General features: G+C 44.1%; 55 protein-coding genes (2 of these 55 running past the window's edge). 27 read left to right on the top strand and 28 right to left on the bottom strand.

All coding sequences use genetic code 11. The annotated features are described in order from the left end of the window. Positions 1–1,821: the 3' portion of a CHASE2 domain-containing protein gene (locus tag ACOGW3_RS03275; protein WP_419901644.1), read on the top strand. Its footprint begins 273 nt before the window's first position; only the last 1,821 of its 2,094 coding nucleotides appear in the window; its start codon lies off the left edge, out of view; it ends in the stop codon at positions 1,819–1,821. Between the two features lie 27 nt (positions 1,822–1,848). Here the strand turns inward: ACOGW3_RS03275 and ACOGW3_RS03280 are convergent, their stop codons facing one another. Together ACOGW3_RS03280 and ACOGW3_RS03285 are read right to left on the bottom strand one after the other, a co-directional pair. Beyond that, positions 1,849–2,457 (bottom strand): OmpA family protein, encoded by a 609-nt coding sequence (locus ACOGW3_RS03280; RefSeq protein WP_419901645.1) that lies wholly within the window; start codon positions 2,455–2,457, stop codon positions 1,849–1,851. Between the two features lie 30 nt (positions 2,458–2,487). Next, entirely contained in the window at positions 2,488–2,964 is a 477-nt protein-coding gene (locus tag ACOGW3_RS03285; protein ID WP_419901646.1) for a FecR family protein, read from the bottom strand. 511 nt (positions 2,965–3,475) lie between these two features. Between ACOGW3_RS03285 and ACOGW3_RS03290 the strand changes: the two genes are divergently transcribed. Beyond that, positions 3,476–3,646, top strand: coding sequence for a hypothetical protein (locus ACOGW3_RS03290; protein ID WP_419901647.1), 171 nt, complete (start codon positions 3,476–3,478; stop codon positions 3,644–3,646). 112 nt (positions 3,647–3,758) lie between these two features. Here the strand turns inward: ACOGW3_RS03290 and ACOGW3_RS03295 are convergent, their stop codons facing one another. After that, on the bottom strand, positions 3,759–3,923 hold the full coding sequence (locus ACOGW3_RS03295) for a hypothetical protein (protein WP_380253717.1): 165 nt from the start codon (positions 3,921–3,923) through the stop codon (positions 3,759–3,761). A gap of 511 nt (positions 3,924–4,434) precedes the next feature. Beyond that, positions 4,435–5,667 carry an ISL3 family transposase gene (locus ACOGW3_RS03300; protein ID WP_419901648.1) on the bottom strand — a complete coding sequence of 411 codons (1,233 nt, stop codon included), beginning with the start codon at positions 5,665–5,667 and terminating at the stop codon, positions 4,435–4,437. Between ACOGW3_RS03300 and ACOGW3_RS03305 the strand changes: the two genes are divergently transcribed. The 4 genes from ACOGW3_RS03305 (at position 5,654) to ACOGW3_RS03320 (ending at position 11,531) form a co-directional block, all read left to right on the top strand. Next, positions 5,654–5,836 carry a hypothetical protein gene (locus tag ACOGW3_RS03305; RefSeq protein WP_419901649.1) on the top strand — a complete coding sequence of 61 codons (183 nt, stop codon included), beginning with the start codon at positions 5,654–5,656 and terminating at the stop codon, positions 5,834–5,836. The genes ACOGW3_RS03300 and ACOGW3_RS03305 overlap by 14 nt on opposite strands. A 560-nt stretch (positions 5,837–6,396) precedes the next feature. Further along, a complete protein-coding gene (parE, locus tag ACOGW3_RS03310; protein WP_419901650.1) occupies positions 6,397–8,388 on the top strand; it encodes a DNA topoisomerase IV subunit B in 1,992 nt (663 codons plus the stop codon). Positions 8,389–8,616: 228 nt separating this feature from the next. Continuing rightward, complete coding sequence (locus tag ACOGW3_RS03315; protein ID WP_419901651.1) at positions 8,617–10,929, top strand: marine proteobacterial sortase target protein; 2,313 nt, start codon at positions 8,617–8,619, stop codon at positions 10,927–10,929. Beyond that, on the top strand, positions 10,929–11,531 hold the full coding sequence (locus ACOGW3_RS03320) for a class GN sortase (RefSeq protein WP_419901652.1): 603 nt from the start codon (positions 10,929–10,931) through the stop codon (positions 11,529–11,531). The genes ACOGW3_RS03315 and ACOGW3_RS03320 overlap by 1 nt, the downstream gene beginning before the upstream one ends. A 7-nt stretch (positions 11,532–11,538) precedes the next feature. On the opposite strand, the gene ACOGW3_RS03325 is transcribed toward ACOGW3_RS03320, so the two are convergent. Further along, positions 11,539–12,246, bottom strand: a complete 708-nt coding sequence (locus tag ACOGW3_RS03325; protein WP_419901653.1) for an alpha/beta fold hydrolase — start codon at positions 12,244–12,246, stop codon at positions 11,539–11,541. 4 nt (positions 12,247–12,250) lie between these two features. Then, entirely contained in the window at positions 12,251–12,802 is a 552-nt protein-coding gene (locus tag ACOGW3_RS03330) for a hydrolase (protein WP_419901654.1), read from the bottom strand. A gap of 248 nt (positions 12,803–13,050) precedes the next feature. On the opposite strand from ACOGW3_RS03330, the gene ACOGW3_RS03335 reads away from it, so the two are divergent. After that, positions 13,051–14,541, top strand: a complete 1,491-nt coding sequence (locus tag ACOGW3_RS03335; RefSeq protein ID WP_419901655.1) for a DEAD/DEAH box helicase — start codon at positions 13,051–13,053, stop codon at positions 14,539–14,541. 236 nt (positions 14,542–14,777) lie between these two features. Beyond that, positions 14,778–15,959, top strand: a complete 1,182-nt coding sequence (locus ACOGW3_RS03340; RefSeq protein WP_419901656.1) for an MFS transporter — start codon at positions 14,778–14,780, stop codon at positions 15,957–15,959. Between the two features lie 113 nt (positions 15,960–16,072). On the opposite strand, the gene ACOGW3_RS03345 is transcribed toward ACOGW3_RS03340, so the two are convergent. After that, on the bottom strand, positions 16,073–16,255 hold the full coding sequence (locus ACOGW3_RS03345) for a hypothetical protein (RefSeq protein WP_419901657.1): 183 nt from the start codon (positions 16,253–16,255) through the stop codon (positions 16,073–16,075). Here ACOGW3_RS03345 and ACOGW3_RS03350 point away from each other — a divergent pair. From ACOGW3_RS03350 to ACOGW3_RS03360, 3 genes are all read left to right on the top strand, one after another. After that, a complete protein-coding gene (locus tag ACOGW3_RS03350; RefSeq protein WP_419901648.1) occupies positions 16,242–17,474 on the top strand; it encodes an ISL3 family transposase in 1,233 nt (410 codons plus the stop codon). The genes ACOGW3_RS03345 and ACOGW3_RS03350 overlap by 14 nt on opposite strands. 30 nt (positions 17,475–17,504) lie before the next feature. Beyond that, on the top strand, positions 17,505–17,831 hold the full coding sequence (locus ACOGW3_RS03355; RefSeq protein ID WP_419901658.1) for a GNAT family N-acetyltransferase: 327 nt from the start codon (positions 17,505–17,507) through the stop codon (positions 17,829–17,831). Positions 17,832–17,914: 83 nt separating this feature from the next. Further along, entirely contained in the window at positions 17,915–18,664 is a 750-nt protein-coding gene (locus ACOGW3_RS03360) for a substrate-binding periplasmic protein (protein ID WP_419901659.1), read from the top strand. A gap of 63 nt (positions 18,665–18,727) precedes the next feature. Here ACOGW3_RS03360 and upp read toward each other — a convergent pair whose 3' ends face one another. After that, positions 18,728–19,360, bottom strand: coding sequence for a uracil phosphoribosyltransferase (gene upp / locus ACOGW3_RS03365; RefSeq protein WP_419901660.1), 633 nt, complete (start codon positions 19,358–19,360; stop codon positions 18,728–18,730). A gap of 380 nt (positions 19,361–19,740) precedes the next feature. Here upp and ACOGW3_RS03370 point away from each other — a divergent pair, with 380 nt between their 5' ends. From ACOGW3_RS03370 to ACOGW3_RS03400, 7 genes are all read left to right on the top strand, one after another. Further along, positions 19,741–20,202: an SUF system Fe-S cluster assembly regulator gene (locus ACOGW3_RS03370; protein ID WP_419901661.1), complete on the top strand. Its 462-nt coding sequence runs from the start codon at positions 19,741–19,743 to the stop codon at positions 20,200–20,202. A gap of 38 nt (positions 20,203–20,240) precedes the next feature. Further along, positions 20,241–21,698, top strand: coding sequence for a Fe-S cluster assembly protein SufB (sufB, locus tag ACOGW3_RS03375; protein WP_419901662.1), 1,458 nt, complete (start codon positions 20,241–20,243; stop codon positions 21,696–21,698). 72 nt (positions 21,699–21,770) lie between these two features. Next, positions 21,771–22,520, top strand: coding sequence for a Fe-S cluster assembly ATPase SufC (sufC, locus tag ACOGW3_RS03380; protein ID WP_419901663.1), 750 nt, complete (start codon positions 21,771–21,773; stop codon positions 22,518–22,520). Continuing rightward, positions 22,520–23,842, top strand: coding sequence for a Fe-S cluster assembly protein SufD (sufD, locus tag ACOGW3_RS03385; protein ID WP_419901664.1), 1,323 nt, complete (start codon positions 22,520–22,522; stop codon positions 23,840–23,842). The genes sufC and sufD overlap by 1 nt, the downstream gene beginning before the upstream one ends. A 39-nt stretch (positions 23,843–23,881) precedes the next feature. After that, positions 23,882–25,165: an aminotransferase class V-fold PLP-dependent enzyme gene (locus tag ACOGW3_RS03390; protein ID WP_419901665.1), complete on the top strand. Its 1,284-nt coding sequence runs from the start codon at positions 23,882–23,884 to the stop codon at positions 25,163–25,165. Then, positions 25,165–25,566 carry a DUF59 domain-containing protein gene (locus tag ACOGW3_RS03395; protein ID WP_419901666.1) on the top strand — a complete coding sequence of 134 codons (402 nt, stop codon included), beginning with the start codon at positions 25,165–25,167 and terminating at the stop codon, positions 25,564–25,566. Before ACOGW3_RS03390 ends, ACOGW3_RS03395 begins: the two co-directional genes overlap by 1 nt. Positions 25,567–25,645: 79 nt before the next feature. Next, on the top strand, positions 25,646–26,017 hold the full coding sequence (locus tag ACOGW3_RS03400; protein ID WP_419901667.1) for a HesB/IscA family protein: 372 nt from the start codon (positions 25,646–25,648) through the stop codon (positions 26,015–26,017). Between the two features lie 60 nt (positions 26,018–26,077). Here the strand turns inward: ACOGW3_RS03400 and ACOGW3_RS03405 are convergent, their stop codons facing one another. Beyond that, on the bottom strand, positions 26,078–27,562 hold the full coding sequence (locus ACOGW3_RS03405; RefSeq protein WP_419901668.1) for a cobyric acid synthase: 1,485 nt from the start codon (positions 27,560–27,562) through the stop codon (positions 26,078–26,080). A 357-nt stretch (positions 27,563–27,919) separates the two neighbouring features. Between ACOGW3_RS03405 and ACOGW3_RS03410 the strand changes: the two genes are divergently transcribed. From ACOGW3_RS03410 to ACOGW3_RS03435, 6 genes are all read left to right on the top strand, one after another. After that, positions 27,920–28,096, top strand: a complete 177-nt coding sequence (locus tag ACOGW3_RS03410; RefSeq protein ID WP_419901669.1) for a Flp family type IVb pilin — start codon at positions 27,920–27,922, stop codon at positions 28,094–28,096. A gap of 188 nt (positions 28,097–28,284) precedes the next feature. Then, positions 28,285–29,169, top strand: a complete 885-nt coding sequence (gene cpaB / locus ACOGW3_RS03415) for a Flp pilus assembly protein CpaB (RefSeq protein WP_419901670.1) — start codon at positions 28,285–28,287, stop codon at positions 29,167–29,169. Next, the gene (locus ACOGW3_RS03420; protein WP_419901671.1) at positions 29,169–30,560 is read left to right on the top strand and encodes a type II and III secretion system protein family protein; all 1,392 of its coding nucleotides are present in this window, start codon (positions 29,169–29,171) and stop codon (positions 30,558–30,560) included. Before cpaB ends, ACOGW3_RS03420 begins: the two co-directional genes overlap by 1 nt. Before the next feature lie 3 nt (positions 30,561–30,563). After that, a complete protein-coding gene (locus tag ACOGW3_RS03425) occupies positions 30,564–31,292 on the top strand; it encodes a CpaD family pilus assembly lipoprotein (RefSeq protein ID WP_419901672.1) in 729 nt (242 codons plus the stop codon). A 17-nt stretch (positions 31,293–31,309) separates the two neighbouring features. After that, a complete protein-coding gene (locus tag ACOGW3_RS03430; protein ID WP_419901673.1) occupies positions 31,310–32,419 on the top strand; it encodes a P-loop NTPase in 1,110 nt (369 codons plus the stop codon). Positions 32,420–32,493: 74 nt separating this feature from the next. After that, entirely contained in the window at positions 32,494–33,726 is a 1,233-nt protein-coding gene (locus ACOGW3_RS03435) for an ISL3 family transposase (RefSeq protein ID WP_419901077.1), read from the top strand. Positions 33,727–34,091: 365 nt separating this feature from the next. Here ACOGW3_RS03435 and ACOGW3_RS03440 read toward each other — a convergent pair whose 3' ends face one another. Continuing rightward, positions 34,092–34,820: a hypothetical protein gene (locus ACOGW3_RS03440; protein ID WP_419901674.1), complete on the bottom strand. Its 729-nt coding sequence runs from the start codon at positions 34,818–34,820 to the stop codon at positions 34,092–34,094. A 292-nt stretch (positions 34,821–35,112) separates the two neighbouring features. Here ACOGW3_RS03440 and ACOGW3_RS03445 point away from each other — a divergent pair, with 292 nt between their 5' ends. Both ACOGW3_RS03445 and ACOGW3_RS03450 read left to right on the top strand, forming a co-directional pair. Next, on the top strand, positions 35,113–35,340 hold the full coding sequence (locus ACOGW3_RS03445) for a hypothetical protein (protein WP_419901675.1): 228 nt from the start codon (positions 35,113–35,115) through the stop codon (positions 35,338–35,340). Between the two features lie 74 nt (positions 35,341–35,414). Further along, positions 35,415–36,632, top strand: a complete 1,218-nt coding sequence (locus tag ACOGW3_RS03450) for an NAD(P)/FAD-dependent oxidoreductase (RefSeq protein ID WP_419901676.1) — start codon at positions 35,415–35,417, stop codon at positions 36,630–36,632. Between the two features lie 87 nt (positions 36,633–36,719). Here the strand turns inward: ACOGW3_RS03450 and ACOGW3_RS03455 are convergent, their stop codons facing one another. The 9 genes from ACOGW3_RS03455 to ACOGW3_RS03495 form a co-directional block, all read right to left on the bottom strand. Continuing rightward, complete coding sequence (locus ACOGW3_RS03455) at positions 36,720–37,898, bottom strand: iron-containing alcohol dehydrogenase (protein WP_419901677.1); 1,179 nt, start codon at positions 37,896–37,898, stop codon at positions 36,720–36,722. A 199-nt stretch (positions 37,899–38,097) separates the two neighbouring features. Beyond that, complete coding sequence (locus ACOGW3_RS03460; protein ID WP_419901678.1) at positions 38,098–40,557, bottom strand: GcvT family protein; 2,460 nt, start codon at positions 40,555–40,557, stop codon at positions 38,098–38,100. 2 nt (positions 40,558–40,559) lie between these two features. Further along, on the bottom strand, positions 40,560–41,441 hold the full coding sequence (locus ACOGW3_RS03465; RefSeq protein ID WP_419901679.1) for a phosphotransferase: 882 nt from the start codon (positions 41,439–41,441) through the stop codon (positions 40,560–40,562). A 9-nt stretch (positions 41,442–41,450) separates the two neighbouring features. Then, the gene (locus ACOGW3_RS03470) at positions 41,451–43,331 is read right to left on the bottom strand and encodes an ABC transporter permease (RefSeq protein ID WP_419901680.1); all 1,881 of its coding nucleotides are present in this window, start codon (positions 43,329–43,331) and stop codon (positions 41,451–41,453) included. A 125-nt stretch (positions 43,332–43,456) separates the two neighbouring features. Next, positions 43,457–44,488: a quaternary amine ABC transporter ATP-binding protein gene (locus tag ACOGW3_RS03475; protein WP_419901681.1), complete on the bottom strand. Its 1,032-nt coding sequence runs from the start codon at positions 44,486–44,488 to the stop codon at positions 43,457–43,459. A 107-nt stretch (positions 44,489–44,595) separates the two neighbouring features. Then, positions 44,596–45,555, bottom strand: coding sequence for an ABC transporter substrate-binding protein (locus tag ACOGW3_RS03480; RefSeq protein WP_419901682.1), 960 nt, complete (start codon positions 45,553–45,555; stop codon positions 44,596–44,598). Positions 45,556–45,808: 253 nt separating this feature from the next. After that, positions 45,809–46,567, bottom strand: a complete 759-nt coding sequence (locus tag ACOGW3_RS03485) for a DeoR/GlpR family DNA-binding transcription regulator (RefSeq protein WP_419901766.1) — start codon at positions 46,565–46,567, stop codon at positions 45,809–45,811. 87 nt (positions 46,568–46,654) lie between these two features. Then, complete coding sequence (gene hrpB, locus ACOGW3_RS03490; RefSeq protein ID WP_419901683.1) at positions 46,655–49,168, bottom strand: ATP-dependent helicase HrpB; 2,514 nt, start codon at positions 49,166–49,168, stop codon at positions 46,655–46,657. A 116-nt stretch (positions 49,169–49,284) separates the two neighbouring features. Then, positions 49,285–50,517, bottom strand: a complete 1,233-nt coding sequence (locus ACOGW3_RS03495; protein WP_419901077.1) for an ISL3 family transposase — start codon at positions 50,515–50,517, stop codon at positions 49,285–49,287. Between ACOGW3_RS03495 and ACOGW3_RS03500 the strand changes: the two genes are divergently transcribed. Further along, complete coding sequence (locus ACOGW3_RS03500) at positions 50,504–50,674, top strand: hypothetical protein (protein ID WP_419901684.1); 171 nt, start codon at positions 50,504–50,506, stop codon at positions 50,672–50,674. The two genes, ACOGW3_RS03495 and ACOGW3_RS03500, sit on opposite strands and share 14 nt — an antisense overlap. Here ACOGW3_RS03500 and ACOGW3_RS03505 read toward each other — a convergent pair. From ACOGW3_RS03505 to ACOGW3_RS03545, 9 genes are all read right to left on the bottom strand, one after another. Then, positions 50,637–50,939, bottom strand: coding sequence for a hypothetical protein (locus ACOGW3_RS03505; protein ID WP_419901685.1), 303 nt, complete (start codon positions 50,937–50,939; stop codon positions 50,637–50,639). The two genes, ACOGW3_RS03500 and ACOGW3_RS03505, sit on opposite strands and share 38 nt — an antisense overlap. A 210-nt stretch (positions 50,940–51,149) precedes the next feature. Next, complete coding sequence (gene fdxA / locus ACOGW3_RS03510; protein WP_419901686.1) at positions 51,150–51,506, bottom strand: ferredoxin FdxA; 357 nt, start codon at positions 51,504–51,506, stop codon at positions 51,150–51,152. A 63-nt stretch (positions 51,507–51,569) separates the two neighbouring features. Continuing rightward, a complete protein-coding gene (locus ACOGW3_RS03515) occupies positions 51,570–52,103 on the bottom strand; it encodes a DUF934 domain-containing protein (RefSeq protein WP_419901687.1) in 534 nt (177 codons plus the stop codon). Between the two features lie 85 nt (positions 52,104–52,188). After that, the gene (locus ACOGW3_RS03520; protein WP_419901688.1) at positions 52,189–52,959 is read right to left on the bottom strand and encodes a phosphoadenylyl-sulfate reductase; all 771 of its coding nucleotides are present in this window, start codon (positions 52,957–52,959) and stop codon (positions 52,189–52,191) included. Then, a complete protein-coding gene (locus tag ACOGW3_RS03525) occupies positions 52,952–54,604 on the bottom strand; it encodes a nitrite/sulfite reductase (protein WP_419901689.1) in 1,653 nt (550 codons plus the stop codon). Before ACOGW3_RS03525 ends, ACOGW3_RS03520 begins: the two co-directional genes overlap by 8 nt. An 11-nt stretch (positions 54,605–54,615) precedes the next feature. Further along, positions 54,616–54,912 carry a DUF2849 domain-containing protein gene (locus ACOGW3_RS03530; RefSeq protein ID WP_419901690.1) on the bottom strand — a complete coding sequence of 99 codons (297 nt, stop codon included), beginning with the start codon at positions 54,910–54,912 and terminating at the stop codon, positions 54,616–54,618. A gap of 28 nt (positions 54,913–54,940) precedes the next feature. Further along, on the bottom strand, positions 54,941–56,392 hold the full coding sequence (gene cysG, locus ACOGW3_RS03535; protein WP_419901691.1) for a siroheme synthase CysG: 1,452 nt from the start codon (positions 56,390–56,392) through the stop codon (positions 54,941–54,943). A gap of 333 nt (positions 56,393–56,725) precedes the next feature. Further along, on the bottom strand, positions 56,726–57,586 hold the full coding sequence (gene pdxY / locus ACOGW3_RS03540; RefSeq protein ID WP_419901692.1) for a pyridoxal kinase: 861 nt from the start codon (positions 57,584–57,586) through the stop codon (positions 56,726–56,728). Between the two features lie 22 nt (positions 57,587–57,608). Further along, positions 57,609–57,671, bottom strand: the 3' portion of a protein-coding gene (locus tag ACOGW3_RS03545) for an aminoglycoside phosphotransferase family protein (RefSeq protein WP_419901693.1). 1,023 nt of this gene lie beyond the right edge of the window; only the last 63 of its 1,086 coding nucleotides appear in the window; its start codon lies beyond the right edge, outside the window; its stop codon occupies positions 57,609–57,611.

The following is a 57,671-nucleotide window of genomic DNA, read 5'->3' on the forward strand; positions in this document are numbered from 1 at the left end:
AAGATACTATCCCAATCCCCAAAAGCCCTCGGAATAGATATACTTTTCCCGGAACCCGACAGGACATCGCCCGACCTTGTCGCCAAACAACACCACGATCTCCCAAACGACGTTAAGAATCTTCTGGCATCACTGCCATCCAATGACACCATGTTAGCCTTAAGCATAAACAATAAACCCGTGGTCCTTGGTATTGCCGCTGGATTTGGAACACAAAACAGTCTTCCCGGCCCCTCTCCTCATAACATCGTCATGATTGGCGAAGACATAAGAAACTCCATCCCTCAATACTCCCGCGTATTGCGAAACATCGCCCCGTTGGAGAACGCAGCAAGAGCTCAGGGCATATCAAATATAGCCTCAGATCCGGATGGAATTATTCGTAAAATCCCACTTATCTACAATATAGGCGGCACAATCATCCCAGCCTTTGAGACAGAAATATTAAGAACGGCAGGAAAAAACAATCCTACAGAAATACTATACAACTCATCAGAAATTATAGAAATAAAGGTGAGTGACCAAGAATTAAAAACCGATACCGCAGGGAATGCCTGGATATATTTCTCTAATCAGCCAACCAGAACAACCATCTCTGCAGAAGAGGTTTTATCCGGGAAAATTCCCGCAAACTTTTTTCAAGATAGAATTGTACTTTTAGGCGTCACAGCCATCGGGATCGCGGATTACACCCCCTCTCCACTGGGCCAGAATCTATCTGGACTTGCATTACACGCCCAGGCCTTGGATAGTATTATGTCAGGCACCTTGCTATCACACACCAATGTATCAACGACCATAGAGCTCGGCTTTTTCATACTAATCGGTTTAGTCCTCATATGGATTGCCAATAATTATGCGGCGCTTGAGTTAACAGTCGCTTTTGCCGTTCTTTGCTGGTCAATTATTTTGATTTCCTGGGGTAGCTTCATATTTAAAAAAGTACTGATTGATCCCACGCTACCTCTCGCTTTGACACTTACTCTCTTTCTTCTCGCCACTTCAGCTGGCTTTATAACTGAACAAAAACAAAGGAGGTTGGACGCACAAGAAGCCGCTAAACGAGAGAGAGAAAAAGAAACCCGAATTCGCAAACTGCAAAACGAACTTATGCATACTATTGGCAAAAGTTCTGTGCAAAAACTCTCGTCATCTATTGCCCATGAAATGAACCAACCCATGGCAGCTATCTGCAATTACACAAATGCAGCCAGAAGGCTCCTGGAAAAAGACATAACTGATCAGGAAACGCTGAAGTCTGTGTTAGGTAAAATCCTCACCCAGGCTGACAGAGGCAGCGACATATTAAAAAGCATCAGAGAAGGTGCCGAGACAGGAAAAACATCGACAAAGCCCCTCGATGTAAACCGGATCATCCGCGAAGAAGTCGAATTGATAAAAGATACTGGTGACGCAGAAAAAGTTCAAATCACCCTTTATTGTGACCAGAATCTCCCCCAAGCCCAAGGTAACGAGATACAAATTCACCAAGTTCTTTTAAACTTAATTAGAAATGCAGTGCAGGCTATCACCCACGCAGAACAAGATAGCAAATCTGCGGGTGGAGAGATTGAAATTACGACAATTCAAAACAGCTCAGGCATGATAGAGGTTTCCATCAGTGATTCCGGACCAGGCCTGAGTAATCAAGAAAAAGAAACCCTCTTTAAACCCTTTTATACCAGCAAGGTACAGGGCATGGGGTTAGGGCTGGCGATCTGCAGATCTATACTAGAAGCCCTTGGCGGAACGCTTTGGGTAGAAGAAAATGAAAAAGGGGGCGCAATATTTTTATTTACGCTCCCCCCAAATGATACTTAACATATCAAGCATCCGAACACTGCAAATTTAGCGAAGCACCATTACGACGCGACGATTAAGGGCCTTATCATCCCCCGTCTCATCCTTAGATAAAAGATCATCTTCACCAAGCGACTTAATATCTATTGCAGAAGACTTTACGCCACTATCAACCAGTAAATCACGCAATCTGTCAGCACGACGTAAACCCAGAGCCCTATTGTATTCTACAGAACCCGTAGAATCCGTGTGGCCAATCAAACTAATATCCACCGTCTCTCGCGTTTTTATCTCGGCAAGGACTGCCTCAAAAACCACAACGGAATCATTCGTTAGCTCATCGCTATCAAAACCAAAGAAGAAAAAGAATGATAGCGGTTGCGGCGGTTGCGCTCCCTCGGTTTCAGCAACAAGTTTCGCAACCACATCTTCAGATAATTCACGTGGTTTTTTGGGAGCCTTGTTCTGAGGTGTCTCAACAACAGTATTTACAGAGGATATCGTTTGAGACCCTAATTCATTTGCAACACCAATCTCACCAACAGATCCATCGTCTTCTGCGAGCAAGATCACATAATTACCCCTAGGGGCGGAACAAGCAGCCAAGGCCAACAGGAGCAAGGGAAACGATAATTTAAATATCTTCTTTAAGTTCATTTTTATAACTTCTCTCACATATACTCAGAATTACTCAGCATTGATAAAAAGGCGTGTTCCACGGACCGTTACAGTTCCTGCCGGTGTGGTAATTCTAAGATCTTCATCAGGGTCCTTAGTCAATTTTGAGATCAGTCCCGAAATATACAAAAGGGTTCCCTGAACCAGTTCTACTGCAAATGCCAATTTGTTGTTGTCAGGATCGAAAGCGAAATTTTCGAGTTTAAGCTGGGAATTACTGCCTAATGAAATCAGAGTATTGTCCCGAAAAGAAACGCCCATTGAAGACTGATCCTTAGTCTTCAAAATATCATCTTTAAAGAGAGGATCTCCAAGTTTCAAAGACCGCTCAACCTTACCATTAATTGCAATACAAGCTCCGTTCAACACCTTTACATAAGCTATAATCGGCTTTTCATCTGCAAAGGCAACTGTCCCTGAAACTAAAGGAATTGAGGACAACAAAAACAATGCAAAAATTGATAATATTTTGCGAAACAAAAACATTAATTCACAACCTTAGTGTTTGAAGGGCGGTTACAAAAGTGAAGTATTTTCATGCTACGAGATATGCAACGCAATAGTAGATATAAAAATTTTCACGTAATAAATATACTAATAATTCAAATTTGGACAATATAATAATAATAAGTGGGCATACCAGAGAACTTCCTTAAGACAAGATATGTAATTTACATAAACTGTAGATTACATTTCACAAACTCTACATTCCCAAGGTATATTCGATCGATTTTATACTTTTGAATCTTGAAAACAAAAAAAATCCCAAGCAATTAACGAATATATCCTCCCACCTTACTTTATAAATTGTGGATATATTTAATTTAAATTTCTGCACCAAAAATCACACAAAAACAACCATTACGGTAAAAAGTTCAAACTTCACTAAAGACAAATAAAAATTTAAATGGTATTTTAACTAAAATTTAAATTGTTTTTACGAATCACTCGCAGGACTTTCATGTATATCCCCCCACTTTACTCGAGGACGGGTACAATGATTACACCTGAGCCTCCACCAAACAGAGGGGCCGGTTTCAAAGCTGCGACTGATACTATTTTAGAAGTTCAACCAATTAAACAAACGTCATCCGCTCTAAATACAACAAAGAAATTACTACCTCCTGCCACTGATGGCCGCGGGAGCCGTGTAGATATCATCGTATAAGCCTGTGCATTCATAAACGATCAAAATCGAGACATCGTACATCAGACACAACAAAGGCGCGGTCATAGAAGATCCGCGCCTTTGTTGTGTGCCTATAAACCGTTTTTAAGACTTAGGCAGCAATACCTTCACGCCAAGCGGTAGAAGATTTGCAAGTCTTACAAATACGTTCGCCAGGCCATTCGCTGACAAATTTTTCGCGGCACTTTAGACAGTTACGTTTTTTCTTTTCATATATCCGGTCTGAAACCGGCTTAGTATTGGACTGATCGCTCATTCATCCCTCCGTAGGATCCGGCATCTTACACCTTACGAACCGTAGTCCTAGGCAATAGATAGTTTTCTAACCTCTTCCACAGACGATAATGGAAGAAACTGTCTCCAAGGCTCGTCAAGAGCCATCACAACCCGACACACCCCTTTTTAGGGAAGTCATATGCTACAGCTCCATAAGAACTAGAGTTCGATTCTCATACAGTATAACATAAATTTATGCTTTGAGATCGTGGCGATTCCGACAATTTGCTACGCAGAGACGACGGTAGCTAGGAACGGAATGGAGACACACCCAAGGCGCTTTGTGCAATGCACACATACTAAATAGTGTAGTTGAGAAAAAAAATCAACAGCCGTCGTGTAAAATCTGACATGTCAACGTATTTTTCAGTCGTTTTTTTATAATATATCAATGAAACGATACAATTTGCGTCATTCCCCCATACCCATCAACGCTATCATGAGCTCTAACTATAACTTTCTTTGGCACTTCTCCGCTTTGTTGAGTAGATTTAGGATTTCAAATAGAGCATAGATTGATTATCTGGAATGGATGATTGTCTAATTTTGAGTTTGAAGTATTCGGTATCCTTGATGCCTCTGGCTCGCTTACGGATCATTCCTATACTGACATTACCAGCCTCTATCCTGGCGCTTGTGAGCTTGTGTTTGGCGTAGTTGCAGATGCCCACACAATGTTTCCGTAGGGATTTCGCGAACTTTTTTAGATAGAGCATCTGTGACTGATCTGCTATCAGGCACCAACGTTCCAGTTGCTCCGCCATCGCCTCAAATGAAGCGGCACTCCACAGCAGCTGAAGCTGTTCTTTCAAGACGTAAAGTGCATTCAGGTTGCTATTGCTCTCCAGCAACCTTTGCAGCTTGTCACTTTGTTTTTCACTCAACTTATCCGCATTTTTGAGCAACAGATAATGTGTCCCTTTCATCAACTCTTTACCACTTGGATCGGCCTTTCTGAACTCAAGTCGACGCTGATTATGGATAGCTTTGCTGTAGTTTTTCATGACGTGGAAACGGTCAAATACTATGTCGGCCAACGGCAAGGACTCTCTGACAGCCTTTTGGTAGGCAGGCCCCATATCCATCGCTACGGCCTTTATTTTGCAGGCTGTATCTGGTTGCAGTTGTTTCAAAAACCTTGAAAAAACCTCGGCAGTTCGGCCTGCTTCAACCCAGATCAGATGACCGCCAACCATATCGTAGACCACCGTCATGTAGTCATGACCTTTCGCCCGGGCAACTTCATCTACACCAATATATTCCAAGCCAGTTAGCTCTGCAGGATCAAGCGTAGGGAGAGTTTCAATAAGGTATGCCCTGTCGATATTCTTGACCGTTTCCCATCGTATATCCAAATGTCTGGAAACCGCTTGAATAGACATATGCCGACATAATCCACTGATCAGTCGGCAAAATCGGTGAGTGAAACGGCACCCTTTATCAACAAAATCACACCCCTCAATGCGGCGTTCGCCCTTGTTAATATAAACCTGCGCCATCTCAATCTCGACCACACAAGGATACCCAAAAAGGGGGATGTCGTTTACTTGTCGGCGGACATGCTGGTTGATGCTTCCCTTCTGGCCTGTAGCAGGGTCTATAGCCCTCCTACGCGCGTCTCGGCTGCAGTGAATGACAATCTTAACACCGCCGTCATCCAGTTTAATTTCATTTACACGTTGCCCTTTGAGGCCTAAAATATGCTGCGAGATGTTGATTGTCATATACCTGCTCTATGTAAAGTTATCAGAAACCATACATATCAACAGGTTACTTGGCGGTCGGCATCTTTTTCTACTCAACAAAGCGGAGAAGAGCCCTTTCTTTGTACCAATCGGAATTTCCACACCAGATAAAGACCTTGTAAAGGGTTGCTCGTTTTCGTGGGGATGATGTAGCACTCTGGTTGCGATTATTTTTCCGCTTTCAGAGACGATTTCCCACCTGTTGGCATAGTGATCCCAGCCTGTGTCATCGTGTCGCACGGTTACATTGAACCGCCACAGGCCTTTATTCTCTTTTACCGCCTCTACCAGCACAACATCCGCTTCACCAGCCATGGAGGTTAGCGGGAAAAAGAAAACCGAAAAGGCAATCAAACAAAATCTAAACATAACAATCTCAATTTGCCAAAAATAATAAAAAATAAGAACAGCTAACCAAACTTCAGACGATGCTTAATCCTATAACAGGAGAAAAGAGTGAGGTTTACTCACAAGTTGGTGATAATTTACACAGAACTCATATTGGGATGGCATCACTCTGCCAATCCGTCTCTTATGTTTCAAAACTGGAGCTATCAATTTTAACGCGAATTCACATTCTATTTATGAAATCACTCATTTAACTTCTTTTTTGATTAACTTCTCTTTATCACGCATTTGTGGAACAAACCGTGATTTTCAACTCAACTGGATCTTGCCTTCCCCTTACCCGCAACCCATAATGCGGTCATGTCAGATCTATTTCAAACCTCCTCAGTAAGTGAAACCTCCGAAGATTATTCCGCTAAGGATATTCAAGTTCTGGAAGGCCTCGAGCCTGTCCGGCACCGTCCAGGAATGTATATTGGAGGTAATGATGAACGCGCCATGCACCACTTGGTCGCCGAAGTTCTAGATAATGCGATGGATGAAGCGGTAGCTGGCCACGCCACCCGCATCGACATCGACCTAGGGTTAGATAACCATATTACGATTCGAGACAATGGTCGTGGTATTCCCGTAGATCCACATCCAAAATATACTGACAAATCGGCTCTTGAAGTCATTCTTACGACGCTTCACTCAGGTGCGAAATTCACACAAGATGCCTATGCGACATCGGGTGGTCTGCATGGTGTAGGCGTATCAGTCGTCAACGCCCTGTCTGATATAATGACAGTGGAAGTTGCGCGAGATCGAAAACTATACAAGCAAGAATACAGTAAAGGTCACCCCCAGACCAAGCTTGAGCAAATCGGGAAAACGAATAACCGACGGGGGACAACAATTACATTCCACCCGGATGCGGAAATTTTCGAAGCAGATAGTCATTTTCGGCCGGCTCTTCTGTATAAAATGACGAGATCAAAAGCATACCTGTTTAAAGGTGTGCAAATCAGGTGGACTTGTGATCCTTCGCTTGTTGAGGGAACCAAAATCCCTCCAAGCGAAACTATTCACTTCCCAAATGGGCTCAAAGATTTCATTTCTCTGCAGCTCGGTGAACGCCCGGCCCTTACAGCTGAGTCTTTTGCTGGCGAAGCAGAATTCTCAGACCAACAAGGGCGTCTTGAATGGGCGATATGCTGGCCAAGAGACGAACAAGGTTTTGTAAATTCTTATTGTAATACCATTCCGACCCCTGATGGCGGCAGCCACGAAAGTGGGATGCGGACCGGATTACTACGTGGTCTAAAAGCTTATGGCGAACTCACAGGCGTCAAAAAAGCAGCCCAAATCACCGGTGACGATCTTTTAAATGGAAGTATAGCGGTACTCTCGGCCTTTATTCGTGACCCGCAATTCCAGGGACAAACGAAAGACCGACTGGCTACGCCACTTGCAGCGAAGTTAACGGAAGCAACAATTAAAGATCACTTTGATCTATGGTTATCCAGTAATCCAGAAAGCTCACGACTTCTACTAGAGCGAATTATTGAACGTTCTGATGACCGGTTACGACGTCGCCTTGACCGTGAAACCAGTAGGAAAACAGCAACCCGTAAGGTAAGGCTTCCAGGGAAGCTATCTGATTGCAGCAATAATAAATCTCTCGACACAGAAATCTTCCTTGTGGAGGGAGATTCTGCTGGAGGGTCTGCCAAACAAGCGCGCGATAGAAAAACCCAGGCAATTCTACCTCTTCGGGGTAAAATCTTAAACGTCGCCTCTGCAACCCCGGATAAAATTAAAGCAAATCAGGAGATTGCAGATATCTCTCTTGCTCTTGGCTGTGGTACCAAAGGTCATTTTGACAAGGAAAAACTACGATACGAACGCATCATCATAATGACGGATGCGGACGTAGATGGCGCGCATATCGCCTCCCTTCTCATGACATTCTTTTACCAGGAAATGCCTGGCCTGATTGAAAGCGGACACCTTTACCTCGCCCAACCTCCTCTATACCGCCTCACCCAAGGCAGTAAAACAGTCTACGCAATGGATGATGAACATAGAGAAGAACTAGAGAAAAAAGAGCTAACTGGACGGGCCAAAATCGAGGTGAGCCGCTTCAAAGGCCTTGGAGAAATGCCTCCGCGCCAACTTAAAGAAACCACCATGGATCCGACAAAGAGAACTTTGCTAAGAGTTAGTATCCATAATGATGACGAATTTGATCCCGCTGAAAGCCAAAGAGATGCTGCGGACCGGGTAAACTGCTTAATGGGTAAAAAACCGGAGTTACGGTTTAATTTTATCCAGGAGAATGCCCAGTTCGTTTCTGATATCGATATTTAGCGCCAAAGGACATACTAGGCTCTAAATCTCAAAGAAATCTTATTAAGCATCGGCTGACATTTTGATCAGCCGATGCTTTTTTTATACCAGGACTTAAAGTCAAACTTCACCCTAAAGTTGCCTCTTTTCAGTCACAAACAACCTCTGTTTTGGCACAAAAGCACGCCATAAGAAGAACAGACAGCATGTATTTCTTCAACCGACTTCGACAGATGGCAGGGCCGTGGCATGTTAACCAAATCAAACAACGTTTCAGAAACACAGAAACATCTCCGTAACAATTCTAAAGGTATTTTTACCTCGTTTCTGGCTGCTCTATCGATGCTGGCAATATCGACATCGCAAGCGGAAATCACAACGAACTCAATTCTTTCATTACAAGCAGAAAATCCCTCCCTCGTAACTCCAAACGATATAAAACGAGGCTCATTGCTTTTAAAATCGACTGAAGTCGGAAAAATGGTAGAGGCCCTTCAACTTGCCACAAATGTTGAAATCGATGTCAGCGGCCCAATCGCAAGAACGAAAGTCACTCAACGCTTTAGAAATCCCTCTGATGGTTGGGTAGAGGGCACTTACGTCTTTCCCTTACCTGAAAACTCTGCGGTTGATACTCTTAAGATGCAAATAGGTGACCGTTTTATTGAAGGCATCATCAAACCTAAGGACGAAGCCAAAAAAATATATGAAAAAGCTAAACGAGAGGGAAAGAAAGCAAGTCTGGTAGAGCAACTTAGGCCCAATATGTTTACAAACTCTGTCGCTAACATTGGGCCTGGTGAAATCATTGTTGTACAAATTGAATACCAGGAAAGCGTAAAACAATCGAACGGCCTGTTTTCTCTTCGTTATCCAATGGTGGTCGCCCCACGTTATAGCCCCAAGCCACGTGTCATCGAAACAGTTACTTTCGATGACAATGAAGCCTCAGAAAGTAACGGCTGGGGAATTGTAAACGATCCAGTCCCTGATAGAGACAAGATCACGCCGCCAGTGCTTGACCCTGCAAAATCAGCCAAAACAAATCCCGTTTCTTTAACAATGAAACTTTCCGCAGGCTTTCCAATTGGCAAAATAAAAAGCCCAAATCATAACGTTACCGTGGACTATGATTCTAAAAATCAAGTTACGGTCTCCCTTGCGGACGAAATCGTTCCTGCCGATCGGGATTTTGAAATAACGTGGAATGCAAAAAAGAACTTAGAACCCAGAGTTGCCCTCTTTAAGGAGAAAACAAGCAAAGGCGAATTTGTTCTCGTGTTTGTAACACCCCCTAATTTAGAAAACCTGCAAGAAAATAACTTTCAAGCAAGCCCCAGAGAAGTAATCTTTGTAATAGATAATTCAGGATCAATGTCTGGACCATCGATGAGACAAGCAAAAGACAGCTTGTTATTCGCGTTGGATAAGCTGACAAATAAAGATCGATTTAACATCGTTCGCTTTGATGACACCCACGAGATCTTGTTTTTGTCTGCAGTCGCAGCCAATCAGGAAAACATAAGTACAGCGGAAAAGTTTGTTTCTTCTCTGGAGGCGGATGGAGGAACAGAAATGCTTCCGGCCCTAAAAGCAGCTCTTAATGATAACACCCCCAATGACACTCAATTTTTACGGCAGATAATCTTCCTAACAGATGGCGCCATAGGTAACGAACAGGAGATGTTTGATACCATCGTAAAACAACGCGGACGCTCACGTATCTTCACCGTAGGTATCGGCTCTGCGCCTAACAGCCACTTTATGAACCGCGCATCAGAATTCGGACAAGGGACTTTCACTCATATTGGTTCAGAACAGCAAGTAAAAGAGCGCATGAATGAGCTGTTCCACAAACTCGAAAACCCAGTGATGAAGAATTTAATCACGAAATGGACGGATACACGGCATGTGGAAACCAGCCCATCATCATTGCCCGATCTTTATAGCGGAGAGCCTATTGTCCTTACGGCGAGATCTGATCATTTCAGTGGTTCACTTGAAATTTCGGGCCGCTTCAATAACCAACCCTGGACGATAAAACTGCCATTGGACAAAGCCGCAGAGGGTAGTGGTATTGATAAACTATGGGCAAGAAGAAGAATTGCGGAATATGAAGGACAATACTTTCTAAATGACGACTGGAGCTCACTGGATAAATCGATCACAAAAACAGCCCTCGATTTCCATCTTATAAGCAGGTTAACCAGCCTCGTTGCTGTTGATGTAACACCTTCTCGTCCACAAGGAAAAAAACTGGGAAGCCAGGAACTTCCTCTCAACCTCCCCCATGGCTGGGATTTCAATAAAGTGTTCGGAGAAGGATATAGTGAACCTACAAAATCGCACCAGGATGCATCCCTTAACCAAGCCAATAGTTTAATTTCTGTAAAACCAACGCAAGTAGCTACGAATGTTACGAGTACAAAATCTGTCCCACTACCATCCACGGCTACCACAGCGGATCTCAAGATCTTCGCTGGAATGATCCTACTCCTGCTCTCTATCTTACTACTCTTTATCGCACGAAAGTATAAGCTGGCTACGAATAGAGAAGCCTGATGTTTTCCTTGAAAACTATTGAAAATAAATATGCTGGAGGAGCCCTCAAGCTCCTCCTTATTATCCTCCCAATAATTGGCACACTTCTCATCGGCCAGGGATTATATATTAAAGCGAAAGCAAGCCTTGCTCAGGTTTTACTGGAAAATGCTTGGCAGGAAACCATCGACACAGGTCAAACAACGAAAGCCTGGTCCTGGGCAGATACTTTCCCCGTAGCAGCAATCGAAATCCCAGGACGAGGTGACGGACGCATAATCGCTCTGGATGGGAGCAGCGGTGAGGCCCTCGCTTTTGCTCCTGGCCACCTCCACAATACGGCTGAACCCGGCCAAATTGGCACCGCCATTTATGCAGCACACAGAGACACCCATTTTGCTTTTTTAAAAGATGCAATCAAGGGGGATGCGGTTGAGATTACTGACAGAAAAGGGACCATACACAGATATCAGGTAGATAATTTGCGTATCGCACCCTGGGATCAATCCGGGATTATTACTAACCTGAATGATAAACGGGTAGCTCTGGTAACTTGTTGGCCATTTGAAGCAAAAACCCCTGGTCCCTTAAGATATATTGTCGAGGGCATACTTATCGAATAGGGGTTATTTACGCAGGCCTCTCAAGCCATTTCCCTAACGCCTTATTCACAATCTCAGGCTCTTCGACATTTGACAGGTGCCCACAGTTTTCAACAACAAGGAGTTCTGCTCCTGAAAGCTCTGTATGAATTTCCTCAGAGCAGTCGAGCGGTGTAATCAGATCTTGGCGACCACAAATGATTTGTACCGGGCAATTTATATTAGCCAGTATGTCTAGATGGCTTTCCCGATCCAATATCGCCGTCTGCTGCTTTACAAAAGCTGCCTGACCAACCTCCTCTGCCATTTTATAAATTTCCCCGGTAAGCACCGTATCGTTCATACGATCAGGGTGAATAAGCAACGGCATAAGATGAGGCGTAACCCCTTTGAACTTTCCGCGCCCGGCAAGGGCAAGTAGCCCCCTTCTTTTTCTTTTTTGTTCTGGGCTATCCGCACGTGCTTTCGTATCAACCAGTGCCAGACGTTTCACCCTTTCCGGGGCAATTCGCATAATTTCAAGTGAAACGTATCCCCCCATGGATAAACCAACAAGGTTGAACTTACCTCTCACACTCTTCAATACTGAAAGCGCCAGCTTTTCAATGCTGTCTTCCTGGGTGAGATCGGGAACTTCGCACACATAATTATCTTTGAAGAACGAGATTTGGGGAGCCCAAAGGCGCTCGTTACACAATAAGCCTGGCATTAACACCAAGCGTTCTTTTTCAGACATAAATTTACTTAGCTACCTTCAATAAGTTAGATAGGGCCTTAAACTCAGGTGTCCCCGCCTTTTTCAACATCTCAAACATAACCATCTCGCTAGACACAACTTCTGCTCCTGAACGGATCATTCGCTCAAGTCCAAGTCGTTTATTTTCTTCTGTCCGGGATCCAACTGCATCTGAAACAACAAAAACATCATAACGCTCATCAAGAAGCTGTAGGACTGTCTGCATGACGCATACATGTGTTTCTGTACCTGTAACAATTACCTGCCTGCGCCCAGAAGCTTTCAAAGCCTCCATAAAGGGAGCACATCCGACAGAACTAAAGGAGAGCTTTTCAAACACGTTATCTGAGCTATAAAGCCCTTTAAAAATCTCAAGAGTATGACCTAATCCCTTTGGATATTGCTCTGTCACCAGGACCGGTATTGATAACTCACGAGCAGTTTTCAGAACCAAACCATTGGCATCAAGGACCTTGTCAAGATTGTGAATTGCTGGCGCTAATCTTTCCTGTACATCTATGACCACAACAACCGAGTTCTCAGCATCCATCAACATTTCAGTAATCCAATTTAAAACAAAGAATGATAATTATTTAAGCATGTTGGCTTTGCTTAAGAAGAGTAAAAAACAATGAAATTTTTAACATACAAAATGAACCTATACATTTTTTCACCATAAAACGTAGTAAAAATTGACTTTTTCAAAGCATTCCGTATTATGCGCACGTCACTTCAGGAAGGCACGCGCTGATTTCAGTGTATTGCTGCTTTTTATGACTATCGCTCAAACGCACTAAGGAATACATGAGCTTCTCTGATCTTGGATTAAATCCAAAGCTCCTGCAGGCCGTCGAGGAAGTCGGGTATACGACACCTACGCCTATTCAGGAACAAGCAATCCCCTACGTATTAATGGGTCGTGATGTTATGGGCGTAGCCCAAACAGGGACAGGCAAGACTGCTTCGTTCACGCTTCCTATGATCGAAATGCTGTCCACGGGTCGAGCACGCGCTAGAATGCCTCGCTCTTTGATTTTGACACCAACGCGGGAACTTGCACACCAGATTTCGGAAAACTTCGAAAACTACGGCAAGTATAGCAAACTAAGTAAGGCTCTCCTTATTGGAGGAACTTCCTTTGCTGAGCAAACAAAGTTACTTGAGCGCGGCGTAGATGTACTTATCGCTACGCCTGGTCGCCTTTTGGACTTGTTTGAACGCGGTAAGATCATGCTCATTGACACCAAGCTTCTGGTGATCGATGAAGCAGACCGGATGCTTGACATGGGGTTCATACCTGACGTTGAGAAGATCGTCTCCTTGTTGCCGCCTTTACGTCAGACATTGTTCTTTTCTGCAACGATGGCACCTGAGATCAAAAAACTTTCTGATAAGTTTTTGAGTAATCCAAAAGAAATCTCAGTATCCAAGCCGGCTTCTACCGCAGAAAATGTTCAGCAAACGATCATTAAAATCGATGGTGGCGCCAAAGAAAAGCGCGAAGCCTTGCGTCAGATTATGGCTGGTGAAGGCGAAATTCAGTCTGCAATTCTTTTCTGCAATCGTAAAAAAGATGTGGATATTCTTAACAAATCACTAAATGTGCATGGCTATTCCGCCGCTGCATTGCATGGTGATATGGCCCAGTCTTCCCGCATGGAAACTCTTAATGAATTCAAAGAAGGCAAAGTTAAACTGCTTTGCTGTTCTGATGTTGCTGCACGCGGACTAGATATCCCAGCCGTATCTCATGTTTTCAATTTTGACGTTCCAATCAATCCCGAAGACTATGTACATCGTATTGGTCGTACTGGACGAGCTGGACGCGATGGGAAAGCTTTTACCATCGCGACTATTGAGGATTACAAAGCACTTAAAAATGTGTTGAGTACTATCCATACAAATGTTCCAGTCGTATCACTAGAAGGCTTTGAAAGCTGGTCGGACGAAGAAGCTGCATCCCTTAAAGGACGCCGTCGCAGACGCCCGACTAAATCCAGTAGCTCAGCCAAACCGGAAGCAAAAGAAGCCAAGCCAAGAGGGCGTCGGAAAAAAGTTGAAACTGTACCTGACGAAACAACAGCTGACACATCGGCTGTTGAAGCGGTAACTTCTTCGGCTCCGAGGCAGGATGAAAAGCGGGCAGAAAGAAAAACTACTCGCACTCCTCGCCGTAAAACAAAACCGACAGCTGTAATTGGCGAAAGAGAACCTTCTTCTGAACCAAGTAATCCGACGAGTTCTTTTGGTGACCACACACCAGCTTTCATTTTACGTGAAGCCAAGGTTGCTTAAATAACGTAGCTAATTTTGTTCATATGATTAGTATTTAAAAGGCGGCTCTTGTAGCCGCCTTTTTTAGTCCATACGAATTATTTCGTGAACAAAAGATACAACTAACTATTGTCACTCCCTCAAAGAGTGATAGTTTATCTTCATACGCAATTTACAATTTGCACACCAACTTTTAGGACGACCGATTTTAGTGGGCGTCCACCCCTTACACATATCGCCTTTGAAGAGACAGAGATTTGAATAATCGACTGGGTATTCCCTATTCACTATTTTATATATTCGTTTTCATGACGATGGGGGTTATTCTAGTCTTTTGGCCTGTTTGGCTTGAAACCAAAGGATTGTCCAAATCTGAAATTGGCTGGATACTATCACTCCCCCCCTTTCTTATGGTGTTTATATCCCCCTTAATTGCCTATCTTTCGGAAAAAAGCGGGCGTAGCAGAACCGTACTTTTCCTAACAGCCCTGGTATCCTCTTCCTTCTTTTTATGCTTTTACTTTTCCAGTAGTTTTTATTCTTTCTTGTTTCTACAGGCAGGCGCCTCTTGCTGCTTTCTCTCCCTTATCCCCCTTGGCGATAGTCAAACCCTAAAAGCTGTTAGACTATACGACCTCAATTATGGGCGTATAAGGCTGTGGGGATCACTGTCATTTATCGCCACAAGTTTTGGTGTAGGCTACGTTCTGGACCTTATGGGGATTGATTGGACCCTATGGCTTATTCTTTGCGCTTTACTAACGGTCGCTCTTTTCAGTTTTTTCCTTCCCAGTCTCCCTACCGAACAAGATAAAACACCCGGTAATCCTAGGATATTTCTAAAAAAACCATCGTTTCTGATATTTATCTTAGGCGCAGGAATGATAATCGGCAGTCACGCTGCTTATTATGCCTTTGGTTCTCTCTACATGATATCATTGGGTTACAGTAAGACCTTGATTGGTTTCATTTGGGCATTTGGCGTTATTGCAGAAGTCATCTTGTTCGCTTTCAGCAACAAACTTTTTAAAAGCGCAAGATCTCTTCACCTTATTCTTATTGGGTCTGTTGCCGGTATAATCAGATGGGGAGCTCTTGGGTTTGATGATTCTATGGTCGTCATTATTGGCATCCAAATTCTCCATGCCCTTACTTTTGGGGCTACCCATCTGGGGTCAATGTCTTTCATATCCCGACACGCCCCCAAAAATGTCGCAGCTTCGGCTCAAAGCATATATTCCAGTATCGCCAATGGTCTGATGATGGGGGTGGCCATATTAATCTCGGGACGCCTTTACGATATAGATCCTTCTTACGCATTTTTAGGCATGGCCCTGCTTGCGGGAACTGGCGGTTTGATCATTCTTACGTTGAGCAAGTTTATCCCCCCAAGCAAAGCCCCTCCCGCAGAGGAATACACCCACCAGGAACTCCCTTAACAGGAAAGCCCGATTTTCAATAATTAAAAGCCAGGGTGAAAAGAGTGACAAAGGTTAATATCTATAAAGCGAATTCATCGGATGCAGAGGCTATCAGTGAGTGTGTTTATGCTCTACTCACCGAGCTTGGAATGGGATCGGCTATACCCGAACGAGCTGATATCAAAGAAAAATTCACCAAACTGATGGCTCTTCTCCGCTTTGTTGAGTAGAAAAAGATGCCGACCGCCAAGTAACCTGTTGATATGTATGGTTTCTGATAACTTTACATAGAGCAGGTATATGACAATCAACATCTCGCAGCATATTTTAGGCCTCAAAGGGCAACGTGTAAATGAAATTAAACTGGATGACGGCGGTGTTAAGATTGTCATTCACTGCAGCCGAGACGCGCGTAGGAGGGCTATAGACCCTGCTACAGGCCAGAAGGGAAGCATCAACCAGCATGTCCGCCGACAAGTAAACGACATCCCCCTTTTTGGGTATCCTTGTGTGGTCGAGATTGAGATGGCGCAGGTTTATATTAACAAGGGCGAACGCCGCATTGAGGGGTGTGATTTTGTTGATAAAGGGTGCCGTTTCACTCACCGATTTTGCCGACTGATCAGTGGATTATGTCGGCATATGTCTATTCAAGCGGTTTCCAGACATTTGGATATACGATGGGAAACGGTCAAGAATATCGACAGGGCATACCTTATTGAAACTCTCCCTACGCTTGATCCTGCAGAGCTAACTGGCTTGGAATATATTGGTGTAGATGAAGTTGCCCGGGCGAAAGGTCATGACTACATGACGGTGGTCTACGATATGGTTGGCGGTCATCTGATCTGGGTTGAAGCAGGCCGAACTGCCGAGGTTTTTTCAAGGTTTTTGAAACAACTGCAACCAGATACAGCCTGCAAAATAAAGGCCGTAGCGATGGATATGGGGCCTGCCTACCAAAAGGCTGTCAGAGAGTCCTTGCCGTTGGCCGACATAGTATTTGACCGTTTCCACGTCATGAAAAACTACAGCAAAGCTATCCATAATCAGCGTCGACTTGAGTTCAGAAAGGCCGATCCAAGTGGTAAAGAGTTGATGAAAGGGACACATTATCTGTTGCTCAAAAATGCGGATAAGTTGAGTGAAAAACAAAGTGACAAGCTGCAAAGGTTGCTGGAGAGCAATAGCAACCTGAATGCACTTTACGTCTTGAAAGAACAGCTTCAGCTGCTGTGGAGTGCCGCTTCATTTGAGGCGATGGCGGAGCAACTGGAACGTTGGTGCCTGATAGCAGATCAGTCACAGATGCTCTATCTAAAAAAGTTCGCGAAATCCCTACGGAAACATTGTGTGGGCATCTGCAACTACGCCAAACACAAGCTCACAAGCGCCAGGATAGAGGCTGGTAATGTCAGTATAGGAATGATCCGTAAGCGAGCCAGAGGCATCAAGGATACCGAATACTTCAAACTCAAAATTAGACAATCATCCATTCCAGATAATCAATCTATGCTCTATTTGAAATCCTAAATCTACTCAACAAAGCGGAGAAGTGCCAAAATGATCAAAGAAGACCAAGGCTTTCATACATATCTTGCACAGGATAATTTGGCTAATGTTATAGGTCTTCTCACTCTCCATGAAACAGATGCACTCTTTTCAAAGTCTCCATTTGCAGAAATTATGGAATTTTATGTAGCACCTGCATATCGATCCAAAGGTATAGGTAAGGTACTCTTAAAAGCGGCAGAAGATTACGCAAGAGAAATTGGTTGGAGCTCCTTAACATTAAACGCTCCACCTATAAATATCTCCCCCGCTACGATAAAATTTTATGAACGCGAAGGCTTTACCCACAAGGGCCCCTATATGGGTAAGAAACTATAAAAAAATCATTACTCCGTTGAATACTATAGTATGCTGATCTACTATATAGATATTAATTCGTACAAATAAGTACCGGAGTTAGTGTGTTGAAAACACAAAGAATTGTTTACCTTTTCACAATTGTCGCCTCCCTTCTTTTACTTAAAATCAGTTTTGCAGATACTCCCATAAGACCCGTCAAAATGGCGTGTAGCCCCTTTCCTCCTTTTAAAATTGAAGATCCGCAAAAAGGTCGCAAAGGTATTGACATTGATATCATGCTTGAAATTTTTGCATTATCAGGAAGACAGGTTGAATACGCTTTTTACCCATGGAAACGGGCGGTCAAGCTTGTTGAATCAGGAAAGGCTGATGGTTTGTGTGGTTGCTCCTACCATCCCGACAGAGAAAAACTCTTTAAATACTCTGATATCGTAGGCCAACACAGTCAGGGTGTGTTTCTTGCGGATGGTGTAGAGCTTGGCGAATTTAATTCCGTTAATGATCTCCAAGGTCTCTCCCTAGCTACGGTCCGAGGCTACACCGTACACAAAGAACTGGAAGAAGCAGGAATAAAAGTCCATGAATCCAGTGGTGATGAAGAGTTACTTCTCATGCTCCAAAACAAACGGGTCGATGCCGTTTACAGTTACCGTGATATATTTTTGTACACCTTAGCTCACAGTGGAAAAGGCGGTCACATTAATTACAGAGAATTGGTAAGCCACCCCTATTACTTCTGCTTCTCGAACAAGCCAACTGACATTGACGAAATATTGGGTGAGCTCAATCGGGGATTACGTACCATTAGGTACAATGGAACCTATGATAAAATATGGGCAAACTATCAATAATTATACCCACAAAAAAGGCTCTGAAAATCAGAGCCTTTTGGAAATTATGCAGAAATTCTGTATTTACTTAGTTCCGTAAATACGGTCACCCGCGTCACCAAGACCCGGAACGATATAACCATGATCGTTCAGTTTTTGATCAACTGATGCTGTAAAGACAGGCACATCCGGATGTCCTTTTCGAAACTCTTCAAGACCTTCAGGTGCCGCAAGCAGGCAGAGGAATTTGATGTTTTTTGCCCCATCTTTTTTCAGGCGATCAATCGCAAATACTGCTGTATGGCCCGTTGCCAACATAGGATCAACCACAATTACCTCACGATCCCCCATATCCGTTGGAACCTTGTAATAGTATTCAACCGCTTCAAGAGTATCGGGATCACGATACAGACCAACATGTCCCACGCGCGCAGACGGAAGTAAGTCCATCATACCATCAAGAATACCATTGCCGGCACGAAGTATCGAAATGAAGCAAGGTTCCAAATCACGTAAAACAGGGCACATAGCGCGCTCTACAGGTGTTTCAACTTCCCTTTCGGTCAATACGAGGTCTCTGGTAACCTCATATGCCAACAACAAAGAGATTTCTTTCAACAAACGTCTAAAATCCGGCGTCGTTGTATCCTTTGAACGCATTTGGGTAAGCTTGACCTGAACAAGCGGATGATCAACAACGGTCACATTAGCGGTCATGGGAATACCCTTTATCTATGGTGTTTCTTTTGAATAATTATCCTTTTTATTTACCCCTTCGCATCCAATCTGTCGAGCCCCGCCAGCCTTGAACCGCTAATATTTTTATCAGCAAGTAAATTTTTTATAAACACCAAAGCCTAAAAGCATAAATAATACTTCCCTCTAAAGATGCATTTAAAAGGTGACAATTGGTCGCGACAATAATAATTGGCTTTCACTAAGGGTTTGTCATCATTATATTTTCCAATAATCTCTCGAAATCATGACATTTTCAAAACAAACAATAAGCAAAAAAAACTACTAAAAAGAGGTTGCAATTTTGTTTATTTGAGCTATTTAAAAAATCGGACTAAAATGGTCTGGTATGGAGAAAAGCTATGTTCCGCCTTACGCGATTAACAGATTATGCCGTTGTTGTGCTTGGACAGATGTCCCTGCAGCACGAACGCATTGTAACGGCCCCCCAGTTAGCAGAAGAAACTGGGCTGCCTTTACCGACTGTTGCCAAAATTTTAGGGCTACTCTCCAGACAAGGACTAATTACTTCTTTGCGCGGTGCTGGGGGCGGCTACCTTAGTCATCAGGACGCAAAAGAAATCACAGTCGCTGATATCATTCAATCAATTGAGGGCCCGATTGCCTTAACTGCCTGTGTTGAGGGAGCCGTTGATAATTGCTCGGTAGAAACCATGTGCCCCATGCGGGGCAACTGGAACAGAGTGAATCAAGTAGTGGCGAATGCCTTAAAGACGGTGACCCTCGCCGATATGATTGATTTTGAAAATAATTTTATAGTAGATAAACAAAAATCGGACGTGAGCTCAGCCAAGCTCAACTGATGTTTTACAAAAAATAAGTCCGGTAGGAGAGTACAAAAATGGCTGCAACCCAAGAAACAGTTGAACAAGTCCAAAACCTTGAGATGGACAAATACAAATATGGATTTGTCACAGATATCGAAACTGAAAAAGCCCCGAAAGGCCTAAGTGAAGATACTGTACGTTTTATCTCGGCTAAAAAGAACGAACCGGAATGGATGTTGGAATGGCGCCTTAAGGCATATCGCCTTTGGCTGACAATGCCTGAACCCAAATGGGGAAAACTGGATCTTCCAGAGATCGATTATCAAGAATCTTACTACTACTCTTCACCAAAGAGTATGGAAGATCGTCCACAAAGCCTTGATGAAGTAGACCCAGAACTTCTGCGTACTTACGAAAAACTTGGTATTCCGATCAAAGAACAGGAAGTTCTCGCGGGCGTTGCAGTTGATTACGTATTTGATTCTGTATCTGTTGCAACAACGTTTCGTAAACAATTACTGGATGTTGGAGTCATTTTCTGCCCGATATCAGAAGCTATCCAAGAATACCCTGAGCTTGTTAAAAAGTATATGGGCTCGGTGGTTCCCCAAGGTGATAACAAACACGCTTGCTTAAATTCAGCTGTGTTCACAGATGGATCTTTTGTTTATATCCCCAAAGGCGTTCGTTGCCCAATGGAGCTATCGACGTATTTCCGTATTAATGAGTTAAATACTGGCCAATTTGAACGCACCCTGATTGTTGCGGATGAAGGATCTTACGTCAGCTATCTTGAGGGGTGTACGGCTCCTCAACGCGATGAAAACCAGTTGCATGCTGCTGTTGTTGAACTCATTACCATGGATGACGCAGAGATTAAGTATTCCACTGTACAGAATTGGTATCCTGGAGACGAAGATGGCAAAGGTGGTATCTTTAACTTTGTGACCAAACGCGGGATCTGTAAGGGCAAAAACTCCAAGATCAGTTGGACCCAGGTCGAAACTGGCTCAGCCATTACCTGGAAATATCCAAGCTGCATTTTACAAGGCGATAACTCCGTTGGAGAGTTCTACTCTGTTGCAATTACCAATGGTCGCCAACAAGCAGATACCGGCACCAAGATGATCCACCTTGGTAAGAACACGACGTCACGCATTATCTCCAAAGGGATTTCGGCGGGTAAGTCACAAAATACTTATCGCGGCTTGGTCCGTGTTGCGGCTAAGGCAGACGGCGCGAGAAACTTCACTCAGTGTGACTCTCTTCTCGTCGGGCAAACCTGTGGCGCACATACGGTGCCTTACATTGAGAGCAAAAACCGCTCAGCCCGCCTTGAACACGAAGCTACGACATCCAAGATCAGTGAAGATCAACTTTTCTATTGTCGCCAGCGTGGTATCTCAGAAGAAGATGCCGTTGGTCTAGTCGTCAATGGCTTCTGCCGTGAAGTATTGCAGGAGCTTCCAATGGAATTTGCTGTTGAAGCACAACAGTTGGTGAAAATCAGTTTGGAAGGCAGCGTCGGATAAAGGTGCGCCATCACGCCTCATAGGGCGGTTAAAACTGAAATCATGAGAATATAAAGAGCAGAGAAATAAAAGATGTTAGAAATTAAAAACCTACACGCTGAAGTCGATGGCAAATCCATTCTTAAAGGCATTGACCTAAACATCAACAAAGGCGAAGTACACGCCATTATGGGCCCAAATGGCTCTGGAAAATCTACTCTGGCAAATGTTCTCGCTGGTCGGGACGATTATGACATCACGGAAGGAAGCGTCTCTTTTGATGGCAAAGACATCTCTGAGCTTGAGCCTGAAGAACGTGCTGGCGAAGGTATCTTCCTTGCTTTTCAATACCCGGTAGAAATCCCTGGTGTAACAAATACAACCTTCCTTAAAGAAGCATTGAACGCACAACGCAAATACCGCGGAGAAGAAGAACTCGGCGGCATGGAATTCGTGAAACTGATCCGAAGCAAAACGAAAGAGCTCGGCATCAAGGACGATATGCTTAAACGTGCTGTGAATGTTGGCTTCTCTGGTGGAGAAAAGAAACGTAACGACATTCTTCAAATGGCCGTTCTTAACCCAAAACTTGCTGTTCTGGATGAAACTGATTCTGGCCTCGATATTGATGCGCTTAAAATTGTTGCTGAAGGTGTAAATAAATTACGCGCTGAAAATAACGCCATTCTGGTGATTACTCACTACCAACGCCTGTTGAACTATATTGTTCCAGATAAAGTACACGTACTTGCTCATGGCAAAATCCAGCGTACTGGCGGCAAAGAACTCGCCCTCGAGCTCGAAGAAAAAGGGTATGCGGATTATCCTGGTGAGGCAGCCTAATGGTTACGCTTGCATCTGATAAAGAGGCATTCATTGCCCAATACGACCAAAGTAAAGATAATCTGCCTGGCTCAGAGATCACTTGGCTTGCAGATTTGCGAGCTAAGAATATCGCTCTTTTTGATCAGGTCGGATTGCCCACGGGTAAAACTGAACTCTGGAAATTTACTAACCTGAATCCCTTGAAAAAGCAGGCATTCTCGGGGCCTTCTCTTCAGGGCCCAGCTTCTGCAAACAATAATGAGTTACCAAGATTGCTCGCAGAAGGCGCCTCTTTCAGGCTTGTATTTATCGACGGCAGTTATTCTGCAGATTTGTCAGATAAGACCCTGCCAGCTGGTGTTTCGGTTCAAAGTCTTGCTTCCGCGATTAAATCTGGTGCCTCTGACCTTGAAACATCAATAGTTTCACGTGATCGTGCAGAAGAACAACCTCTCGTCGCTCTTAATACAGCGCTGATGACAGATGGTAATGTTATAGATATTGCCAAAGATGTCTCTGTGAACCTTCCTATTGAAATTCTTCACATGGGTGGTGGTAAAGCTGAACAATCCTATCATAACCGCAATGTTGTCTCTGTGGGCTCTGGCAGTAAAGTCACGATTATTGAGAACGTTACGGACAGAAGTGATAACGTTTATTTTTCTAACTCAGCAACCGAAGTCTCTGTTGGCGAAAACGCAACTCTCCACCACTATCGGGTTCAAGCCAGCAACAAAGCTGCTTTTCTTGTTTCCTCAACTGAAGCTGTTGTGGATAAGGGCGCCAGTTACGATAACTTCCTTCTAAATACTGGAGCACGACTGTCCCGTACTGAAACGAATGTCAGCCTAATAGCAGAAAATTCATCTTGCCATCTTAACGGGGCCTATATGGGAACTGATGATCAACACTGTGATATGACAACCCGTGTTGATCATAAATCACCTCATACGACATGTGATGAAGTGATTAAAGGTGTACTCGCCGGCAAGGCTCGCGGTGTATTCCAAGGCAAGATTATCGTTCATGAACTCGCTCAGAAAACAGTCGGAAATCAGTCTCACCGCGCGATGTTACTTTCAGATCGCGCAGAAGTTGATGCAAAGCCTGAGCTCGAAATTTTTGCAGATGATGTCATTTGTAGTCACGGCTGCACTTCTGGTCAAATTGATGAAGAACAGCTGTTCTACCTTCGCTCACGCGGCTTGTCCTCTGAGCAGGCTCAATCACTTCTGGTTAATGCTTTTCTCGCCGATGCAGTGGAAGCAGTACAGAATGAAGACTTAAAGGACCTGTTACTGGTCAAAATCGCTGATTGGCTGGAACAGAACCCAAACTAAAAGCCTTATCAAAAAGCTCAGACATATAAGGACACCATGATGAGCGTAGGAAACGCAATAGAAGTAGAAACAGGAAACATCCAAGCAGGAGATAACTCTCTGCAAGCCTTTGATGTCGATCGCATTCGCGAGGACTTTCCTATTCTTCAGCGTGAGATATATGGCCGACCACTCGTCTATTTAGACAGTGCTGCTTCCGCTCAAAAACCCCGTCAGGTTCTAGATCGGATGAACGAAGCCTATGAAACCTATTATTCCAATGTTCACCGTGGGGTCCATAGTCTCAGTCAAGCTTGTACTGAGGCATTTGAATCCGGCAGGACTGCTGCTGCTCGTTTTATAAATGCGGAAAGCCCCGATCAATGCATTCTCACCAAAGGTGCCACAGAAGCTATTAATCTGGTTGCTCAGAGTTATGGTCGTCACTTCTTAAAGGCAGGAGATGAAATTATCATCTCTCATATGGAACATCACTCTAATATCGTTCCATGGCAAATCCTTCGCGATCAAATTGGTATAGAAATTAAGGTTGTTCCCGTAGATGGTGATGCAAACTTCCTTTTCGATGAATACGAGCAGCTCTTCACGCCGAGAACCAAACTAGTCGCGATAACCCACATCTCCAATGCAGTAGGTACGATAACCCCGATTAAAGACATTATCAGGGTCGCCCATGCTCACGGAGCCAAGGTTCTTGTCGATGGGTGCCAGGCAGCTCCTCATGCCCATATCGACGTTCAAGATCTTGATCCAGACTTCTACTGCTTTTCTGGTCACAAAGTTTATGGACCAAGCGGTATTGGCGTACTTTATGGAAAAGCCGATCTGTTGAATTCGATGCCACCCTATCAGGGGGGTGGAGAAATGATTGATCTCGTTACCTTTGAAAAAACAACTTTCAAAGAGATTCCTCATCGCTTTGAAGCTGGCACTCCCGCCATTGTTGAAGCAATTGGTCTTGGCGCCGCCATTGAATACATAGAAGCTCTCGGTAAAGAGAATATAGCCGCACATGAAAATGGCATACTCGCCTACGCGACTGAACGCTTGAGCCGAATTCAAGGTCTCACGATCATTGGCCGCGCAAAAGAAAAAGCCAGCATCCTTTCATTCACAATGGAAGAAGCCCATGCCCACGACATAGGCACCATTCTTGATCGCCGTGGCGTAGCAGTGAGAGCTGGGCACCATTGTGCACAACCTCTCATGCAGCGCTTTGATCTCCCTGCTACAGCGCGTGCTTCCTTTGGGATATACAACACACGCGCAGAGGTTGATGCTTTGGCCGATGCTCTGGAAAAAGTTAGGGAGCTCTTTAGCTAATGTTTGATGACGGCAAAAGCTTAACCGACTTCCTCCCAAAAGCAGAAGAAGGTTTTAAAGCGAACGCTGGCTCTCCTCTGATTGAAGGCACAGCACTTGCGAATAAAGGGGCCATTATTGATGCCTTCCAGTCAGTTCACGATCCTGAGATACCAGTCAATATCTATGATCTCGGCCTGATCTATGGTCACGATATGGATGATAAAGGAACCGTGGAAGTCAGTATGACACTCACCGCACCTAACTGTCCTGTTGCCGGAGAGCTTCCTTTACAAGTTGCTCAGGCCGTTGCTGCTGTTGAGGGTGTTGGTGAAGTCACTGTGACTCTCACATGGTCACCACCCTGGAACAAAAATATGATGAGTGACGATGCCCAACTTGCCCTAGGGTTATTCATGTAGGGACTTTAATATTTAGGGATAACACCCTACTTAATATATAGTATGCCCGTAAACGTATTGACGAAGAGATTTTAAACCGATGATGCCCAAACTCATCACCCTTACAGATGCAGCCGCTGAGCGCGTAAAAACCCTTATGGACCAAAGCACCGATGAAGCTGTCCTCGGGCTTCGTGTCGGCATCAGCACCAAAGGTTGCTCAGGACTTAGTTACGTTGTCGAATACGCAAAAGAACAGAAGAAATTTGAAGATATTGTCGAAGATAAGGGTGTAAAAATCTTTATCGAGCCGACCGCCGTTATGTATCTAATTGGCTGTGAAATGGATTTTGTAACAGATAAATTCCAAAGCTCATTTGTATTCAACAACCCCAACGAAGCAGGTCGGTGCGGTTGCGGCGAAAGTTTTCATGTCGCCCCTGAAAGTAACAAAGCCGAACTTATCACTTAACACCCGAGACAAAACGTATATTAACCAGGCTACAGTTTTTCTGCGTCCTTAAAGACAACATCAACAATAGCCTGATATTTGAAGAATCTGGTCAATATCTACTGATTTCTCAAGATGTAGAGCCAACTCATCTAGTGTCGTCTCAATTTCATTCTCAAACAACACCGTGCTGGCTTCTCTATTTCTTATTCTTGAGAGAAAAGCAGATCTGAAGTTATCAGAAGCAAACAAGCCGTGAAGGTAACAGCCGGATATTTGCCCAGCGTTATAACTCACGCCTTCATCTTTATCACCTAAAGAAAGCATTGGGGATACATCTACAGCACTTTCATGCACCGTAGTTACACCTACATGCATTTCATAACCAGATACTTCCTCAGTACTAAGCACATCAATACCAGATACTTTGATAAGAGTTTTATCAGAAGTTAATACTGTCTCAACTGGCAATAAATTTAAACCCTGTATTGATTTTATATCGCCCTCTATACCCTCAGGGTCAGATACGCTCTGGCCCATCATTTGATAACCACCACATATTCCCAACACCTGGCCTCCCCTACGAACATGTGCAGCGAGATCAATATCCCACCCCTGTTGTCTGAGAAAAGCGAGGTCTGCAATCGTTGCTTTTGATCCCGGGAGTATAACTAAATTTGTATTCGCAGGAATTACTTCACCTGGGTGAATAAAGATAAGCTCCACATCTGGCTCAGCAATTAGAGGATCAAAGTCATCAAAATTGGAAATCCGGGAAATGAGCAATACCGCTATACGTATGAGCCCATCCTCCTCCCCCCGCTCTTGATGAGAGGCCGATTGAACACTCACGGCATCTTCGTCTGGTAATTTTCGAGCCTGGTGAAAAAATGGAATGACTCCAAGGGATGGAAAACCGCTTTTTTCCTCTATTATTTTGATCCCAGACTTAAAAAGATTAATGTCTCCACGGAATTTATTTATCAAAATTCCTTTTATACGTTCTTTTTCGTCGGGCTGAATGAGCTCACCAGTTCCAACAATAGAAGCAATCACACCACCACGATCGATATCACCAATAAGAATAACAGGTATATCAGCAGCTTCTGCAAACCCCATGTTCGCAATATCACCGCTTCTTAAATTCACCTCAGCAGGACTACCTGCGCCCTCTACCAGTATAATATCTGCCCCCTCTCCAAGCCGTGAAAAGCTTTCGAGCACGGTAGGCATCAATTCATGACGCTTCTGCCAATAATTTCCAGTATTCGTATTTCCCCAAATTTTTCCCTGGACAATAACCTGGGATCCAAGATCTGTTTGAGGCTTTAGTAATACGGGATTCATATCAGTAGAGGCTTCTACTCGACATGCTCTTGCCTGCAAGGCCTGTGCACGTCCGATCTCTCCCCCCTCAGAAGTCACAGCTGCATTATTAGACATATTCTGAGGTTTGAAAGGTCGTACACTTAATCCTCGATTACTTAGGGCGCGTGCAAGGCCAGCAACTAATAAGGATTTACCGACATCAGAGCCCGTTCCCTGAAACATGATAGCTACTGCCAAGTTACCCTCGCCATTTTATTAGGAGTAAAAACAAATATATACTTGGGTATTTTAATTCCCAGCTCTATTAACTTGAATCACATCAATATCCAAGTTCTCATTGAAATTGTCACTCATCTTAATCAGCCGAACAGCTTCGCATGTATTTCTCTCAAACAATTATGAACAGATACATAAAATTTTAAATATATTAAATACAAATATGTAATCAATTAATTATTACTTTACTTAAAGCCACCTATACAATATAAATAATATCTATTCTTATTAAAAAATAGAATTAGATAAATATTTACTGTTTGTTAATAGTTGGGTGCCATTATGATCCCAAGTTCAAATGAGGAATAGGAGCCCACAATGAGCAAATTTGTTAAATCTTTTATCGATAACGACTCTGGCGCAACAGCTATTGAATACGGCCTAATTGCAGCCCTCGTGTCCGTTGCAGCCATTACTGCACTGGGTAGCATGGGTAGTTCACTTGTAGATATCTTTGGTAAAGTCGACTCTGAGCTTTCAGACGCTGCAAGTTAATACCAATACAAAAAATATTAAAAAAACTGACCTTTTCGGGTCAGTTTTTTTTTGCTCAAATTTAATTTTTTATAATAGCTAAAGCCTTTATTCTCAATTCCTTCATGCACTTGTTAATTGAATTAAATACCGTAGATCTTTAAAAATTTACAAAACGTTTACCCTATTGACCTAACATTGCCACTATGATGGCAAAACGAATTCTTCTCATACTTATCGCTCTGATGCTCAGTGGTGGAACCGCTTTTATCGCCAATAATTGGCTAAAAGCGAATAAGCGCCCTACTCAATCTGCTCAATCAATCGCAGTAGAACCAAAGGCAGAAATCCAAATTCTGACTGCTAAAAAAGACATTCCGATTGGTAAATTCGTGAATGAAAATGATTTTGTTTGGCAGTCCTGGCCTGAAAACTATGTTTCCGACTACCATTTGAGAAAAGATAAATTCAAAGTAGAAGATTTAACGGGACGCGTTTCAAGAACAGGAATTACTGTCGGCGAACCTATTAATATAAAAAGGCTCGTTAGCCCTGGCGAGAGAGGATTTCTCGCCGTTGTTCTAAAGCCTGGCCACAGGGCACTTTCTGTTAATATTTCAAGCGAAACAAGTGTAAGCGGGCTAGTTTTCCCCGGTGACCGCGTCGATATGGTCGTATCAATGACCATTAAGAACGAAGAAGATAAAAAACAAAAACGGATGGCGAGTGAAACCATCCTCACGAACGTCCGTGTACTCGCTCTTGGAACCGCTTTAAGAACTGAAACTGGTAAGACCAATGCTGGTGCCAAGACGGTTACAGTAGAGTTAAAACCATCACAAGTAGAAATCGTCGCGGTTTCTGCTATTATAGGCAAGATATCGTTAGCTCTTCGTCCCCTAGCTAAGGATGATGAAGAGTTAGAACTCATAACTGAAACAGGTGATTTTTCAGAAGATGCAAGCCCTTCTAAGGGGGATAGCTATACCTGGGACTACGAAGCTGCAGAAGTTTTAGTACGAAACGAAAGTCCGACAGGTAGTTCCTTAGTCATTTCCAAGGGTAGTAGTTCTGTAAAAATTGGGGGAAAATAATGAAATTCTTGCTTAAGGTCGTTTTTCTTTCGCTCCTATTATTTACTCATTCAGCCTTTAACACAGCCAAAGCACAATCATTTCAGACTGTTGAAGTCGATTCTGAAGCTATGGAAATAGAGATGGGGGAAGGAAAATTATTAAGACTTCCCCGGGCCGCCTCTAATATCTTTATCGCAAATCCTGAAATCGCTGATTTAAATGTTAAATCTGCAAAACTCGTATATGTCTTCGGTCGTAAAGCTGGAACAACCAGTTTATTTGCGATCGATAGTAATGATCAAGTTTTAGCAAGTATACCTGTTAAAGTAAGTCATAACCTTAAATCGCTAGAAGAAGCTTTCGACAAAGCTATACCTGGCCATAAAATAACCGCGAGCTCTATAAATAACGGCATATTGTTAACAGGCGAGGTAAAGAATCCGACTGATGTCGATAATGCCCGAAGATTAGCTTTCCGTTTTATTGATCCAGAAGTTGAACGCATTATATCTCAAATGTCGATTACGGCTTCAGACCAAATACATCTCCGCGTCAGAATTGCAGAGGTCCGAAATGATGTCCTTGAACAATTCGGGTTCAATTGGACAGGCACTAACTTTAATGACGGACTGACCAATCTCTCACTGACCACGACAACGTCAACGATACTTGCGACAAGCCCTCCGAACTTATTGGGTATCACATCGACAATTGGAAACTACTTTAACCTCAATGTTTTGATTGACGCTCTTGCCCAAGACGAGCTTGTAACAATTCTGGCAGAACCGAACCTGACTGCTGTATCCGGAGAGACGGCTACTTTTCTAGCAGGTGGTGAATTCCCTGTGCCCGTGGGCTCTGAAGTTTCAGACGGGGTACGAAGCATCACTGTCGAATTCAAAGAATTTGGTGTCAGCTTGGCTTTCACGCCAACCATCGTCGGAGATAATAGAATCTCCTTGCGTGTAAGACCTGAAGTTAGTCAGCTTTCATCAGATGGCGCTGTTACACTTGGTGAGGTTGAAATCCCAGCCCTATCAACCAGAAGAGTTGAGACTACAGTTGACCTCGGTTCGGGCCAGAGCTTTGCAATCGCGGGTCTCATCCTTAATAACCAAACACAAGTTAACAATAAAGTACCCGGGCTCGGAGATATTCCAATTCTTGGACGGCTCTTTAAAAGTGAGCGTTTTCAAAACAGCGAAAGCGAGCTGGTTATCGTGGTTACACCCTATATTGTAAAACCATCAAACGCTCCAATCCCCTTGCCTACAGATCCATACGTTGCACAGACTGATACAACTGTTGCACCGACCAAACTTGGCAAAACGGATACCGGTAAATCAAACACGAGTGATTTCACGACACAATATACGACAACGTCTGAACCCACCTTTATTGTGGAGTAAATAATGTCCCGTTTAATTACAGGCCCTAAATCATTATGGATGACAGTACTTGCCATACCATTTCTTGCAGGCTGTACGGAACAACAGGGTTTTATGGTGCAAGACCCTATAGATCAGACCGTACAAGCAGGTAGAAATTTATTAAATACAGGTAGCTGGCGCCCACTGCCAACAACACCGAGAACTCAAACGTTTAATTACATCGCCTCAGAAGGCTTTCAAATACCTTCCGGTTATGTAGAAACAGATAAATTAAACATTGAGTTAAAAGAGTTTATCAACGCTTATAATATAACAGCTACGGACATCATTTTACTTGATGGACTGCGAAATAACATCGGTCGGCCAACAACGGAATCACAGAATGCAATAAACCGACTACGGTTTGCATTAAATGAAATCGGTTACCAGGCACAAGAATCAGTACGTCCCATAGCAATTTTGGATCCAAGCCAACATAACGCAGCAATATTAATTCATAGGAAAATTATTGTTGCTCCTGATTGCGATATCAAACCGCACCCTGTTGGGACGCGCCCCACTAGACGAACATTCGGTTGCGTACAAGAGGTCAATCTCGCGAACATGGTGGTGTCACCTGAAGCATTAGATGGTTCTGGAACAATGTCATCAGCAGATTCTACAGCAGTAACTCTAGGTATTGATCGCTATAGAAGAGGGGAAATTACTCCTCTAGATGCATCAGGTGTTGCTTCTGGTAGCGATGAATAAAAGGACAAAAAAAGATTATGCCAGCGAGTAACATCGACGATATATTTGGCGATCTGGACAATGATTTAGATGTCGTTCCAGAGATGGTGGGGTTTGTCAGTGATGGACAAACGCACGATGTAACTTTGTCAGTTGCAAAACAACTAAGTTTCCCTGCTGAAGTACGTGATGGTAATTGCCAAGATGCAATGAATTACCTTAGTGCTAGCGAACCCCCGAGATATTTGATCGTTGATATTGGTAGTGATGAATTATCGGCGGCGACTTCTATATTTTCACTCATAACCGCCCTTCCCGAATCAACTAAAGCCATCGCCGTTGGTACTGTCAACGATATCGGGTTTTACCGTGAGATGATTGATATCGGAGTATCGGACTACCTTCTTAAACCTTTGACAGAAAAAAGCCTTCTCAATGCAATTCACAAGGCAGATAAATCTGATGAAGTTTTAATTCAGCATGACAATGACTATCAGGAAAATCATAACAATAAAACGGTCGTAATTGGCGCCAGAGGCGGAGTTGGGGCTAGTACAATCGCCGTAAATCTCTCATGGGTTTTAGCAGAACAACTTGCCGTAAAAACGGCCTTACTGGATATGGATATTGAATTCGGTACCATTGCGCTTGCGCTTGATGTAGAGCCAACAAGAGGACTTCGTGAAGCACTGGAAAACCCGGAACGGTTAGATAGCCTATTCATATCAAGTACGACGGCAAAACTGTCTGATAATCTGGCTGTAATGGCAACAGAGGAAAACTTGAATGAAGACGTCGTCTTTACTCATGACGGTGTCGCAATTCTTTTGGAATCTTTATCACGAGAGCATCAGCAATTAATTATTGATACCCCAAGATCTGCCGTAAAACTGAGAAAGAGCATCCTTTCTGAAGCTGGTACCATAATACTTGTAACTGATTACAGCTTGCCAAGCCTAAGAGATACAATAAGAACGCACAGCGCAATCAAAACGATAAATTCCGATTGTAAAGTTCTCATTGTCGCGAATAAAACCGGTAACCAACATACAGCAATGCCACCTGGCGAGTTTGAAAAGGCTCTCGGGATGAAAGTAGTTGCCAATATACCAGAAGATAACAAACTTGGCTCTTCTCCGCTTTGTTGAGTAGAAAAAGATGCCGACCGCCAAGTAACCTGTTGATATGTATGGTTTCTGATAACTTTACATAGAGCAGGTATATGACAATCAACATCTCGCAGCATATTTTAGGCCTCAAAGGGCAACGTGTAAATGAAATTAAACTGGATGACGGCGGTGTTAAGATTGTCATTCACTGCAGCCGAGACGCGCGTAGGAGGGCTATAGACCCTGCTACAGGCCAGAAGGGAAGCATCAACCAGCATGTCCGCCGACAAGTAAACGACATCCCCCTTTTTGGGTATCCTTGTGTGGTCGAGATTGAGCTGGCGCAGGTTTATATTAACAAGGGCGAACGCCGCATTGAGGGGTGTGATTTTGTTGATAAAGGGTGCCGTTTCACTCACCGATTTTGCCGACTGATCAGTGGATTATGTCGGCATATGTCTATTCAAGCGGTTTCCAGACATTTGGATATACGATGGGAAACGGTCAAGAATATCGACAGGGCATACCTTATTGAAACTCTCCCTACGCTTGATCCTGCAGAGCTAACTGGCTTGGAATATATTGGTGTAGATGAAGTTGCCCGGGCGAAAGGTCATGACTACATGACGGTGGTCTACGATATGGTTGGCGGTCATCTGATCTGGGTTGAAGCAGGCCGAACTGCCGAGGTTTTTTCAAGGTTTTTGAAACAACTGCAACCAGATACAGCCTGCAAAATAAAGGCCGTAGCGATGGATATGGGGCCTGCCTACCAAAAGGCTGTCAGAGAGTCCTTGCCGTTGGCCGACATAGTATTTGACCGTTTCCACGTCATGAAAAACTACAGCAAAGCTATCCATAATCAGCGTCGACTTGAGTTCAGAAAGGCCGATCCAAGTGGTAAAGAGTTGATGAAAGGGACACATTATCTGTTGCTCAAAAATGCGGATAAGTTGAGTGAAAAACAAAGTGACAAGCTGCAAAGGTTGCTGGAGAGCAATAGCAACCTGAATGCACTTTACGTCTTGAAAGAACAGCTTCAGCTGCTGTGGAGTGCCGCTTCATTTGAGGCGATGGCGGAGCAACTGGAACGTTGGTGCCTGATAGCAGATCAGTCACAGATGCTCTATCTAAAAAAGTTCGCGAAATCCCTACGGAAACATTGTGTGGGCATCTGCAACTACGCCAAACACAAGCTCACAAGCGCCAGGATAGAGGCTGGTAATGTCAGTATAGGAATGATCCGTAAGCGAGCCAGAGGCATCAAGGATACCGAATACTTCAAACTCAAAATTAGACAATCATCCATTCCAGATAATCAATCTATGCTCTATTTGAAATCCTAAATCTACTCAACAAAGCGGAGAAGAGCCAATATTTTTTAGTTAACTTTCGGATAGAATTGAGAAAAACAACATCAACGAGATGTATTTCACTGTAATTAGAAAGTAGATATTCAAGGGGAATATCATAACCTGCCCCTGCCCCGAGAAGAACAATGCGTGTTCTACCTGAGGTTCTTTCAACGGCCTTTATTATCGTTTCTTGTGAGTGTTTTAAATGTGTAGACCAGGCCGACTGGCATCTTTTACGCCGTGCATCAATGGCGATTGCTTCATGTAAATATCCGAGACGCTTAAATTTATTTTGGCACTTGGCGAAAATATAAGTGAGTGCCTCGGACAGCATTTATTCAGCTCATTTTTATTTATTATGGATAATCGCAGCGATCACCGACTACTTGTACAAAACCTCGGGCACCGGTTTTTAGGGAGAACCTGTACTCTGATCCATTCACGACTATTGACTGGTGTAGCGGTAATTTACCACTGAGCTTTACTTTCTTCCCACCGAGAAGTGTAAAGACAAAATCCAGTGGTTTTGCTGGGTCATACCAGGCTTCAACTTTATTTTCCGCATTAAAGGCCGACACCCCATTAGCTGTAATCGTTACCCCACCACGTGCAAAGCTCACATTATCGTTCACCCCTGCATAGATCGGAGTATTTACGTAAAAGCGTTTTGCTACAGGATTATTGTCACAAACCTGTTCGTTCTCAGCACTTGCAATTAAAAAGTTTAAGCGATCCAAGGAGACACCATTGCTAATTTTTTCTTGGAGGTTCGTTACAATAACCTTGAGATCACCAGTAGGCACATCATCACGGTAGCGCCCCTCCCATTCAGAAGCGGTCTGTTTTGTGTTATCTAACTCAACATTAAGCTTGTCGCGCAAATCCAAAAGTTCTTGGACAGTATGCTCAAGCTCATTATTTTTCTCATTAAGAGTAACGACCTTACGGTTGGCTAGTTCTAAACCCGCCATATAAGAATACCAGCCTGCTGCACCGATAAGAATAAGTGCAATCATCCATTTAAATAGTGCCCAACGAAAATTGTGTGAGCGACGACGGCGAGATTCACGAAGGCCGAGAGACATCGAAGTAACTATCCATACAAAATGTGTTAAGATCGGGTTGCACCAATATTGCAACTCCAATCGTTGATATACCTCAATAGTACGGGATGGCAACTCTAAATTATACCAATTATCACCAAGCAGATCGAAGCATTGGATTTTAATTTAAAAGCCGCATACTATTAGAAATATAGTTAATCAGGTTCTTAGCATAACCAATAATGAGAAAATATGCGCCACTTGTGTTTTTTCCATGGCAAATAGACATATTTAATAACAACGCGATAGATCGATAAGGCTGAAGGATACCATAATGTCGAATGATGATATTAAAGAGCAGGTCCTAAAAGATCTAAAATCAATCAGAGATAAATTGGGACCTGAAGTTCTCAAAGAAATTGAGCTCCGCATGAACGGCCAAGTTCCTTATGATAAAGAATCAGCACGGAAAACCGTCGAGCTATTTTTACAAGGTCGACATGACCAGGGTGCTTTTGCAGAAAAAGTCCTAAATGCCTTAAAAGACAAAGACAAAACCTAAGTTCAAACAGTTCACACAAAACTAGCCACCTACCGCAAGAGTACCTATAAGGCTCCATCGGCAGGGAAAATCAGGTGAAGAAAATCTCAAAACATATTGTTATAATAGGCGGTGGCCCAGCAGGGCTAATGGCAGCTCACCAGCTTTTATCCTTCGGTCATAGAGTATCGCTCTATGAAGCCAAGCCCTCAATCGCACGAAAATTTCAATTGGCGGGCAGAGGTGGCTTAAATCTTACTCACAGTGAAGATTTAAAAGACTTCGCAACTAAATATTACGAAAACTCATCTTTTTTTACGCCACTCCTCAATAACTTTACGCCACAGGATTTACGAGAATTCTGCCATGGTTTGGGACAAGATACGTTTGTAGGCTCTAGCGGGCGCGTCTTTCCACGAAAATTTAAAGCCACCGAACTTTTGCGCGAGTGGATAACCAAACTTAATGCAAATGGACTTAAAATCTATACCCGGTACCGGTGGGTGGGTTTTGATCCTAATAACAACCTACTGATTTCAAATGAAAAGGGTGAGGTAGCGAGCACGTCTTACGATACTGCCATTTTTGCACTGGGCGGGGCCAGTTGGCCGAGAATGGGATCTGATGGATCCTGGGTTGATATATTTGCTAAAAAAAATGTTGAGATCACACCACTCCGACCTGCTAATTGCGGCTTTGAAACGAACTGGCCGGCCCATATTTCTAAGAAAATCTTTGGTCACCCCCTCAAGAACATTTCCGTCTCACTGGATACCAAGTACGTTAAAGGTGAAATCATGCTCTCTGAATATGGATTAGAGGGGGGAGCCATTTATGCACTCAGTAAAAAGATTAGAGAAAAAATTGAAAATACTGGTGAGGCACAAATTTTAATTGACCTAAAGCCAAACCATCCTGTCGAAAAGATAGAAAGATTATTAACCCAAAGAAATGAAGGCCAAAGCCTAAGTCGCTTTCTAAAACAGGAATTACACCTCGCCTCACCTGCTCTTGAACTTTTGAAAGCCTATAGCAGCAAGGAAGAGTTTAATTCACCGGGTACAGTCTCCAGGTTACTTAAAAGCCTACCAATTACCTTAACAAAAACGCGACCACTGGAACGGGCAATTTCAACGGCCGGCGGAATTAAATTTTCATCTTGTAACAGTGACTTGATGCTAAACGAACTCCCCGGCGTTTTTGTCACTGGTGAGATGCTTGATTGGGAAGCTCCCACTGGGGGCTATTTACTACAGGGATGTTTTTCTATGGCAGTGCATGTGGCAAAAGCAGCAGATGAATACCTAAGGTAATATCTATACCTTTGAGGATGAAAACAATGAGGGCCGATATCAAAATTAATATCGGCCCTCATCAAAAGCATTTATCGGTTTTTAGACTTAACTTAAGTCACCGCGAATGGCTTTAGAAAGTATTGAAGAATACTCTTCTGGAGTAAACTGGATTGGGTTGCCGCCAGCTGATGGATCTTCGGTCGCAAGAACACCGATTTCATCAACACGACTTTCATCAATGCCAATAGCAGAAAGCGCATTTGGAATGTCCAGCGTGGTACGCAAATCAAGAACCCACTGAAGCAAACCGTCAAATGAGGCATCACTGAGGTCTAGACAACGTGCAAGGTAAGCAGCGCGGTCTTCAATCACCGAACGGTTCGCGATAAGGACGTAAGGCATTAGAATTGCGTTGAGCATGCCATGATGCGCATCATAAATTCCACCAAGTGGGTGCGCCAGCGCATGCATGCCACCAAGACCTTTTTGGAAGGCAGTTGCCCCCATGCTTGAAGCAATCATCATATCTGAACGTGCAACGAGATCGGTACCCTCTTTAACAGAGTCCACAAGAGATTTCTGGATCAGGCGGATACCTTCAACGGCAATACCGTCAGCCATCGGGTGGTATCCAGGTGCACAGAAAGCTTCCAGGTTATGAGACAGCGCATCCATACCTGTTGCTGCTGAAAGCTTAGGTGGTAGCCCAACAGTCAACTCGGGATCATCGATAACAACAGATGGCATCATCTTCGCATGGAAAATGATTTTCTTAATGTGTGTTTCTTCATGTGTAATAACGGACGCACGGCCAACTTCTGAACCTGTTCCAGATGTGGTTGGTACAGCAACGATTGGTGCGATTTTATCTGCATTCGCCCGTGTCCAGTTATCACCAACGTCTTCGAAGTCCCAAAGAGGGCGATCCTGGCCAACCATAAGAGCAACTGCTTTAGCAGCGTCAAGGCCACTACCGCCACCAAAGGCGATCACACCATCATGGTTACCAGCGTGATAATGAGCAACTCCATCCATGATGTTCTGTCCAACAGGGTTTGGTTTGATGTTACTAAAGACATCACAACCAAGACCATCGGCTTTACAAGTTGCAACAACATCTGCAACCATTGGCAAGGCAGCCAACCCCGCATCGGTGATCAAAAGAGGATTACTCATGCCAAGGCCACGGCAGACTTCAGCGATTTCTTTTATTCGGCCTACGCCGAAACGGACAGCGGTTGGATAGTTCCAATTGCCCTGCATATGTTCGATATTTTCGCTCACGGTTATTCTCCGTTTGAGGTGGAAGGCGATACGCTTTGTGCGTATTCTGCTTATGTATCAATTCTTATGAACTGACCGAAGATATCTAAGACAAATTTTGTCAAAACACCAACAAATAAATTCGTAAAAAATTCTTATGAACCGGTATTTGTCAGACCAGTTCAGAAGAATAGTACAGGGAAGATATGCGAAGCTCTGATTATTGCTTCACTTTTTCCATTTTCGGATCATATAACGCACCGAAGTGGATCTCACAGGCGAAACGCTCCGTTCCAACCTCTAACTCATATTCCCCGGAGCTTAGATAGTCTTTATCAACACCATCCGGGTTTCGCACATAGCCATAACCAATATTCTTTTGAACGGTAAAACCAAATCCGGCTGAAGTAAGCCATCCGACCCGCTGCCCATTGCGATAGATTGTTTCCCGCCCGAGCAGAATGACTGAGGGATCATCGATAGTGAAACTGCAAAGGCTCTTTTTCACACCATCAGCTTTTTGGGTTTCAAGTGCCCTACGCCCTTTGAAATCGATTTCTTTTTTCAATTTACAAGCCCAGGCCATTCCAGCCTCTAATGGCGTGTGATCCGGGCCAATATCTGAAGACCAGGCACGATACCCTTTTTCTAAGCGCAGGCTTTCAATAGCGCGATATCCGGCATTACCGATGGAGAATTCTTCTCCTGCAGACATCAGGGCATTATAAACATTAAGGGCGAATTCCGTCGGGATATGAAGTTCCCATCCAAGCTCTCCAACATAAGTAACTCGCAAAGCCATAACAGGTGCTCCTGCGACACCAATGGTTTGCATCGTGCCAAATGGAAAAGCTTCATTACTGATATCGTCATCAGTGATTTTTTGAAGCGCGTTCCTTGCACTAGGCCCCATAACAGACAGAACAGAGTAGCCTGAGGTTACGTCAACCAATTGAGCATTCAGACCTTCGGGGATGTTCTTTTTAATCCAGTCAAAGTCATGGGTGGCATAGCCGGTTCCTGTAACAATATAAAACTCATCGTTTGAAACCCGAACGACAGTAAGATCACATTCAATGCCACCACGATCATTTAGCATTTGAGTGTAGATTAATGATCCTGATTTCTTCGCAATGTCATTCGCACAAATCCAACTCAGTGCTTTTTCAGCATCAGGTCCAATCAGTTTAAATTTTGCAAATGAAGACTGGTCAAAAACCGTTACATTTTCACGCGTTAACCTATGTTCATCACCTACGTTATCAAACCAATTTTGGCGATTGAAGGTATAGATATCTTTTGCTTCCTGGCCTTCTCTAGCGAACCAGTTCGGGCGTTCCCAGCCTAACTTTTCACCAAAACATGCCCCTTGACATTTAAGTTGATCATACAGAGGAGAGCGACGATTAGGCCGTCCACTGGAATGCTCTTCAAAGGGCCACGCCATAGTGTAGTGCTTACCATAAGCTTCGAGGGTTCTTTTACGGACCCAATCAGTATCAAAATGCGCCCGGCCAAAGCGTCTGATATCGGCAGGCCACAAATCGTAAGGCGGTTCGCCGTTAACAATCCATTCGGCCAGGGCCATCCCCGCTCCACCACCTGCGGCAATACCAAAGGCATTAAAGCCAGCGCCGACAAAATAATTTTTAAGCTCAGGTGCTTCACCAAGAATGAAATTTCCATCTGGCGTAAAGCTTTCCGGCCCATTAATAAGTTCGCGAACCCCTGCGGTTTCAAGGGCGGGTACCCGACCAAGTGAAAGTTCAACAAGCTGTTCAAAATGGTCCCAGTTTGAATCAAGTAAAGAGAACTGGAATTTTTCCGGGAAACCCTTTGTTGCCCATGGAATACCATTGGGCTCATAGCCGCCCATAACCAGACCACCGACATCTTCCTTGTAATAAGTCAGACGATCGGGATCGCGCAATGTTGGAAGATCAGGGGTAATACCCTCTATTTTCTCGGTGACCATGAACTGGTGTTCAACGGATACCAATGGAACATTAACGCCAACTTTTTTAGCTTCTTGGCGCGCCCATTGACCGCAGCAGTTTACCACTTTGTCACACTTGATCCGGCCTTTACTTGTTACAACGGCAACGACCTGACCGTCTTCAACTTCTACATCCAGAACTTCAGTGTCTTCGTAAATGGACACACCGTTCATTCGAGCTCCCTTGGCAAGGGAGAGCGTAATATCTGACGGATTAGCCTGACCATCCGTTGGTAAGAAGGCAGCACCGACTACATCGTCAATCGTCATCATCGGCCAGAGTTCTTGAGCTTCTTTTGGTGTTAAAAGTTGCATATCGAGACCAAAGGAGTGTGCCGTTGTTGCCTGACGTTTTACCTCAGTCCAGCGCTCCTCTGTACAAGCGAGCCGCAAACCACCGTTCATTTTCCAACCGGTAGCTTGCTCCGTTTCCTTTTCCAGGTTCTTGTATAGATCAACTGAATACCCCAACAATTGGGTGATATTCGCATTTGACCGCAATTGCCCTACCAGCCCAGCGGCGTGGAAAGTGGTACCAGAGGTCAACTTCCCACGTTCGATTAAGATAGTATCACTGTACCCCATTTTTCCCAGGTGATAGGCCGTAGAAGTGCCCACAATACCACCACCGATAATGACGATCCGTGCATCTGTAGGCAGGTCTGAAGATGGTAAATCACTCATAATTATATCTCACTTTTTTGGAAGGCTTGTAGCTGTAGTTTATATTTATTGAGGTTTTCTTCGGTATAGGCTCTAAAATCAAAGTCGATATCCGAGGTTATTTCTGACACCATGCTCCACATGGTTTCACGGAGGAGTGAAGCACATTTCATAGCTTCGTATTTCAAACGAAATTCATCCGTAATCGTCTTTTCATAGTAGGTTTCAAGAACCCATTGCTCTGAATTTGGATCCAAGTCTGAATTAGATACCAGCCCCCCAAGGTCAAAGAGAGGTGAATTAAATCCGGCATAGTCCCAGTCAAACAGCCAAAGACGTTTGCCATCATCGATAAAATTTGCGGCCAAAAGATCATTATGGCCAAAGGTTAATTCCACCTGCCCTACCGACTTTTCCAGGCTTTCAGCACTCTCAAGTAACCAGGGGATTTCCCCAAGCATACGGCTGTTATTCTCTTTGAGAGTTGCCGCATAGTCACGAATAACGTGAAACACCCAGAAAACCAGAGAAGGACCTCTTAAATACTTAGGGATCTCTTTATGTGCTTTGCGAACAAGAGGAATTATCTTTTCAAGATTACCGCGTTCTCTTACCGCCGCCTCGTCAAAACATTGTCCCTCTATAAAGCGGAGTACCATAATCCCCTGAGATGCATAAACGACCTCGGGGGAGACCCCTGCCTCATACGCCGCTCTGCTTGCAGCAAGTTCATTAAAACGCATAACGTGATGAACTGGAATATCTTCGCCGAAACGAACAACATATTTCCCTTTATTATCCTTTACGGTAAAATTATGATTTGTAATCCCTCCCCCTAAAGGCTCTGGATTAACGGGTCCATTCCAACAGGGCAGTTGGCAGATTTTTTCAATACGACTTGTCATAATTTTACCTTACCCAATACCGAGACGTTGTTTTGCTTTTTTTGAACCCGCAGCAATCATACGGTCAGCGATAATGGCGATGAACGCGATTGAAAGGCCGGCGACCAATCCTCGGCCGGTATCAGCTTTGGTCAGGGCAATATATACTTCCTGCCCCAAATCCCTCGTACCGACTAGAGCCGTAATTACCAGCATGGAAAGAGCCAACATAATGGTCTGATTAAGACCAAGAAGAATTTCAGGTAGAGCCAAGGGTAATTTGATCTTGAACAACAATTGTCGCTTGGTACAGCCAGAGGTCACACCCGCCTCTATCAAGGCAGGCGGTATCTGCTTTATACCGTGGGTCGCATAACGAACCGCGGGGGCAATCGCATAGAGAACAACCGCCACCATCGCAGAGAAATCACCAACTTTGAACAACATCACAACAGGTATAAGGTAAACAAAGCTTGGCAGGGTTTGTAAGGTATCGATTACCACCTGAACGATACGACCAAAACGTTGGTTCTCTGCCGCTGCAATACCGATGGGAATACCAAAGGCACAGGCAATAATGACGGATACACCACAAAGATATACCGTAATCATCGCCTTTTCCCACATACCTGTCGCGAGAATAAAGAGGCTAAGAGCAAGTGTAAGCGCTAATAAACGAACACCACCTAACTGCCACGCCCCCACAGATAAGAGAAGGATCGTCCAAGCCCAAGGCATCTTTAAGAGTACCAACTTCACCGGCACCATAAAATACACAAGAACAAAGGTTTTATAACCTTCAAGAGCATCAAAATAATTGACGTTTATCCACTTTACGAACTCAGCAAGGGATGTCCCCACACCCAATTCCATCGATGCTGGATAACTCTGGATTGGTGGCATGATCATTCCAAGAAACAATGTTACCACGGCAATGACAGCAACTGTAATAGTCCAGGGGTGTCGGTGCATAAACGTCTGGGAAGTATCCGAATGAATAGGGTCTGGCCTTGTTGCAAAAGCTTGGCTCAAACGATCAAGTGCAATTGCCAGAACCACAATCCCAACGCCGGCCTCAAGCCCGCCACCAATATCGAGACGACGTAGCGAGGATAATACATCATACCCAAGCCCACCTGCCCCAATCATAGAAGCGATAATAACCATATTGAGAGAAAGCATTATAACCTGGTTAACACCGACCATTAGCCCTGGTGTCGCCGAGGGGACAAGAACCTTCCACATCAATTGCCTTTTTGTACACCCGGCCATATTGCCGAAGTCCGTGAGCTCACTTGGAACCCCTTTTAAAGACATAATGGCGATCCGGGTCATGGGTGGCATCGCATAGATGATTGTTGCAATCATTGCCGCAACCGGACCAAAACCAAACAGGAAAAGAATAGGTACGAGATAAGCAAAAACCGGAATGGTTTGCATCAAATCCAATACTGGAGATATGCACTTCTCAAAGGTCGGTGACCGATAGGCCGCAACCGCTAATAATAACCCACCGATGACACCAAAGGGCACAGCAATGACGATAGAAGCTAACGTCACCATGGCACTGTCCCACTGGCCAAAAATAGCGAGATAAAGAAAACACCCACCGATGAAAGCAGCAAGCTTCCAATCCCTGGCATAGTGACCCATGGCGATAACCATCGCAATCACAGCTATCCACGACAGGGGAGGAAGAATCTGTACGGCTTGGCTGCCCTGTCCCTCTAGAAAACCAATTGAAAACAAACTGGTGGCAAATGATAAAGGTGCATCAAGTAACCAAGAGAAACTTCGGGTCATTTCCTTAAAGGTAAAGAACCCCAAGTTTGCGTCTTCGACCAACCAATCCATAAAATTCGAAAAGTATTTTTTGACCGGAACTTGTGATTTCCGTGGGATTTTGAACATCCATTTCGGAAATAACCCTTTGCCTTCAATATAAAAGAATACCGACGTTATCAGTGCCAATATCCAAAATATTTTGGCACCTCGGATGGGCCCCATAGTAGGCATGAAATTTTTGACGCTCGTAATCACAAGACCACCTCACGGCCAACAAGTACATCCATCACCATTTCCCGCGTGAGTAACCCTATAGGAGTTCCTTCGGGGCCTGTAATCTCAAATGGCTTGTCGGATCTTTCAACCTGATCAGCAACATCTGCGATTATGGCGTCATGCGATAGTGTACCCGCAGTTTCAACGGAACTGTCAAAGGCAGTTTTAAGTAATCCAGCGGTTAGGACTTTTGCTCTAGGAATGTGTTGGGTAAATTCTGCGACGTAGCTTGTTGCCGGGTTAATAACCAACTCTTCCGGTGTACCAATCTGGATAACTTTACCATCCTTCATAATGGCAATGCGATCAGCCAGGCGGATCGCCTCTTCAAAATCGTGTGTAATGAATACAATGGTTTTTTTCAAAACATTCTGAAGACGAATAAACTCATCCTGCATTTCACGGCGAATTAGGGGATCTAATGCAGAGAAAGGCTCATCGAGAAACCAGATCTCTGGTTCAACAGCTAGAGACCTTGCAATTCCGACCCTTTGCTGCTGACCACCAGATAATTCCCGGGGGTAAAAGGCTTCTTTCCCTTTGAGACCGACCAACTCAATAATACTTTGGGCTTGTTGTTCTCTCTTTTCTTTCGGGACGCCCTGGACTTCCAGAGGGAAGGCCACATTCCCCAACACGGTAAGGTGTGGTAAAAGAGCAAAATGTTGAAAGACCATTCCCATCTTATGGCGACGGACTTCAATCATCTCATCATCACTGGCTTTAAGTAGATCCTGACCATCAAATAGGATTTCACCGCCAGTCGGCTCAATCAATCGGGAAAGACACCGAACCAGGGTAGATTTTCCTGATCCAGACAGCCCCATAATGACAAAAATCTCACCCGAATGAATGTCAATATTGGCATCTCTAACACCACCGACGAGATGAGCATTCTTTAGATCATGGGAGCTCGGCTTGTTATTATGTTTTTGTAAAAAATCTTCTGCGTTAGAGCCAAAAATTTTCCACACGCCTCGGCATGATAGCTTTACAGATGAGTTCATAACCACAAGACCTATAGGTATACGTATTAATAACTTGTATGATTTTGTAAATCAGGTGTATGGCAGCACAGCAGGAGGATTTGTCACCATACACCTGAGTAATTGGATTAGTTTTTAACCCAATCAGACCAACGTCCTTTGTTGGCTTCGACCCACTGATTTACCGTCGCATCCATATCTTTGCCTTTAAGATCGACGTCGATAATCATTTCGGACATTTCATCATTACTGAGGTTAAACCCCTCAATTGCTTTATGAGCACCAGGCCATTTGTCTTTCAGGCCAGACCAAGCGACTTTCCAGATTGGGCCTGTCGGCTTACCACAGTCATAGGCGGAATCTTCGTTAGAACCCCAGCTTGGATCATTATAACAATCCGCAGAATATTTAGGAAACTCGACCCATTCACCTTCAAATTTAGCCGGTGCCCAATGAGGAGAATAAACCCACAAGAGAACAGGAGCTTTTCTTTGATAGGCTGACTCTAATTCTGCAAATAGCGCAGCATCCGTTCCAGCATGGATTACTTCGAAGTCCATCTCGAGAGCTTCAACACGTTCATCATCAAAACCACCCCAGGTTACAGGTGCGCCGAGATAACGTCCTTTGGGAGCTGTTTCCGGTGTAGCAAAAGCTTCAGCACAATCATTCAGCGCCTCCCAGTTAGGAAGACCTGGGCAGACTTCTTTCATATAAGAAGGATACCACCATTCTTCGATGGCCTGCATGCCTGTTTCACCCAGGTTATCTACCTTACCTGTTTCAACAGCTTCATCCATAGCCTCACGGCCTGTTGTTTCCCAAATTTCCATGGCAACGTGAAGATCGCCTTCTTTGAGGCCTGCAAATTGGGCGATATAGTCGGCTTGAACATACTCAACGTTATATCCAGCCTTTTGCAGGACAGACCCCATTATTTTGGTTGTCAGTAATTGTCCTGTCCAATCATGCAAGGTCAGCTTGATGGGATCATTTGATTCAACTTCTGCAAATGAGGCCGTGGAAACCATGCCTGTCATGGCAAGACCACCTAACAATGCCAAAGCGAAACGAGACGTTTTTTTCATGAACTTCTACTCCCTGTAAGGAATTTGAACATTTAATATTGGTTATTTTTTGATATCCAAATTTATCAACACACATCATCACAAGTCAACACAAAAACAACATAATTCAATTATCTGAACGCCACTGTGTGAGATTTGTTGGAAATTACAGGGATTTACCAACAATAAAAAAAGCAGCCGATCCATGATCGACTGCCTCTAAAAGTTTCGTTCCTAAGGTTAAGTATGTCCAACCCCAGCTTTCATGCCTATGTTATGCGATAATAACTTTAACCTCAGCCTCTGCGAGACAGGCAGAAAGTTCATTATCAGGTTCCGCATCTGTAATAAGGATATCGACCCCTTTAATCGGTCCAACTTTAATAAGGCGGGATCGATTGAATTTACTCTGATCGACGACAGCGATCGTAATTTGAGCTTGAGCCATTACTGTGCGCGAAAACTCTGCCTCGGCAAGATGATCAACCATAAACCCTTTAACGGGATCAATTCCCCCAAGAGATAAGATAGCGTATTTCACATCAAACTGCTCGACAAAAGCATTAGCAGAAGGGCCGAAAGCAGCCGCATCATCTGCACGCAATTCCCCCCCCGCTATGTAAACCCGGTTCCCGTTTCTTGTCGCCAAAGCACGAGCTGTTTCGACTGAATTCGTAACAACAAATAGATTAGAATGGTCTTGTAAGGCATGCGCAGCAATAGCTGTTGTACTGCCCGTATCTAAAATCAGGGAGTCACCACTTTGTATTATTTTAGCAAGCGCGGCGCCAATCTTCCTTTTGGCATCCTGGTTTTCAACCATCCGAAGTAAAAAAGGCGGTTCATGAGCTTCATCAGGTACGATAATTCCACCATGGACCTTCTCAACAAGGCCAGCTGAGACCATAGGCTTCACATCACGCCTTACAGTTTCATCAGAAACAGAAAATTGTTCCGCCAGCTCAAGGATTGTACAAAGACCCTTGCTACGTACGGCTTTTAAAATCTCTTTTTGTCTTGTTGTCGGGTGCATAAAAACCACAAATCTCCAAATATCTTTTAAAGCAATACGGCAATTTTCTCAAAATATCAAATTCCCAACAGCCGATCTAGCCTTCAATTACCGTTTCTTGTTCATGTTCTTTTTAGTTTTCGACGTCGGCTCTGCAACCAAAGGATCTTCGGGCCAATAATGCCTGGGATATCGCCCCTTCATATCCTTTTTTACATCATGATAGGTGTTTTCCCAAAATCCCGCGAGGTCACTTGTGACCTGAAGCGGCCTGCGTGCAGGAGACAACAAATGCAATCGTAACGGCACCTTCCCACTCAGTATTGATGGAGTTTCAGATAAACCAAACAACTCTTGCAAACGAACTTCTAAAATTGGCAATTCAGGATTGTCATAATTAATTCGAGGACTATTTCCCGTAGGCACAGTAAAACGCTCAGGAATTTCTTTATTTAAAAATTGTAATTTTTCCCAATCAATAAGCGACACTAAAATTGTATAAAGATCCAAATTTTTAAGCTCATTAAATGATGATACACTCTCTAAATACGGCTCCAGCCATACATCTATGTTCTGAAGTAAGCTGGGCTCATTAAAGTCAGGCCAATCCTCAGTAGATACGAGGGACCTCACGGTCGCGACGCGTTGGCAAAGCTGCAAGGCCTTCTCACTGGGCTCTAAAAAGGACAGGCCTTTAGCTCTGATTACACGGTAAATTCCCTTAACGATCGCCCTATGATCCGGATCTTTCTGGCGTTGAGCAGATAGGTATAGCTCTCCTAACCGCTCAACCCTCTCCCCAAGAAAAAGTCCTTTATCTTCATCCAAACGAACTTGATCTTCTGAGATGATATCATCTGAGTGTAATTGTCTAATCTGAGATTCCGAGACAGCGATTGCCTGATAGACACGAACACTCGCCCCGACACCACCAACACTTGTCATAACCAGATAGGCCTCAGAAGCGAGACTATCTATTTGATCAATCTCAGCCCCCTTACCACCAGAGAGTTTAAATCGACCAACCGCTTTTTTTCGGAGTTGACCAATACGATCAGGATAAGCCAAGGAAACAAGCGCCCCGGCATTTCTTAAATCGATACAATTATCAGGCTTAACATTTATATTTCTCGCATATTGATCAGCAATCCTACGAACCTGCTTAATACGATTACGATCAAATCGAAATCCCTTGTCAGCCCCCTTCCCAACAAGCGCCTCAATTCGTATCATAAGGTCTATTGGGGCCTTAGAAGTACCGGTTTGGAGAATATCTCGCTCATTTAACAACGCTGCGATAAGACAGGAGAGCCAACCTCCTCCCTCTTCTTTTCCTCTAAGCAACATATGGGCAAGTCTCGGGTGAACAGGAAGTCCAGACATGGTCTTTCCATGAACAGTAATGTTCCCTTGAGGGTCAATTGCCCCCAAAGATGAGAGAAGCTCCACGGCTTGTCCCCATGAAGAGGAAGGAGGTACGTCACACCACGAAAGCTGACTTGGATCTTTGGCTCCCCAGTTAAGCAGCTCAAGTACAAGAGAACAGAGATCCGCTTCGAGAATTTCAGATTTATTCTGTAGCGCCAAAGAACCATTTTGCGCCTCTGGCCACAGACGATAACAAACCCCGGGCTCTAACCGCCCTGCTCTACCTGCACGCTGTTCTGCAGAAGCACGAGACACCCGCAGAGTTTCCAACCGCATCATGCCACTGGAAGGATCAAATCTTGGACTGCGCATATATCCGCAATCAACAATAACCCGGACCCCATCAATAGTGAGACTGGTTTCAGCAATTGAGGTGGCTAGAACAACTTTCCTCACCCCAGAAGGGCTAGGAGATATTGCTTTTCGTTGCTCAATTAGAGGCAGATCCCCATATAACGGCCGAATTTCCACATTTACTGGTAATGATTTGGATTTCAGAAGGTCGTTTACGCGTTTTATTTCGCCAACTCCAGGGAGGAACACAAGGATACTCCCGCTCTCCAAGTTCAGTATTTCAACAATTTTATCGGCAACATCAAAGGGAATATTTCTTTTTTGTGTTTCCATTCCGTAGATATTTTCAACAGGAAAGCTTCGTCCTTCGCTCGTGATGATTGGCGCGGATCCCATCACCCTTGATACGGCCTCACCATCTAAAGTCGCCGACATAACAAGTAGTCGAAGGTCTTCACGAATAACGGATTGGATTTCGAGGCATAATGCCAGCCCCAAATCAGCCTGGAGGCTTCTTTCATGGAACTCGTCAAAAATGACCAAACCATATTCTGCGAGCTCAGGGTCAGATTGTAACATTCGAGTCAGAATGCCTTCTGTAACAACCTCAACTTTTGTATTCTTGCTAATTTTACTCTCTAGTCGGATACGAAAGCCAACCGTATCCCCCACCTTCTCACCCAACATTTCTGCCATCCGTACCGCAGCAGCACGTGCAGCAAGTCGGCGGGGCTCAAGCATAATTATCTTTTTACCGTTGAGCCAACCAGATTTGAGTAAATGTATAGGCACTCCAGTCGTCTTACCTGCTCCAGGTGGAGCTTGCAGAACAGCTGAGGGATTTTTATCTAAAGTTTGGGAGATTTCGGCAAGAACGGAATCTATAGGTAAGCTCGTCATATCAGGCTTATATCATCACCAGCAAACCAACTTCCATATAATATTTAAGATACTAATTGTCGGGCCCCACAGAGTTACGACAGAATAATGGCACTTCTCCGCTTTGTTGAGTAGATTTAGGATTTCAAATAGAGCATAGATTGATTATCTGGAATGGATGATTGTCTAATTTTGAGTTTGAAGTATTCGGTATCCTTGATGCCTCTGGCTCGCTTACGGATCATTCCTATACTGACATTACCAGCCTCTATCCTGGCGCTTGTGAGCTTGTGTTTGGCGTAGTTGCAGATGCCCACACAATGTTTCCGTAGGGATTTCGCGAACTTTTTTAGATAGAGCATCTGTGACTGATCTGCTATCAGGCACCAACGTTCCAGTTGCTCCGCCATCGCCTCAAATGAAGCGGCACTCCACAGCAGCTGAAGCTGTTCTTTCAAGACGTAAAGTGCATTCAGGTTGCTATTGCTCTCCAGCAACCTTTGCAGCTTGTCACTTTGTTTTTCACTCAACTTATCCGCATTTTTGAGCAACAGATAATGTGTCCCTTTCATCAACTCTTTACCACTTGGATCGGCCTTTCTGAACTCAAGTCGACGCTGATTATGGATAGCTTTGCTGTAGTTTTTCATGACGTGGAAACGGTCAAATACTATGTCGGCCAACGGCAAGGACTCTCTGACAGCCTTTTGGTAGGCAGGCCCCATATCCATCGCTACGGCCTTTATTTTGCAGGCTGTATCTGGTTGCAGTTGTTTCAAAAACCTTGAAAAAACCTCGGCAGTTCGGCCTGCTTCAACCCAGATCAGATGACCGCCAACCATATCGTAGACCACCGTCATGTAGTCATGACCTTTCGCCCGGGCAACTTCATCTACACCAATATATTCCAAGCCAGTTAGCTCTGCAGGATCAAGCGTAGGGAGAGTTTCAATAAGGTATGCCCTGTCGATATTCTTGACCGTTTCCCATCGTATATCCAAATGTCTGGAAACCGCTTGAATAGACATATGCCGACATAATCCACTGATCAGTCGGCAAAATCGGTGAGTGAAACGGCACCCTTTATCAACAAAATCACACCCCTCAATGCGGCGTTCGCCCTTGTTAATATAAACCTGCGCCAGCTCAATCTCGACCACACAAGGATACCCAAAAAGGGGGATGTCGTTTACTTGTCGGCGGACATGCTGGTTGATGCTTCCCTTCTGGCCTGTAGCAGGGTCTATAGCCCTCCTACGCGCGTCTCGGCTGCAGTGAATGACAATCTTAACACCGCCGTCATCCAGTTTAATTTCATTTACACGTTGCCCTTTGAGTCCTAAAATATGCTGCGAGATGTTGATTGTCATATACCTGCTCTATGTAAAGTTATCAGAAACCATACATATCAACAGGTTACTTGGCGGTCGGCATCTTTTTCTACTCAACAAAGCGGAGAAGAGCCAGAATAATATTCTAATGTATTTTATTATCCGGATGTATTCAGACAGTTCGTCGTACCATTAACCTTACAGTTAAAAAGCTTGATCGCTTCATCACCCTTTAAGCGTGCCTCATCCTTCACACACTTTGTCCATATATCTAAATTTTCAAGAAAGTAAGTGACTTCTTTTTTACATCTCTCAAAATCTTTGGAATCTGAAAATTGAATTTCGATGTATTGGTTGGTGCAATTGGGAGGATCATAATCTGGTTTTTTACAATCCGCCTGAGCTTGGAATGACCATACAAAGACACCCACACAGATCACGGCACTAAATTTGTTTTTCATTTTTCGGCTCTTCTGGAGTTTCACTACGCTTGAAACCCGCCCCCATTAATAAGTTAACCCCCTTCAAAATAACCCAAAAGTGGTAAAGGAATTAATAACAGAGGGAATAGCAGGGCCTGTACTCTCGCTGAGAGTGCATAAAACAATAGGCACCCTGAAGGTGCCTATTGTAACTATAAATACAGAGAGAAGAGGATATTAGGGAGAAGATTAACCAAATTTCTTGTCCGGTTCTTGTCCGCCAGGTTCCGGGCTGAAGAACTTCGCGTACTTTCCTTTAACGCCGTTAAATTCATCAGCATCAGCAGGTGGAGTTCCCTGAACTGTGATATTAGGCCAGATCTCAGCGTATTTGGTATTCATCTCTAACCAATTTTCAGCTTCAGGGTCCGTGTCTGGTAGAATCGCTTCTGCCGGGCATTCTGGCTCACAAACCCCACAGTCAATACACTCATCAGGATGGATTACGAGGGTATTTTCCCCTTCGTAAAAGCAATCAACAGGGCAGACTTCTACACAGTCCATGTATTTGCACTTAATGCAATTATCCGCAACGACATATGTCATAACGCACTCCAAAGGTCGCTGCGTTCAACACCCGACCATCATAATTCATAGTATAACCAAGGGTTAAGACGCCTTGTCGTAACCAAGTTCTTTGTGGCTATCAAGTAACCGCTTGCGCAGGGATGATGCTGTTGCTTCGCCATCACCTGTTGGCTGATAGAACACATTCACATCAGCAGATTTATTGCGGTTCAAAGAACGTAGGGTAGCCGGATTTTCGATTTCCATCGTATCAAAACCACAACGGTGCATTAGCTGAATTTGATCATAGAGCACATCGCCAATTGCGCGAACCTCTCCATCGAAGCCATAACGCTCGCGAAGAATTCTGGCGTAGGAATAGGCACGACCATCGCCAAAAGCAGGGAAGTTCAAGGCAACCAGAGATAGTTTTTCGAGATCATCTTCGATAAGCTCTGGTGATTGATTGCTCTCAAGAAGTACACCAAGCTCGAGACCAGATGCTAATAACGCGGCCTTTTCTTCGTTCCAACGATCAAATGAAACGATTATTGGTGAAGCACCTGTAATCTCAGCATCGTCAGCCAACTTAACCCAATTATCAGCAATCTGACGTCCATCTTTTATGAGCGGCATTTTACTCTCTTTTCTCTCTCAATGGCTGTCCCTAGGGAACAGCTCTTATGCAGCGGTTTAGCTGCAACAATCATTAAATTCAACTTCACTTGGTATTGGTTCTAGCTGATCCAGTATCAAGGAAGTGAATTCCACATTCGGTTTTATCCTGGTTTTTCCACCGCCCACTGCGGGGATCATCACCAGCTTCAACCCGGTCAGTACAAGGCATACAGCCAACAGAAGGATAACCATCCGCCTCTAGCGGGTGACGAGGAAGATTATGCTTATGAAAATAAGACGTAATCTCATCTTTTTCCCAATAGGCAAGCGGATTAATTTTAATCCGTGTTCCCTCAGCTTCCACCAATTCAAGCTTTGATCTCGATGCAGACTGAAACCGTTTGCGGCCAGAAATCCAAGCATCAAGATCATCAAGAGCTCTGTTCATAGGCTCAACCTTGCGTACCCAACAGCACATATCTGTATCTTGGTTCCAAAGAATTCCCTTTGGATCCTTATCCGACAGCTTTTCTTCCTCGGGCAATATCTGACGAACATCAGTAAGACCTAAGAATTCGGTTAGCTGTCGGCGATAGCGATGGGTTTCACCAAACAACTTACCCGTATCCATAAAGATAACAGGCGTTGCCGGGTTAACCTGTGCAACAAGATGTAAAAGGATTGCAGACTCTGTTCCAAAAGATGAGACCAGAGCAACTTTTCCTTTAAACTCGTCTTCGATCAAGCGGACTAGAGCATCATGCGTCGACAAATTCCTCACACTGTCCAGCAAATCTGCTGCGCGTGACTTTGTCGTTTCAAGACGTTCTCGTGCGCTTCCTTCCTTTGGTAACAAGGTCGATGCACTAAGCATATAGCTTTTCCTTGAACGGAGCCATTCCAACCCGGTTATAAGCATCAAGGAAGCTTTCCTCAGCACTTTCCCGGAGGTCCAGGTAGATATTCACAACGCTTTCAACCGCATCGACAATCTTGTCATAGGCAAAAGAAGGACCAATGATCTTACCGATTGCAGCATTTTCGTTGGCGTTCCCACCAAGAGTGATCTGATAATATTCTTCACCCTTACGATCGACACCAAGAATACCAATATGGCCGACGTGGTGATGACCACAAGCGTTAATGCAACCAGAAATCTTGAGCTTTAGCTCTCCAATGTCATGTTGACGTTCGATATCAGAGAACCGCTTACTGATCGCTTGGGCGACGGGGATAGACCGCGCATTAGCGAGAGCACAATAGTCCAACCCAGGGCAAACAATCATATCTGAGATCAAGCCCAGATTAGCCGTCGCAAGGCCAGCTGCTTTCAAGCCGGAGTATACATCAAAGAGATCTTCCTGCTTCACATGCGGCAGAACCAGGTTCTGTTCGTGTGTTGCCCGGATTTCATCAAAGCTATATTTCTCAGCAAGATCAGCAACAGCTTCCATCTGATCATCAGTGATGTCACCTGGCGCCTCGCCTTCAGGCTTGAGCGAAATATTAGCAATCGCGTAACCAGCCTGTTTATGAGCAACGACGTTTGCTCTAACCCAAGTGGCAAAATCACGATCTTCAAAACGCTTGATCTCAAAAAGACGAGAAGTTGCATCCAAAGTTTCAAAGCTCGGAGGTGCAAAATATTCGTTGATACGGTCAACTTCTTCCAACGGAAGCTTAAGGGCAGTATCTTTAATACGCTCCCACTCGGCTTCGACCAAACGGCGAACTTCATCAATCCCTGTTTCGTGTACAAGGATCTTGATACGCGCTTTATATTTGTTATCACGACGCCCGATTTGGTTATAAACGCGAAGAACGGCCTCAAGATAACTCAAGAGGTGCTCTTTCGGTAAGAACTCACGTACGACTTTACCAATCATTGGCGTCCGACCCTGGCCGCCGCCAACGTGAACTTCAAAACCGACTTCGCCTTCGTCATTCTTGACGATCGCCAAACCAATATCGTGAACCCGAATGGCCGCACGATCGGTTGTAGCACCCGTCACAGCAACCTTGAACTTACGTGGTAAGAAAGTGAATTCAGGGTGCAAGGAAGACCACTGGCGAATGATTTCGCAATAAACCCGCGGATCTTCAATCTCGTCAGCAGCAGCACCCGCATATTGATCAGAAGTCGTATTTCTGATGCAGTTACCACTGGTTTGAATGGCATGCATTTCTACATCAGCCAACTCTTTCAATATTTCCGGCACGTCCTTGAGAACAGGCCAGTTATATTGCAAGTTTTGACGAGTAGTGAAATGGCCATAGCCTCGGTCATATTTACGCGCGATATGTGCCATCTTACGCATCTGTGCCGCATTGAAGGTTCCATAAGGAATGGCAACACGAAGCATGTAGGCGTGCAGCTGAAGGTAAAGACCGTTCATCAACCGTAGCGGTTTGAACTGATCTTCGGTTAGATCGCCGTCAATACGGCGCTCTACCTGGTCCCCGAACTGAGCGACACGTTGTTGTACAAAATCATAGTCAAATTCGTCATAGCGATACATTGCTTTATTCCTTACCCAGCCTGCCGTAAACCGTGGCCATAATGGACTGTTGGGCCCTTGGCCCGGATACCTTCTTTAACGGAGAGCGGATGAATACCAGCGTCATCACGCTCAACTTTGATCAAATAAGGTCCAACAATAAGTTGATTAGCTTCAGCCTTTTCAGCCTCATTGAGTAGAACAGCTGCTCCATCACTGTCTTCAACAGTCTTTGCAGCAGAGAAATCATCTGTCCATTCAGCATTTTCGCCGAAATAAACAACTCCACCACCAAGCAAGCGGTTCGCAGTCATAATCTGCAATGCCATTGTCTTAACTCTCTCCTAGACGCGCCGATTAAATTCCGGCAACGGCAACTTCGTTTAAATACGAAGTCACATTTTTGTTTTCTATTGCACCAGCAGCTATTTGCTGAAGGTCAGCTTTACTTGCAAAGGCTGCGACTGATCCAATAACGATCAATGCAGGCCCTGTAATTTCATACGTCTCAACCAACTGAGCTGCTTCCGATAACTTACCCGGAAGAACACGCTGGTCAGACCGTGTGCCATTTTCGATAATCGCAACGGGTGTGTTCGCATCCAACCCATGACTAATCAGTTTGCTGGAGATATGGTCCGCATTTGAGATCCCCATATAGAAGACCAGGGTCTGGCGACTACTAACCAGTCCGGACCAATCAGCCTGAGCTATACCATCACCGTTTTGCCCCGAGACAAAAGTCACCATCGAAGCATGATCGCGGTGTGTAAGTGGAATTGCCGCAGAAGCAGCACATCCGACAGCAGCGGTTATTCCTGGAACAACATCCACATCAATCCCTTCAGATTGAAGGACTTCCATTTCTTCGCCACCACGGCCAAATACAAACGGATCTCCACCTTTCAAGCGAACAACGCGTAAACCTTTGTGAGCTTCGTTCACAAGGATTTCATTGATTTCATCTTGAGACTTACTGTGTTTACCCGGTGCTTTTCCGACATAAATCCGGTCAGCATCACGGCGCACATAATCAAGGATTTCATCGCTTATCAGGCGATCATAGATAACCACATCGGCTTGCTGCATAAAACGCATGGCCCGGAATGTAAGAAGATCTGGATCTCCTGGGCCAGCGCCAACAATAGCAACATGGCCTGCTTTGCGCTCTTCTTTCCAATTTAGGTTGATGAGGCCAAGCATTTTCTCACGGGCAGAAACTTCACGACCGGAAAGAACAGATTCAGCGATGGGACCATCAAAAAAGTTTTCCCAAAACTTCCGGCGTTCATTGCCACCAGAAATCGTGCCTTTCACCGCACCGCGAAAGCTATCAGCAAAAGTCGCCAACCGACCAAGGGCAGGTGGCAGAATGCTTTCGATTTTTTCACGTAGATTACGTGCGAGTATCGGCGCTGCCCCCCCACTTGAGATCGCAACGACCATAGGGGAACGATCAACAATTGCGGGCATAATAAAGTCTGAAAGATCAGGACGATCCACGGCGTTAATCTTGATGCCCTTTAGACGTGCGGCTTGACTTACAAAGGCATCCACAGCTTCAATGTCCGTCGCAGCAAACACCAGGCTTGCGCCATTGACATCTTCGGCAAGAAACTCACGTTCTTCATAACCAATATGGGCGCCGGCCACCAACTCTTGGATTTCATCACATAGAGTGGGTGCTATCACAGTAACAGCCGCATCAGCTTTTAGAAGCAGACGTAGCTTTCTAGCAGCGAGATCGCCGCCACCTACCAGAAGGACTTTCTGACCCTTAAGAGCCAGGAAAATAGGAAAGTGATCCATGACACCCTCATACCAATTTCACACAAACTTAATGACAATTGATTTGCCAATTACATTTGCTCACAGTGAATAGATGACACGTTTGATGAAAAATACAAGTAAAAAAGTGAATAATAATAATTACACACTAAAATAACGTTCTTTATGAGTATTTTGAATTTCACCTAATCTAGTAAGGATGTAAATTTTTCTAAATTCTCAATTTATTATTTATTTACAGTGCATTAATGTACCACACTTGAGATTTTACGCATTTATAATATTTTGCGTGTAGGAAATTTAAATAAGAATTATTGAACAAATTAGAATATGTAATCCTTACTTTAAATATTATTATTCACACTTTTTAAGTGGGTAATTTTCAATATCATTAATTATACAGTCCTGATGTGTAATTATATCTAACTCTTCTTTCCCGGCAGATAAAGTAAGCTCTATAATACGATATAAAGCACAAATAGCTTTTTGCGCTGCAAACTGCTCAGAAAAGCCTCTCACGATCCAACCAACAAACAAACCCGTAAAAAGGTCCCCTGCTCCAGAAGGCGATACAGCAAGGTAAGGAGTTGATATCAACCATGCCGTTTCAGCCTTCACCACCAAAACTCCAATTTTTGGCTTGCCTTTATCAACCGGTTGTTCAGCAGAAGTTACAACTACACAACGTAAGGAATTCTTTTTAATCAGTAACCGTGCGACAGAAATCATCTCTGAAAAAGTTTTGGCATTTGTTTGGGTGATAACATCAAATTCAAACTTATTAGGCGTTATAATATCTGCGAGCGGTAACAGCTGATCTATAATCAGTTCAGGAATGCCCTCACTGACAAAGAGACCCTTTCCTCTGTCGCCCATAACAGGGTCAAGACAGTAAAGTCCCTTAGGCTTAAGCTGTTTATAGCTTTTAATTGCGTTAGCTATGACCTTAGCATTTTCAACCGAGGCCAAGTATCCCGATAATATTCCATCGCTACTTTTAAAAGCCCCCCTATCCTCTAACCCTAAAAAAAGATCATGAAGTAGCAAGGATTCTATAGCCCGTCCATAGACACTGGAATGCGCAGGATGATTTGACAGAACCGTTGTTGGAATGGAATGCACCTCCACCCCCAACTTTTGCATTGGAAACACCGCAGCTGAATTCCCCACGTGCCCATAGCAAACATGTGATTGAACGGATATTACAGACGGCATACGATCCCCTCAAAATTTAGAGTTATGTTAGTTTTGTAACCGACATCTCTGTTTTTGTTGCGAGCTGAACGACCTGGTTTTGATT

This window comes from Kiloniella sp., assembly GCF_965205715.1.
Classification (GTDB): domain Bacteria; phylum Pseudomonadota; class Alphaproteobacteria; order Kiloniellales; family Kiloniellaceae; genus Kiloniella.

Excerpts from the sequence above, each read along its gene's own strand:
- ACOGW3_RS03390 (WP_419901665.1), top strand. The coding sequence starts at position 23,882 with ATGAGCGTAGGAAACGCAATAGAAGTAGAAACAGGAAACATCCAAGCA.
- sufB (WP_419901662.1), top strand. The coding sequence starts at position 20,241 with ATGGCTGCAACCCAAGAAACAGTTGAACAAGTCCAAAACCTTGAGATG.
- fdxA (WP_419901686.1), bottom strand. The coding sequence starts at position 51,506 with ATGACATATGTCGTTGCGGATAATTGCATTAAGTGCAAATACATGGAC.
- ACOGW3_RS03445 (WP_419901675.1), top strand. The coding sequence starts at position 35,113 with ATGTCGAATGATGATATTAAAGAGCAGGTCCTAAAAGATCTAAAATCA.
- hrpB (WP_419901683.1), bottom strand. The coding sequence starts at position 49,168 with ATGACGAGCTTACCTATAGATTCCGTTCTTGCCGAAATCTCCCAAACT.
- ACOGW3_RS03505 (WP_419901685.1), bottom strand. The coding sequence starts at position 50,939 with ATGAAAAACAAATTTAGTGCCGTGATCTGTGTGGGTGTCTTTGTATGG.
- ACOGW3_RS03335 (WP_419901655.1), top strand. The coding sequence starts at position 13,051 with ATGAGCTTCTCTGATCTTGGATTAAATCCAAAGCTCCTGCAGGCCGTC.
- ACOGW3_RS03300 (WP_419901648.1), bottom strand. The coding sequence starts at position 5,667 with ATGACAATCAACATCTCGCAGCATATTTTAGGCCTCAAAGGGCAACGT.
- ACOGW3_RS03330 (WP_419901654.1), bottom strand. The coding sequence starts at position 12,802 with ATGTTGATGGATGCTGAGAACTCGGTTGTTGTGGTCATAGATGTACAG.
- ACOGW3_RS03465 (WP_419901679.1), bottom strand. The coding sequence starts at position 41,441 with ATGACAAGTCGTATTGAAAAAATCTGCCAACTGCCCTGTTGGAATGGA.
- ACOGW3_RS03355 (WP_419901658.1), top strand. The coding sequence starts at position 17,505 with ATGATCAAAGAAGACCAAGGCTTTCATACATATCTTGCACAGGATAAT.
- ACOGW3_RS03480 (WP_419901682.1), bottom strand. The coding sequence starts at position 45,555 with ATGAAAAAAACGTCTCGTTTCGCTTTGGCATTGTTAGGTGGTCTTGCC.
- pdxY (WP_419901692.1), bottom strand. The coding sequence starts at position 57,586 with ATGCCGTCTGTAATATCCGTTCAATCACATGTTTGCTATGGGCACGTG.
- ACOGW3_RS03515 (WP_419901687.1), bottom strand. The coding sequence starts at position 52,103 with ATGCCGCTCATAAAAGATGGACGTCAGATTGCTGATAATTGGGTTAAG.
- ACOGW3_RS03290 (WP_419901647.1), top strand. The coding sequence starts at position 3,476 with ATGATTACACCTGAGCCTCCACCAAACAGAGGGGCCGGTTTCAAAGCT.
- parE (WP_419901650.1), top strand. The coding sequence starts at position 6,397 with ATGTCAGATCTATTTCAAACCTCCTCAGTAAGTGAAACCTCCGAAGAT.
- ACOGW3_RS03475 (WP_419901681.1), bottom strand. The coding sequence starts at position 44,488 with ATGAACTCATCTGTAAAGCTATCATGCCGAGGCGTGTGGAAAATTTTT.
- ACOGW3_RS03350 (WP_419901648.1), top strand. The coding sequence starts at position 16,242 with ATGACAATCAACATCTCGCAGCATATTTTAGGCCTCAAAGGGCAACGT.
- ACOGW3_RS03295 (WP_380253717.1), bottom strand. The coding sequence starts at position 3,923 with ATGAGCGATCAGTCCAATACTAAGCCGGTTTCAGACCGGATATATGAA.
- ACOGW3_RS03485 (WP_419901766.1), bottom strand. The coding sequence starts at position 46,567 with ATGCACCCGACAACAAGACAAAAAGAGATTTTAAAAGCCGTACGTAGC.
- ACOGW3_RS03520 (WP_419901688.1), bottom strand. The coding sequence starts at position 52,959 with ATGCTTAGTGCATCGACCTTGTTACCAAAGGAAGGAAGCGCACGAGAA.
- ACOGW3_RS03315 (WP_419901651.1), top strand. The coding sequence starts at position 8,617 with ATGTTAACCAAATCAAACAACGTTTCAGAAACACAGAAACATCTCCGT.
- ACOGW3_RS03470 (WP_419901680.1), bottom strand. The coding sequence starts at position 43,331 with ATGTTCAAAATCCCACGGAAATCACAAGTTCCGGTCAAAAAATACTTT.
- ACOGW3_RS03440 (WP_419901674.1), bottom strand. The coding sequence starts at position 34,820 with ATGTCTCTCGGCCTTCGTGAATCTCGCCGTCGTCGCTCACACAATTTT.
- ACOGW3_RS03525 (WP_419901689.1), bottom strand. The coding sequence starts at position 54,604 with ATGTATCGCTATGACGAATTTGACTATGATTTTGTACAACAACGTGTC.
- ACOGW3_RS03400 (WP_419901667.1), top strand. The coding sequence starts at position 25,646 with ATGATGCCCAAACTCATCACCCTTACAGATGCAGCCGCTGAGCGCGTA.
- ACOGW3_RS03395 (WP_419901666.1), top strand. The coding sequence starts at position 25,165 with ATGTTTGATGACGGCAAAAGCTTAACCGACTTCCTCCCAAAAGCAGAA.
- ACOGW3_RS03530 (WP_419901690.1), bottom strand. The coding sequence starts at position 54,912 with ATGGCATTGCAGATTATGACTGCGAACCGCTTGCTTGGTGGTGGAGTT.
- ACOGW3_RS03370 (WP_419901661.1), top strand. The coding sequence starts at position 19,741 with ATGTTCCGCCTTACGCGATTAACAGATTATGCCGTTGTTGTGCTTGGA.
- cpaB (WP_419901670.1), top strand. The coding sequence starts at position 28,285 with ATGGCAAAACGAATTCTTCTCATACTTATCGCTCTGATGCTCAGTGGT.
- sufC (WP_419901663.1), top strand. The coding sequence starts at position 21,771 with ATGTTAGAAATTAAAAACCTACACGCTGAAGTCGATGGCAAATCCATT.
- ACOGW3_RS03420 (WP_419901671.1), top strand. The coding sequence starts at position 29,169 with ATGAAATTCTTGCTTAAGGTCGTTTTTCTTTCGCTCCTATTATTTACT.
- sufD (WP_419901664.1), top strand. The coding sequence starts at position 22,520 with ATGGTTACGCTTGCATCTGATAAAGAGGCATTCATTGCCCAATACGAC.
- ACOGW3_RS03325 (WP_419901653.1), bottom strand. The coding sequence starts at position 12,246 with ATGTCTGAAAAAGAACGCTTGGTGTTAATGCCAGGCTTATTGTGTAAC.
- ACOGW3_RS03425 (WP_419901672.1), top strand. The coding sequence starts at position 30,564 with ATGTCCCGTTTAATTACAGGCCCTAAATCATTATGGATGACAGTACTT.
- ACOGW3_RS03500 (WP_419901684.1), top strand. The coding sequence starts at position 50,504 with ATGTTGATTGTCATATACCTGCTCTATGTAAAGTTATCAGAAACCATA.
- ACOGW3_RS03320 (WP_419901652.1), top strand. The coding sequence starts at position 10,929 with ATGTTTTCCTTGAAAACTATTGAAAATAAATATGCTGGAGGAGCCCTC.
- upp (WP_419901660.1), bottom strand. The coding sequence starts at position 19,360 with ATGACCGCTAATGTGACCGTTGTTGATCATCCGCTTGTTCAGGTCAAG.
- ACOGW3_RS03495 (WP_419901077.1), bottom strand. The coding sequence starts at position 50,517 with ATGACAATCAACATCTCGCAGCATATTTTAGGACTCAAAGGGCAACGT.
- ACOGW3_RS03305 (WP_419901649.1), top strand. The coding sequence starts at position 5,654 with ATGTTGATTGTCATATACCTGCTCTATGTAAAGTTATCAGAAACCATA.
- ACOGW3_RS03285 (WP_419901646.1), bottom strand. The coding sequence starts at position 2,964 with ATGTTTTTGTTTCGCAAAATATTATCAATTTTTGCATTGTTTTTGTTG.
- ACOGW3_RS03345 (WP_419901657.1), bottom strand. The coding sequence starts at position 16,255 with ATGTTGATTGTCATATACCTGCTCTATGTAAAGTTATCAGAAACCATA.
- ACOGW3_RS03430 (WP_419901673.1), top strand. The coding sequence starts at position 31,310 with ATGCCAGCGAGTAACATCGACGATATATTTGGCGATCTGGACAATGAT.
- ACOGW3_RS03280 (WP_419901645.1), bottom strand. The coding sequence starts at position 2,457 with ATGAACTTAAAGAAGATATTTAAATTATCGTTTCCCTTGCTCCTGTTG.
- ACOGW3_RS03460 (WP_419901678.1), bottom strand. The coding sequence starts at position 40,557 with ATGAGTGATTTACCATCTTCAGACCTGCCTACAGATGCACGGATCGTC.
- cysG (WP_419901691.1), bottom strand. The coding sequence starts at position 56,392 with ATGGATCACTTTCCTATTTTCCTGGCTCTTAAGGGTCAGAAAGTCCTT.
- ACOGW3_RS03435 (WP_419901077.1), top strand. The coding sequence starts at position 32,494 with ATGACAATCAACATCTCGCAGCATATTTTAGGCCTCAAAGGGCAACGT.
- ACOGW3_RS03410 (WP_419901669.1), top strand. The coding sequence starts at position 27,920 with ATGAGCAAATTTGTTAAATCTTTTATCGATAACGACTCTGGCGCAACA.